A 57,671-nucleotide genomic window follows, 5' to 3' on the forward strand; every position below is an offset into this window, starting at 1 on the left:
GGTAGTTAAACTCGCTTCCAACCAGGTGCCTTTCAGTATGGTAGAAAGAGAGATTGAAAAAGAGCTCGTACCGTACTGCATAGAGAACAAAAAAGGTATTCTTGCTTACAGTCCGTTACAGAGAGGGATCCTGAGTGGTAAGATGAGACCAGGACATCAGTTTGGGGAGGGGGATAACCGTCCGGCCACGAAGGCTTACCAACCTGAGAACCTGAACCGCATTAACGCCTTCCTTGATCAGATCAAGCCGATGGCTGAAAGCAAAAGTGCAACGCTGGCTCAGTTGGTGATCCGCTGGACACTTGAACGACCTGGTATCACGGTAGCGCTGGTAGGCGCACGTAATGCGGAGCAGGCAATACAGAATGCGAGAGCGATCAATATTAAACTGAGCGCAGAAGAAATAAAATTCATCAACGATAAGCTGTACCAGGTACAGCTCGTTTAAACCTACAATGTCAGCATTCGGTACCAGTTCAGGATTGTATACATGTACCGTATCACTTCATTGATGACTGATTCCTGCAGTTGATCACATAAAATCGCTGCAGGTTACAGGTCAATCGGACAGTGAAAAATAGAAACCGGGTCGTTCCAGGAGGGATGGCCCGGTTTGTTTTTGGGAAGATGATTTTTGTCATAGGCTACCTTTACAGGAGCTACATCATTTATTTTCTGCGGTGCCCACGATTAAATTGCCGGAACTTGCCAAACGTATAGATCAGGTATTGCCAGAGCTGGAGAAGAAGAATACTTTCTGATGATCAACTGACGATCTGCATCAGGAAAGGAATGGCATCAGAAGAGTGTAATGCGGCCGTCGATTCCAATGTCATAGCAGCTGTTGCGGATGCTCTTGTACGCATTTGTTGTTCGTATGCGGCGATAGCAGTATGTGTGTCGGGAAACCCATCATCTGTAAGGCACAGGCCTAATTCCAAAGCGTCCAGCATGGCCATGTTAACGCCTTCGCCTGCGTAAGGCGGCATGAGGTGTGCTGCATCGCCCAGCATTGTCAGGTCCGGTAGTGCATTCCATGTCTGATCTAAGGGCATACAAAATTGCGGCCGGGGAATAAAGTGCGATGAAGCATTTTCAAAGAGCTCATCCCAGATATTGTTCCAGTCTGTGAACGTTGACTTGAACCAGTTAAATACTGCGGCTTTATCGGAGAAGTTGATACCGCAATCTCTACTCCAGGATTCTTCGGTTTTACAGCCGGTATAGAATACGAGGCTACCATCTCCTTTGGAGCTTACGATAAGCGTTTTATCATCGCCCATAACGAAGAGTTTTCCATTCTTCAACAGGCGATGAATGTTCGGACTGGCGACAACAGAATTATACACGGCGCCTTCCACGATAGTGATGCCTGAATAGAAAGGTTTGATAGGCGTGATGTAGGGACGGATCTTTGAGTTAGCGCCATCTGCAGCGATCACGATATCGGCTATAGCAGTGGAGCCATCCTGAAACGTCAGTAAGCAGGCATCATCGACACGTGTGAGGGAAGTAAAGTGACTGTTCCAAATAACTGTGTCAGGATGTAAAGAATCGAGAAGGATCTTTTTCAATGGGCCACGGTCTATTTCAGGGCGAAAGCGTTCCTGTGCGCCGGTTTCTTTTTCATCGTCTTCCATGAGCACGTTTGCGTGTTTGTCGACAATGCTCAACCTGTCTGCTCCGGGGCGGTAATTGGCTTTGAATGCATCCATTAATCCAGCTTCGCGTAGTGCTCTCAAGCCTGAATCATAGTGAAGGTCGAGCGTAGCGCCTTGTGCTCTTGCGTCTTTACCGGGATCTCTTTCGTAGACTTTCACATCAGCGTCTTTCATCTGGAGGATCCTGGCAAGCGTAAGTCCGCCGGGACCTCCGCCTACAATAGCGATCTTCTTGTTTTTAATGGTACTCATTTTCTGTTGATTTATTGTTGCTGTTTTTACTTTAACATGCCTTTTATAACTGCATCGCAGCAATCGGCAAACAGCTTGTCAGTGATGATCTGTTTGGGTCGTTCGAGGAAGTCGAAGTATTCGTTGATCAATTCGAACATGGGTGCAAATAATAGCGCTCTGTATGCTTCCTGCGGGAGCTTTCTGATAACGCCTGCTTTAGCGTTCAATTCAAAGAAGCGGTGTACGGGTGCGAAATAGTCCCCTTCTTTTATATCTCTTTCCTGGTATGCTTTATTGAGAAGAGGAGAGGACTTTCCATATTGCATTAGAGCGAAGGCATGCTTGTTATTCTTGAAGTAGCGGAAAGCATTTGTCCAGAGTTTTTTTACACCTGCGGCAAACTCCATCTCGGGAGAGAATTTCTCCAGTATTGCTTTTTCGTAGGCGCCGAGCACTTCATCGATAAACAGTTTGATAAGAAAGTCTTCCTTATTCTCGTACTTAATGTAAATGGTGCGGGGAGAGACGTTGGCCGCCTTCGCCAGTTTCTGCATACTCAGGTTTTCCAGGCCTTCTTCGGAGATGATCTGCAGGGCGATAGTCCGGATGGCCTCTTCTTTTTCCAGGTTTTTAGGTCTCATGAAAGGTTATTACTTCCTGTTTGTGTAGCAAAAGTAAGTAAATGTTTGTTTACTTATAATATTATTTTCAATGAGCTTCCCAACAAACAATAATTGAGCTGTTTAACAAAGCAGCGAGGGCTGGTCTGCATCTACCTTTGTTGTACACAAGTAAATAGAACATTATGGCAAAAATTTGGTTTATCACAGGCAGTTCAAGAGGATTGGGACGCAGCCTGGCAGTAGCGGTGTTAGCAAAGGGAGAGCAGGTAGCGGCAACGGCAAGAAATCCTGCACAGTTGGACGATCTTGCGGCGCAGTACCCAGGGCAGGTGCTGGCGTTAAAACTTGACGTAAATAATCAACAGCAGATCCATGCTGCGGTAGCGGCGGCGATCGCACATTTCGGACGTATCGACGTATTGGTAAATAACGCAGGATTCGGTATTACGGGAGCGGCGGAAGCCTTTACGGACGAAGAAGTGCGTAGTCAGCTGGAAACAAACCTGTATGCGCCGATTGAGATCACCAGGGCGGTATTGCCTCACATGCGTAAGCAGCGTTCCGGCCGTATACTGCAGATCAGTTCTGTTGGAGGCAGGGTTGGGAATGCGGGTCTGACCATGTATCAGGCGGCAAAATTCGGATTGAGCGGCTTCACGGAAGCACTGGCAAAAGAGGTGGCGCCGTTAGGCATCTTCGTGACAAGTGTTGAACCGGGTGGTTTCCGTACAGACTGGGGAGGTGCTTCTATGAGCTTCGCGAAACAAGTGGAAGGATATGAAACGACAGTGGATTGGCTGGCCGGTTATTTTCAGGCCGATTATGTGGCTGTAGGTGATCCTGACAAAGCGGCGTTGGCGATGGTACGTGTGGTGGAAGATGAGCAGCCTCCTTTACATCTTGTACTGGGCAGTGAAGCGATCGGCATATTGAAAAGCGGTGATGCTGCGAGAACGGCCGAAATGGAAAAATGGATGCAGGTGAGTTTGTCGACCGATCATCATGAATCGTCAGATTTTCTTGCTACAGATGATGGACAACGATTTAAGGCATAAGCTTTAGTAAAGAGGCAGCATTCCGTCCGGGGGGCTGCCTCTTTATTGCCCCTACAGCTGCTTCGGCTGTTAGCATCGAAAGTTGTACTTTCGTGCCGTAAACAGCTAATGTATTATGAACTGGAGACGATTATTCTCATTATCAAATATTTCAACGGGGATCATGACCCTTTTCCTCGTGCTGATATTGGTGAATCCATCAGTAAAAGCGGGCGTTATGCAGGGACTGATGAAAGTAGGGTTGTTCCAGCCTGGCGTACCTGAAGAAGTGAGCGCGGAAAGTGCAATGGCGCCGGACGTGACCTTTTCGGACGGGGAGGGAAAGACGTTCACGCTTTCATCTCTGAGAGGAAAGGTGGTATTCATTAATTTCTGGGCAACCTGGTGTCCTCCCTGCCGTGCGGAAATGCCATCGATCAATACGTTGTATGAGAAATTCAAGGATGATAAAAATGTAGTGTTCCTGACTGTTGATACGGATGGTGATTACAAGAAGGCCAGTTCCTTTATGAAAAAGCATAAATACAGTTTGCCGTTATATGTAGCTGAGACACAGATACCCCGGGAGTTGCTAGACCACTCTATCCCAACTACTGTGATCATCAATAAAAAAGGTCAGATCGCGCACCGTCAGGAAGGGGCTGCCGATTATGGCAATCAGCGGTTCATTGATTATTTCGATAAGTTCATTCGTAAGTAACTGCGTAGCTGTTATGAGTGTACAGGAACAGATCCAAAATTATATCAACAGCCAGTCTGAACCCAAATGCAGTGATATGCAAGCCTTGCATATGCTCATACTTCAGGTATTGCCTGCATGCAAATTATGGTTCGAGGATGGCAAGAACAGTGAAGGTAAAACGATCAGTAATCCCAATATAGGATATGGGTCTTACACGATTAAATATGCCGATGGAAAGGCGAAGGAGTTCTTTCAAATTGGTATGAGTGCAAACACTACCGGGATCTCTGTCTATATACTTGGTATCAAGGATAAAACCTATCTGGCCCAAACGTGCGGAAAAGAACTGGGCAAAGCGAGTGTGACCGGGTATTGCATAAAATTCAGACATCTGAAAGACATAAACACCCAGGTACTTGAAGCGGCCATACGATATGGGGTGGAGGCTACAAGTGAAGATTAATTTCAAATTGAGACATTACCCCACTTAGTATTATTTGGATTTAATATGCCGAAATGCTAATATTGCATTAGCAACTAATTTATGCTTCATCCGCATACATACCATAAAATATCCGATCAGCGTCACAGCAAGTACTACTTCCTGATGGCGACGCTGGCTATGGATTCCGCACTGTCCTAAGTGCAGGTATGATACTGCCTTTTACGGGCGTTCTGTTTTCCTTTTAGCATTTATTTTACTGTTTTTCTCCACGCCCATTTACAGTGGTTCTACCTGTCATTTCTTCAATGCGTTGAAGCATTGTTCAATCATTTCTATTACGTGTAGTCAAAAAATATAGTCGTACACCAAAACTTCTAAAACCAATCCATCATGCATACAACTTCAGATGCCGCCGTTTCGGCTGTTCCTGCCAATGTACAGGACTTTTTACCATTGAATGGTACAGATTACGTTGAGTTTTACGTGGGAAATGCCAAACAGGCCGCCCATTTTTATAAGACGGCCTTTGGTTTCCAGTCGCTGGCTTATGCTGGTCCGGAAACAGGAGTGAAGGACCGCGCATCCTATGTGCTGGTGCAGAATAAGCTGCGGTTTGTACTTACTACCCCGCTGAATCCTGATAATGAGATCGCGCGTCATATTACGGAGCACGGAGATGGTGTGAAAGTGCTGGCGTTGTGGGTGGATGATGCCCGTTCTGCTTTCGAAGAAACAGTTAAAAGAGGGGCAAAGCCTTACCTGGAGCCGGTAACAGAAGAAGACGAGTTTGGTACTATCGTGCGCAGCGGTATTCACATTTATGGCGATACCGTACACCTGTTCATTGAACGTAAGAACTATAACGGCCCGTTCCTGCCAGGATATAAAGAATGGAAAACCAGCTATAATCCTACGGAAACAGGTTTATTGTATGTAGACCATTGCGTGGGTAATGTGGGTTGGAATGAGATGAATACCTGGGTGGATTTTTATGAGAAAGTAATGGGCTTCCGTAACCTGCTTTCTTTTGATGATAAGGACATTTCTACAGAATATTCCGCGTTGATGAGCAAGGTAATGAGCAATGGCAATGGCCGTGTGAAATTCCCGATCAATGAGCCTGCGGAGGGTAAGAAGAAATCCCAGATAGAAGAGTACCTGGATTTCTATCGTGGTCCAGGGGTACAGCACGTGGCTATCGCAACCAACAATATCATTGAGACGGTAACAGCGTTACAGAACAGGGGCATTGAGTTCCTGAAGGTTCCGGATTCCTATTATGCGACTCTCCTGGACAGGGTAGGACATATTGATGAAGACCTGCTGCCGTTGAAACAATTAGGCATCCTGGTGGACCGTGACGACGAGGGCTATCTGTTACAGATATTTACCAAGCCGTTAGAGGACCGTCCGACTGTTTTCTTTGAGATCATCCAGCGTAAAGGGGCTAAATCCTTCGGGAAAGGCAATTTTAAGGCGTTATTTGAGTCTATCGAGAGAGAGCAGGCATTGAGAGGCAACCTGTAATTAAGGCCTGTTTTTTGGATATCAGGAATCAGGGATCAGTAATTCCTGCTGTCAGCCCTTTTTGGGGGGTGAGCACACCTTCCGGAGGCGTGTTTTGAGCAGCAGAAAATCACCGATCTCCGGTTCCTGATTTTTTTTGACCCTTTCATGGTATTGGAAATGTTCCGGAATTTAAAATAATTTGCATAAGAGATCGTTTTCTTATGAGAGTACAAACTTTGTTAGGGGTACTGTTTACGCTAGGTGGGATTTTTCAGAGTATAACAGCGGTATTGATCTACCAGGGCCAGCGCCACTATATTTTGCGCTTTGCCAACCGGAAGGTAGGAGCAGTGATATACGCTATTATTGCATTGGTACTTTTCTTTCTGGCATACTGGACCTTTAACGCGCAACCGCCACGAAATGCTCCCGTAAGGTAGATTTATAGTATCGTGAATTTGTAAAATTGTGTTAAAATATCTATGAAGCAGGTCGTTTTAGCAGTTTTAATCCTGCTGGGAATTGGCAAGGTGCAGGCCCAGCAGCAATCATTCCTGGATAACCAGAAAATGTTCCCGAAGGTAGGATATGCATACAGGGACAAGGAAGAGCAGTTAAAGGAGGAATTTAAGAAGAAGGGACTAACTTATCCGGCCAAATATATCTTTCTGAGATCATTTAAGCTGGACAGTGAACTGGAGATCTGGGTAAAGAATAGTATTTCAGATACTTTTCAGTTATTCAAATCATACCGGGTATGTACCCTGTCAGGAAAAATGGGCCCTAAACGGAAGGAAGGGGACAGGCAGGTACCGGAAGGATTCTACTACATCAACGATTTCAATCCAAACAGCAACTATCATTTATCATTGGGGATCAACTATCCCAACTTCGCAGATAAGATCCTGAGCGACCCTAAAAAACCGGGTGGCGAGATCTATATACACGGAAGTTGCCTGACAATAGGCTGCATTCCTTTAACGGATGATTTTATTGAGGAAGTCTATATCCTGGCGGTAAACGCCAAGAACCTGGGACAGGATTTCATCCCGGTGCATGTATTTCCTGTTAAGTTCGGAAATGTCCGTTCCATGGACTATCTGAACAATTTTGCGATGAGGGAGAAGGAAAAGGATAAAGACAGCACTGCCACGGCTGAGAAACTGTGGGCTGACCTGAAAGGGGCATACGATTATTTCGAGGCCCATCATAAGTTACCGGTTATTCTGGTGGACGAAAAAGGGAAGTATATCATGTAGAACTCTCAACGAAAATGGATAGAAAGGGCGTTTCATTTCAGATGGAACGCCCTTTCACTTTTTTACGGTTTTGGCATTTTAACCTTCCGTTAGATTATTTTTTTATGAAAAGTCAATTTTTTTTCGAAACTTAGGCGAAAGGTCAAATCAATTTACTATTATGAATAGAAGAGAAGCCATCCGGAACGTTGCCCTTTTGCTGGGTACCGCCATTTCCGCGTCCACGTTGTCAGCCCTGGAAGGCTGTAACCCGAAAGGCCCTGATAATTATGCCTTACAGGCGCCTGAGACCAAGAAGATCCTTGCAGAGATAGCTGAAACAATTATTCCTGAAACGTCTACACCGGGCGCAAAAGCTGCCAAGGTAGATGAATTCATCGCAATGATGCTGAATGATTGTTATAAACCGGAGGACCAGAAAAATGTGCTTGATGGTTTGAAGAAGGTTGATGAGGCGAGTGAAAAGCAATTCAAAAAATCTTTCGTTGACCTGTCTGACGAACAAAAGAACACGGTGCTGACAGCCATTGATAAAGAGCGTGTTGACTACAATAAAAGGGAGAATAAGAAGGAAGGAGAACCTACCCATTATTTCCAGATCCTGAAAGAACTGACCCTGACCGGTTATTTCACTTCAGAACCGGGTGCTACGAAAGCGCTGCGTTATGTACCGGTGCCTGGTAAGTACGAAGGTTGTATCCCTTATAAAAAAGGAGACAAGGCCTGGGCCGTATAAGTTTTTAAGCAAGAGAAGAACAAGAGTGTCAACAAAAAACCAAGAATTCCATGAATCTGAATATGAAAGCTCAGGAGCAGAACACGTATGATGCAATCGTAGTTGGCTCGGGCGTAAGCGGAGGCTGGGCAGCTAAAGAGCTCACCGAAAGAGGTCTTAAAGTATTAATGCTGGACAGGGGGAAAAAATTAGAGCACGTTAAGGATTACGAAACCGCAACAAAAGATCCGTGGGAATTTCAACATCGTGGCCGTCTTACTGTTGATCAGCGTGAAACGCATCCTAAATTAAGCCGCGATTATCCATACAGCGAGCATAACGAGAAATACTGGATCAATGACTCTCAGAGTCCATATAATGAGGTAAAACGTTTTGACTGGTACCGTCCTGATATCGTGGGTGGTAAATCTATTATGTGGGGCCGTCAGTCTTACCGTTGGAGCGATATTGATTTTGAAGCGAACCTGAAAGATGGTATTGCTGTCGACTGGCCTATCCGTTATAAAGACCTGGCTCCCTGGTATGACTACGTTGAGAAATTTGCCGGTATCAGTGGTCAGGCGGAAGGCTTGCCACAGCTGCCTGATGGTCAGTTCATGCCAGCTATGGAAATGAACTGTGTAGAGAAAGACGTAAAAGGAAAGGTTGAAAAGGCATTCCAGGGCCGTAAGATCACCATGGGGCGTGTAGCTAACATTACACAGCCATTACCGGGCCGTACCCAATGTCAGTTCCGTAACCTGTGTAGCAGAGGGTGTCCGTTCGGCGCTTATTTCAGCACACAGTCATCCACATTGCCGGCTGCAGTAGCTACCGGTAATCTGACACTGAGACCGGACAGTATAGTAAACTCCGTGATCTACGACGAGAAACTGGGTAAAGCTACCGGCGTGCGTGTGATAGACAAGCATAGTAAGCAAATGACCGAGTATTATGCGAAGATCATCTTCGTGAACGGTTCTACGCTGGGTACCACCTTTGTATTGATGAACTCTATTTCCACCCGTTTCCCGAACGGTTTGGGTAATGATAGCGGAGTATTAGGCAAGTACCTGATGGACCACCATTTCCGTACGGGCGCTTCCGGCCGTGCTGAAGGTTTTGACGATAAGTATTTCTTCGGCCGCCGTGCGAACGGGATCTACATTCCCCGTTACCGTAACATTGGAAGTGACAAGCGTGATTATCTCCGTGGTTTCGGTTACCAGGGTGGCGCCAGCCGTAGCAGCTGGGCACGTGGTATCGCTGAAATGGGTGTAGGTAAAGACTTTAAAGATCAGTTGTCTGAACCAGGCAATTGGAGCATGGGCCTCGGTGGTTTCGGCGAGTGTTTGCCATATGAAGACAACAAGGTAACACTTGACAATTCCATCAAGGACGAGTGGGGCCAGCCAGTGTTGAAATTCGATGCAGAGTTCAAGGAGAACGAAATGAAGATGCGTAAGGACATGATGAACGATGCAGCGGAAATGCTGGAAGCAGCAGGTCTGAAAGATATCAAGACCTATGACAATGGTTCCTATCCAGGTATGGCGATCCATGAAATGGGGACTGCCCGTATGGGACGTGATCCTAAGACTTCCATCCTGAATGGCTGGAATCAGATGCATGCTGTAAAGAACGTATTTGTTACAGATGGTGCGTCCATGACATCTGCAGCTTGTGTGAACCCTTCACTGACCTATATGGCAATGACTGCCAGGGCAGTGGATTATGCTGTAAAAGAACTGAAGAAAGGTAATATTTAATAGAGATCAGGAACCGGGAGTTACGATCAGCGGATAAACATGTTTTGTCCTCATCGTAATTACCGGTTCCTGATTAATTTAAGGCTATGCAACTCAACATTAGAGCAGAGAAAGAAAATACCTATGATGCTATTGTGGTAGGCTCGGGGATCAGTGGCGGATGGGCAGCGAAGGAGCTGTGCGAAAAAGGTCTGAAGACACTGGTACTTGAACGCGGCCATAATGTAGAGCATATAAAGGATTACACGACAGCGATGAAAGCGCCGTGGGAGTTTCCTCACCGGCTTAACCACACTTTAGAACAGAAGGAGAATTATCCTATACAGAGTCAGTGTTATGCTTTTGATGAAGCGACACAACAGTTCTGGGTAAACGACAAAGAGAATCCATACAATCAGATAAAGCCTTTCAACTGGCTCCGCGGTTATCATGTAGGCGGACGTTCCCTTATGTGGGGCCGTCAGGTGTACCGCTGGAGTGATCTCGATTTTGGCGCCAATGCCAAAGATGGTTTCGGTGTTGACTGGCCTATCCGATACAAAGATATTGAGTCCTGGTACGATTACGTGGAAACGTATATCGGTATCAGCGGACAGGCGGAAGGACTGCCACAGCTGCCGGATGGTAAATTCCTGAAGGCGATGGAAATGAATTGCCTGGAGAAGCATGTTGCCGGGCGGATCAAAGAACAGTTCAACGACCGTATCATGACGATCGGCCGTGTGGCCCATGTTACTGAAAAACATAACGACAGAGGGCCCTGCCAGTTCCGTAATCTGTGTGCACGCGGATGTCCTTTTACGGGTTATTTCAGTAGCAATGGGGTAACATTACCAGCTGCTGCAAAAACCGGTAATATGACCCTGCGGCCTGATTCTATAGTGCTGGAAGTGATCTATGATGACAAGAAAGGAAAAGCTACCGGCGTAAAGATCCTGGACTCAACTACCATGCAGACTATTGAGTACTATGCGAACATTATATTCCTGAACGCTTCTACAATAGGCACTGCATCTATCCTGTTGAATTCTGTTTCCAATCGTTTCCCTAACGGCTTTGGTAACGACAGTGAGCAGGTAGGGCATAACCTGATGGACCACCACTTTGGTGTTGGCGCGGGAGGTGAATATGATGGTTTCCAGGACCAGTATTACAGCAGCGGGCGCAGGCCAAACGGTATTTACATTCCGCGTTTCCGTAACGTGAATGCAGCTACCAAACGTGCTGATTATGTTCGTGGTTTTGGCTATCAGGGTGGTGCCGACCGTAACCGTGGTACTTCTTTCGACGGTATAGGCGCGGCGTTCAAGGATTCTATGAGCGAAGCCGGTACATGGTCGTTCGGTATTGGCTCATGGGGAGAGCATTTGCCTTACTATGAAAACAAGGTGACTTTAAATAAAGATAAAAAAGATAAATACGGCTTGCCTACACTGGACATCGACTGTTCTTTCAAAGAGAATGAACTGGCGATGAGGAAGGATATGGCTGCCAGTGCAAAGGAAATGCTGGAAGCGGCAGGTCTGAAGAATGTAAATACGTACGATGAAATGCCGCCTCCCGGACACTGTATCCATGAAATGGGTACTGCCCGCATGGGACGTGATCCGAAAACTTCAGTGCTGAATAGCTGGAATCAGGTGCATGCTGCGAAGAACGTATTTATTACGGACGGTGCGTGTATGGCGTCTTCAGCTTGTCAGAACCCATCTATCACTTATATGGCGCTGACGGCAAGGGCGGTTGATCATGCGGTGAAAGAGCTGAAGAAAGGTAATCTGTAGTTTGTTGAGGTTTATAACGAGCCTGCTGGTGTGATGACCGGCAGGCTTTTTTGCATACTATTTTCCCTCATCCCCCCACAATCTTCCCCATCCTTTCCTTATCCCCGCTACATTTCATAACTTACTTGCTCACTTAAGTTTACAGGCTCAATGAGAAAGATTGTTGTAATGAGCGCATTAGCGCTGTGCGCGTTTACCACTGCGGTAACCGCCCAGTCTAAGCACTCTTTCGCCCTCGCCAAAAAGGACTTCCTGCTCGATGGCAAACCTTACCAGATCATCAGCGGGGAAATGCATCCTGCGCGTATCCCTAAAGAATACTGGAAACACCGCATTCAAATGGCGAAGGCTATGGGTTGTAATACCATTGCGGCTTACGTGTTCTGGAACTACCACGAACAGGAAGAGGGTAAGTTTGACTTCACATCAGAGAACAGGAACATTGTCGAATTCGTGAAGCTGGTACAGGCAGAAGGGATGTGGGTAATGCTACGCCCCGGACCTTACGTATGTGCTGAATGGGAGTTCGGTGGTTTGCCGCCTTACCTGTTGAGAATTCCGGACATCAAAGTACGTTGTATGGACCCGCGGTATATGGCGGCGACGGAAAGATATATCAAGGCGTTGGCTGAACAGGTGAAGGGCCTGCAGGTAACCAATGGCGGTCCTATCCTGATGGTGCAGGTGGAGAATGAATATGGCAGCTTCGGCAATGATAAACAGTATCTGTACAAACTGAAAGAATTATGGGAACAGAACGGTATCAATGTACCATTCTATACGGCCGATGGTCCTGTTTCGGCATTGCTGGAAGCAGGTTCAGTACCGGGTGCTGCGATCGGACTTGATTCCGGTAGCTCAGAAGGCGACTTTGCGGCTGCTAACAAACAGAATCCGGATGTGCCTTCATTCAGCAGTGAGTCCTATCCCGGCTGGCTGACACACTGGGGTGAGAAATGGGCCAGACCTGATAAGGCAGGCATTGTGAAGGAGGTAAAGTTCCTGATGGATACTAAACGCTCCTTCAATCTATACGTGATCCACGGAGGAACCAATTTTGGCTTCACTGCGGGCGCTAATTCCGGCGGTAAGGGGTATGAGCCGGATCTGACCTCTTACGACTATGATGCGCCTATAAATGAGCAAGGCGGGGTTACTGAGAAGTACCTTGCATTGCGTGAGGCTATCCAGTCATACAGTAAGAAGAAACTGCCTGCTATTCCGGCAGCTATTCCAACCATCACTATTCCTGAGATATCCCTGAAACCATACACCAGCATTTGGGAGAACCTGCCCGCTGCAGTGAAATCTGTCCAGCCCAAAACATTTGAGGCTTATGGACAGGATTACGGATTCATGGTCTATAAAACAACACTTATCGGTCATAAGAGCGGTAAACTGGATATTGTCGAATTGCATGATTATGCTACCGTGTTCCTGAACGGAAAATATGTAGGTAAGATCGATCGCCGTTTGGGTGAACATAGCATTGAACTGCCGAAGTCTGACGTGAAAGATCCTGTACTGGAAATACTGGTGGAAGGTATGGGCCGCATCAATTTCGCACAGGCGCTGATAGACCGGAAGGGTATCACTGATCGTGTAACGTTGAACGGTATGACGCTGATGAACTGGGAAGTGTTTGGTCTGCCTGTGAAGAGCGAGTTCGTACAGCAGTTACAACCTGCAAAGCCGGCCGAAGTAAAACCGGGTGAGTTCTTTAAAGGTACATTTACACTTGCAAATACAGGAGATACTTACCTGGATATGACCAACTTTAAAAAAGGTATGGTTTGGGTAAACGGACATAACCTTGGACGTTACTGGGAGATCGGTCCGCAGAAGAGATTGTATTGCCCTGCGCCGTGGTTGCAGAAAGGAGAGAATGAGATCATAGTATTTGATCAGCATCAGCTGGAAGCTGCTACGGTAAAAGGAGAGAAGACATTAGAATAGTCAGATAAAAAAGGGAAGCTATGACCAGCTTCCCTTTTTGTTTATCATTTTTGTTGTCTGAATTAGCATTGTTTCATCTTTTTTCAGCAGATCAGATTACAGTTCAAAAGCTATAAATCCGTTTGTCCTTTTGATGTTCCAACGCTCATTACTCATTGAAAATAAATGAATGATTGAGTAGTGACCAGAAAATTATTTTTTTGTTTTCAAACAAAAAATATTTAGTTTCATATCCGTCACTCGAAGGAACTATTCGCAACTATTTTATGACCCATCCTTCGCCTAATTGAACACCCAAATCGCTAAAGAAGAATGAGCACAACACAATACTACGCCCAGAAGAAAACTTTGTAATCCAGCTTGATATTGTACCAAAGGACACTTTCCCTTTTGTTTAAAAAGCGGTTATCCTAATGTCCGGAACGGATTTATGTTCCAATAATTATTGGCAATAAATATTGTCGGGGTCATGGCATCATTAAGATTCTTGACGGTCCTGATGCTGGTATGTTATGCCGGCATCAGCGGCGCGCAAAGCCTGCACATTGAAGGTATTATTATTAATAAAGAGCAATCTGGAATAAGCGATGCTACTGTAGCATTGTTTAAACAGACAGATACATCATTGGTGAAGATCACGCTGAGCGATTCATCAGGACGCTTTTCTTTTTCCGTGTCCGATGGCATGCCTTACTTACTACGTATAAGCCATATTCAATATAAGGATACTACTGTTCATGTTGATCCTGTCAAACAAGGATCAGCGATGATGAAGATATGGGTTACCAAAAACGCAGCAACAGGTTTGCAGGAAGTAGTTGTTTCTTCCAGGAAAGCATTGATAGAACGAAAGATCGACAGGCTTGTTTTTAATGTTGAGAATAGTGTAAGCGCAATCGGTGCGGATGTGTTGGAAGTATTGAGGAAGACGCCTGGTGTGCGCGTGACAAACAGTGATATCTCCCTTATAGGAAAGAGCACAGTGAATGTGATGATCAATGAACGATTACAGCAACTGTCTGGTGAAGACCTTCTGAATCTGCTGAGGGCCATGTCGGCCGCCGATATTTCAAAAATAGAAGTGATCACAACGCCGCCGGCCAAATATGATGCTGAAGGGAATGCTGGCCTGATCAATATTGTAACAAAGAAAAATACAGGTAATTATACGAATGGAAGTATAAGGGCATCGTATGAACAACATACTTATAACATCTTTTCTGCGGGTGGAAGCCTTAATTACAGGAAGAAGAACGTTAATATTTTTGGCACGGTCAATATGGCGAAAGGAGCTACCGGACCAGACGAATCACTGCGTAGCGAATTTAGTGACGGCATATGGGAGAGGGCGACGGACAGAAAAGATTACAGGAAGTTTCTGCAGACTTCAGCAGGTATGGATTACAATATAAACAAACGGATGATCGTAGGCGTGTTATATACCGGAGGGATCAGCAGGCCGGATATAAGGGAGTATATACACGTGGACATCCTGGCCCCTGGCGCCCATGTGCTGGATTCTATGTTGGAGACGAATGCTATGTCAGTTAATAAGCGGAACAATCAAAGTATCAATACTAACTATCTATGGACGATCGATTCGACAGGTAAAAAGCTTAATCTTGATCTCAATTATTATACTTACAACAGTACGAGGAACAGGCAGTTCAGGACGACAGGGTTTACTAACGAAGGACAGCTTAAATATGAGAATGATCAGCGCACAATCGCGGACCAGGATATAAAGATATTCTCGGCCACGTTGAACATTGATCTGCCTGTAGCAGGAATTAATTTTTCTGCGGGAGGAAAGATAAACAGTATCAGGAACAATAGCAGCAGCGGATTAGAGAATTATTATGAGGGTAGTTATCACCTTGATTCATCCCGCTATAATCATTTTATTTATAATGAAAGCACACAGGCATTATATGTTAATGCAAACTATTCCTGGCATAAGTGGACCGCGCAAATAGGGCTGCGTGGAGAGTATACACAAACGAAGGGGGAGTCTGTCGTACTGAACATGGTGAATGAAAACAATTATTTCAGGTTGTTCCCTACCGTTTATCTGCACCATAAAATAGATAGTGATAATGAGCTGGGCGTCAATTACAGCAGAAGGATCAACAGGCCGGGATATCTGGCGATGGACCCATTCAGGTGGTATTCCACGCCATATTCTTACAGCGAAGGGAATCCTTTTCTAAAGCCGTCTTTTGCGGATAATATAGAAGTGAATTATTTACTGGGCGGCAAGTTTAACTTCTCAGCGTACTGTAATCTTGTTAACGGTCAGTTGGGACAAGCCTCTTTTCTTGATTCGGTAAATAATTTGCAGTTTTATAAAAGAGATAACCTGGGAAAGCTTTACACGTACGGCATTTCTTGCTCTTTTAATCTGAGCATAACAAAATGGTGGGAAACAAATCTGCAGGCAAATGCTTTCCTGGCAAAGTTCTCATCCTCTTATTACGGCGGAGGGGCCTTGAGTTATGAGCAACCATCATTTTACATTGTTACAAACAATAATTTCCTGTTGAACAAGCAAAGGACCTTGCTGGCGGACCTGAACTTCGAGTATCAATATAGTTCGCAGGACAATTTCTATACCATCCGGCCATTACATGTATTGTCATGCGGCTTTAAATCCTTACTCCTGAGAAAGACACTCGTACTGGGGCTGAGCTGCACAGATATACTGGCTTCAGCAAGGGTGAGAGCAGATAATAAATTCAATTACATCAATACAGATAATTATTACGATGAGAGAGGGTTCAGGATCACGTGTCAGTATAAATTCGGTAATTCCAATATAAAGAATCGCAGAGAGCGGAAATCAGGTGTTGAAGATGAAATAAACAGGTTGTAAATATTACGGTAAGATCTTGTTTCATCATTGTACAAGCTGGTTTCGTGTGCCTGTAATAAGCACGACACTAATGCTTCCATAGTGTTAGCTGGGAGCCTATTGCCTAATATTTAGCGCTTTTTATGAATCCTAAAATTAAGTTGCCTAAAAGCCTTCAATTTGACAAGGAAGTCATTGGTAAGTTGCAGGAGAAGCAAATGGAGCACATCCTTGGCGGTATCAATGCCGCTATCGGTGCTGATCTCTCCAGAAGTTGTTCCTGCATACACCACAGTTGTGTTCAGGAACCCCCGCCGCCGCCTGCAACAGCACGATGAGTAAGATGCTCACCAGAATGTGATATGAATCGCTATGTTTCCATAGCATAAGGACCGGAGTTTATTTTTTTACCTTTTAGATCTTTTTTTATGAACCCAAAAATTAAGTTAACCAGAAGTCTCCAGCTGGACAAAGAAGTAATCAGCAAACTACAGGAGAAACAAATGGAAAATATTACAGGAGGTATTAAATCTGCCGAAGATGTTGATTTCCCTTCACGTAACTGTTCCTGCATACATCACAGCTGCTATCCTGAAACAGAAAGATTCGGCGTAGCAAGATAATATGCTGTTCAAAAGACCTTGATATCAAGTCCGCTAATGCTTCCATAGCGTATGTTGGAAGTTTCAATTTTCATTTTTTAATTTTTTTTTATGAATCCCAAGATCAAATTAACCAAGAGTCTCCAGTTAGACAAAGAAGTAATCAGCAAACTGCAGGAAAAACAAATGGAAAACATCATCGGTGGTGTTAAAGCCGTAGGTGCTGTTGATTCTTCTTCAGGATCAAGCTGCTCATGCCGTGATAATTCATGTAACCCTAAGGACCCTGAGTTCCCAGTTGAATCGTAATCCCGGTTATCGTCGCTAAAGCTTCCCTAGCGTATGTTGGAAGCACTGTACCCACGTTTCAAATTAAATCGTATGAACCCGAAAATTAAATTAGGCAAAAGCCTGCAGCTCGACAAAGAAGTGATCAGCAAACTCCAGGAAAAACAAATGGAGAATATCATTGGCGGTGTTAAAACCTCAAAAGATGTTGATTCTTCTTCAGGATCTCAATGTTCCTGCCGTGACAACTCATGCGGTACCAGTGATCCTGTTACTACGCGATAAGCATTGATTCGATAAGTTTAAGGGGCCGGAAATTGTCAGATTCGCGGTATTGCAATTTCTGGCCCCCTTATCTCTCCGGATTTCATAAACCGCATACGTCTATGGTACAAAGTCACGATGTTATAGCCAGGGTCAAGCACTCAATAGACCAGCATCATACTAAATTTGATTCCATTGGTATTAACGGAATATCAGGGGTGGCTGTTTTCTATTATTACTATTGCTTGTTCGTTAAAGACGACAGTCATTCCGGCTTAATAGCCGGGAGCCTGGAGAAGGTGGTTGAAAAACTGAATAACGGATATACCAGTGATATTTTCTTCAGAGAGATCATAGAGTTTGGACATGCGTATTTATTCATGACCGGTCAGCAGTCAGAAGACGGCGCTGAAATACTCGATGAACTCGATACTATAATAACACAGTTTTCAGAGTGGAAACAGGAGCAGAAGGACCTGGACCCTGTAGTAGGTGGTATTGCGGCCGGTAACTACTATTTAAAGCGACTGTCGCAAAAGGCGGATGTCAGTGTACAATTAGAAGCCCTGATTGAACTGATCAACGACTGTTCCCATGTTCATCCGGAAGATGGCAGCCGGTACTGGCAGTCATCTCTCAGGAACAAAGAAGTGATCGAACTTGGCATCATGCATGGAATAGCGGGAACGATCGCATTCCTCACCGGATGTTATAAACAAGGCATACAACAGGAAAAATGTGAGGTATTGATACGGGAAGCGCTGCGGTTCATAGCCAGGTATAAAGGCACTGGCGAGAGCGCTGCACTATTCCCTAATATCATTACTGACGGAAATATTCTTGAGAAATATAATTATCAGAACCTGTGTTATGGAGATGTAGGGATCGGGTATACATTTTACTATGCGGGCGAGGTATTAAAAGATACGTCGCTTGTTGAAGAAGGCATAGCTATTCTGACACATGCTGCTGCATACAGGGATGATGCCGGCCGGCACATAAAGGATGCTAATCTGTTATACGGATCATCTGGTTTGTACACTTTATTCTCTTATCTGCACTCCAGGACCGCGCTGCCTGTATTTAAAGAAACGGCTGATTACTGGCTGGAGAAAACAATAGGCTTCGGCAGGTTCGACACGAAATGGGGCGGATATGAATCTTTTTACAATAATGAAATAGAGACGGTGCATATAAGTTTTCTCCAGGGCATCTGTGGCATTGGTACTGCATTGATTGCCTCCAGGGGAGACGCACCTTATGATTATCTGACTTTCGCTAATTATCCACTATGAGAACAACTGCAACGCATATTGTAGAACAGGTTAACGGTAAGATCGCTGCCGCTGATCTGGATGAGATCATCCATACAAACGGCCTTTTTAAAGGAAGGCTCGGGTTGCTTGTGTATTATTTCTATTCCTACAAATTCTCACCTGACCAGGAGTTCCTTGACGGAATGGAGAGGATGCTGGCCATCATCTTTGATGAGATCAATGATGGTAGCGAGCAGTTCCTGCGTAATGCTTCGTATGCAGATGGATTATCAGGACTGGGCATTGTGCTGACAGAACTGATAAATGAAGGCATATTGGATGAAACATATCTTATGCAGCTGGATGACCTTGATGATGTCATGTACGAGAACTGCATCACTTTTATTAACCATGAAAACTTTGACTTCTTCCATGGCGCGTTCGGCATCATCAGATACTTTGAAGTAAGAGGAAAGAAGGACCATTTAACACGTATTATACAATTGCTATCTACAAAAGCTTATAATAAAGGGACTGAGGCAGATATATTCAATAACAGTGTGCATGATGAATATGTGACAGGATGTAATTTCGGTATTGCTCACGGCATTCCGGGCTTTTTACTGATCCTGCTCAACCTTTATGAACAGGACATAGAAAAAGAGTATTGTAAGAAGCTGCTGGAGGATGGCCTGGACTATTTAATATCCTTCCGTAATCAGGCCAACGGCATTTCTCCGTTAGTTAATTTCCCCTACAATATTTATAAGGAAACGGCAGGAATGAGAAAGGTACATGTGAATACAAGGCTTGCATATTGTAACAGCGATCTTGGTATAACATTCCTTTTATTAAGGGCTGCAAAGACATTAGATAATAACCGTTATGAAGATATTGCCCTGGAGATAGGTAACTGCTGTACGCAGCGGACAAACTTCGACCTGACCGGTGTAGAGGATTATCACTTCTGTCATGGGGCTGCCGGAGTGGCCCAACTTTACACAAGAATAGCCGGAATATCCGGGCAGTCAATATTCACAGATGCCTATGAACACTGGATAAACAGGACGATCTCCTCACTGGAGGAGGACATGCAGCTGGAAGATATTTCAACAGTTAAATTGTCTTTTCTGCATGGATGGTTAGGAGCAGTACTCGCTGTGTATGGCTATCTCAAACCGGAACTAAAGGCATGGGATAAGTTTTTCTTACTTTCTTAATAATACAGCTCATGAGTAACATCCGGATCGGTATGCTTGAATTTGGTTACAGGGCGGGGAAGACCAGTATGGAGACACTGGAAGAAGTAACGCAATATGCGGTCAGGGCAGATGAAATGGGATGCAGCCGGTTCTGGATCGGCGAACATCACCGGCCCTTTAAAACAAACGCATGGAGTAACCCCGATATCCTGCTCACATTATTGGCAGGGATGACTGAGCGCATCCGTATTGGTACAGCAGGCAGTCTTATCTCGGTATATTCTCCTTATGCTATTGCGATGAACTTTAAACTCCTGAACAGCCTTTTTGGAAACAGGATAGACCTGGGACTTGCAAAGGGTGTTCCCGATAGTGATTATGCCATACAATTACTGAATAAGGAATTGAACCGTACCAACTGGACGCCTTACTTCGGGAAGAACCTGGAGTTGATCCATGATCTGTTTCACAGGGAAGAGGAGTTATTTGAACGGGATATCGTATTACCTCCCTATGGCGGCATGCCTCCGCAGCTCTGGTATTTATCCGGCTCTTTTAAATCGTTGGCACATATAGTCAAGTACAAAACGAATTTCTGTAAATCACTGTTTCATGGTAATGCAGACAATGAGATGGATGCGTCGGTACTTGATCATTACCGTGGAGAATATGCTGAACGGCATGGAATGTTGCCGGAAGTGAACCTGGCGTTGTCAGTAAGAATAATAAAGGATACAGACAGTGCTGCAAGGACTGCTGTAACTGGTACGGGTAAGGAGGCTTTTAAAACACTCGTAATATCCGTAGAAGAATTGTATGATACTGTTCATCTGTATCATGAGACATATGATATCAATGAATTCATCATTCATGATGCATCAACGGATTCATCGGAGAAGATGGAACACCTCTCAATGCTGAAAGAACTTTTTTTGATCACAAATGAAGCAAATGAAGAAGTCTAATATATCATATCCGTTTAGTCCTTTTTCTACAGTTGTGGTAAGGGCGCCGCTATTTTCGCTGGATGATTTCTTCAGGATAGCTGGGGCCTGTAAAGACTTACAGCAATTGCAGCGTTTTGGAGAAGAATTGTATGCGGATGATACATTCAGGGAAGCGCTTTACCTGGCGTCTCCGGTACTCTTTGAACAGTGGTGCAGAATGTATCGTGAGAATAAAACTGATGAGCATATCCTGAAAGGCGTGCTGAAATACTATATCAGGGCTACCAACAGGTGTGTGCCATTTGGATTATTTGCTGGTTGTGGAACGGCGCAGCTGGGCGACAACACCACACTGGTTATGCCAGAGGGAGATGGTTATATAAGAAGATCATCTCTCGATATGCATTTCCTGACCACCCTGGTAGACACACTGCGTGGTGACAGGATCATCATGAAATATGCAAAGTATTATCCGAATAACAGTATGTATAATGTAGGAGCGAAGAAGCGATATGTGGAGGGTACCTACAGGAACTATGAACGTGTATACAACCTCGTGTCGATCGGTAATAACGAATATATTGAAATGTTAGTGCAGGCTGCTGCTGACGGTGTTCAGTTCAAAGCTTTACAACAGGTATTAACACAGGACGATGTAAGCGAAGAAGATGCAGATTCATTTATCACTGCATTGATCGATGCACAGGTACTGGTAAGCGAAGTAGATGTACCAGTGACTAAAAATCCCAGGGAACATTTTACCGATCTCCTGAATGGGTATAGATCCATTGCGGATGAGAATGATGCCCTGTATATTGGCAATTTCATCAGCAAACTGGACGTACTTGGAGAGGGATTAGATACACTTGACAAGCAGAAAATAGGTGATAACAAAGCGATCTATGAGGCGATAAATGCTGGTGCTGCTGATTTTGGTATTGGTTATAAACCCAATTACCTGATCAATTCAAACCTCTACTATGATCTTGGCAACGCTGCCATCGACAAGCAGCTGATATCGGATATTCAGAAAGGGGTGGATATTCTGAGCCGTCTTACGCCTGATATATCCCAGATCAACTGGGGCGCCACCTCGAACCTGACTGCCTTTAAGCAGGCTTTCACTAAGAAATTTGAGGGCAGGGAAGTGCCGCTGTTGCTGGCGCTTGATAACGAAATAGGTGTGGGGTATCTTCAGCATTTCAACAACATGGCGAATTATTCTTCATTGATAGATGATCTCACATGGCCCGCCAAAGAAAAGAAAGATAAACAGGAAATAGGCTGGCTCAAGGAACTGCACTCGTTCTGGGTTAAGCGTTATATCAGGTCGGTAGAGAAGAATGAGCAGGTGATTGAGTTGACAGATGAGGAACTGTCGGCATTTCCTTCGAAAACAGCTGATGGGGCAGACACCTTTCCGGTGATGTTATCCCTGCTTGAAGAGGAAACCGGGACTAGTATCCTGTTTCAGAGTGCCGGCGCTACCAGTGCGGCTAATTATATCTCCAGGTTTGCACTGGAGAATGAAGAAATCTGTTCATTGATAAAAGAAATTGTACAGGCGGAAGATGAGAATAATCCTGAAGCCATCATTGCGGAAGTCATTCATGCTGCCCAAAGCAGGGCTTCCAATGTTTTGATGCGGCCTGGCGTAAGGTCCTATGAAATACCCTACATCCAATGTATAGTGGATAATACGAAGAAGGCCATCCGCTTATCTGAGATCGGTGTTTCCGTAAAAGGAGATACGGTTTATTTACGTTCCTATAAGTACAATAAGCAGGTTATACCGGAAGTTGCCTCTGCTTATAATTATCATTACAATTCACTGCCTGTTTATCATTTTTTGTGTGACCTGCAGACACAGCGGCGTATGACCAGTTTCTACATAGATACAGGCCATGCGTTTAGAGATGTTGTTTTCTTTCCGCGTGTGGTGTATAAGAATATTGTTTTCTCAGCAGCAAGATGGAGACTTAATACAGATGATTGCGGTGAGTTGATGGCTGCGAAAGGTGCTGAACGGGTAATAAAAATGGAAGATCTGCGAAAGCAGTTGAAGATGCCCCGTTACATCACCCTGGGCGTTTCACAGGATAACGACTTCCTGTTAGACCTGGAAAATCAGTTTATGATTGAGATCCTTGTAGATGAAATGAAGAAGAGGAAGCGGGTTACTGTAAACGAATATTTCAAGGGGAATAGCCCTTTGAAATCCCGGCGTGGGGACGTCAATTTTGCCAATCAGTTAATATTCTCTTTCCATAAAAACATAGTTAATACCCGTAAACCGCGGTTCAATGGCGAAGTAAACATGGAAGTGAAGCGAAAGTTTGTTCCCGGTGATGAATGGCTGTATTTCAAACTGTATACAGGGGTAAAGTCTGCCGATGATATTTTGATAAACACCATCGCGCCATTGGTATCTGCCCTTGAAGAAAAACAAGTGATCTCCAAATGGTTCTTCATCAGGTATAACGACCCTGATCCACATATACGGATAAGATTTTTAACAGGACAGGAACATGCACAGGAGGTGATAACAGGCATGTACGCTGCTATCAGCGAATACGTCGAAAACGACGTCATCTGGAAGGTACAGCAGGATACCTATGACAGGGAACTGGAACGCTATGGAAGTACTTGTATAGAGGAAGCGGAAAGCATTTTCTGTTGCGACAGTGACGCTGTATTACAAACATTGGTGCATTTAAAGAATAACGCTGATGGCAATGCCCGGTGGCTGATGAGCCTTCGCAGCATTGATGCTTATTTTGATCTGTTTGGAATAGGTATTGAAAAACGGCATGCCCTGATCCTTCAATGGCAGTCTGACTTTGAACGGGAGTTTAATGCCGATAAAGTGATCAGGACACAGATCAATGATAAGTTCAGAAAATACAGAGCCGCCATAGAAAGCATCATGGAGCAGCATTCAAATATTATTGTCAGCCGTAATAGCCGTCTGGAAAGTTGCGTGCGTGATATGTATAGTAAAGGCGGCGAAGACTTTATTGTTAGTACACTGTCCAGTTATGTGCATATGCATATCAACAGAACGTTCAGTGCTAACCAGCGGATGCACGAATATGTGATCTACTGTTTAATGGCTAAGTACTATCAGGGTATACAGGTAATGAAGAAGATAAGATAATATGAGGTTCAAATCGTTTATTCAACATGATATTATGGATTGCGGACCATCTTGTATAAAGATGATCGCAGCATACTATGGGAAGTCGTTGGAGCTGGATTACCTGCGGGAGCTTTGCTACCTGAACAAAAATGGGGTGAGCCTGGGCTCTATGAATCATGCCTGTGAACGTTTGGGGTTTCGCACGTTTGGCGCCACAGTAACTTTTACTCAGTTGATGGAATGTCCGTTACCATGCATCCTGCACTGGAACCAGGACCACTTCGTCGTACTCTATAATGTAAAACGGAAACAGCGTTGGCTCGGTTCAGCGAAGGATGAAAGCATACAGCTGTACATTGCTGATCCCGCGCATGGTTCAGTAGAAGTTGATAAAGAAACCTTTCTTAAGAGCTGGATCAGTTCTGCGGATGGTAAAGGTGTCGTATTACTTTTAGAACCTACGCCTGAGTTTTATGCACTGGAGAATGCAAGTGCTGACAAGAAAGGATATAGCTTCCTGTTAAAGTACCTGTTCCCGCATAAACGATATATCCTGCAGTTGCTGGCCGGTATGCTGAGCGCAAGTGCTATCTCTCTTGTACTTCCTTTCCTGGCCCAATTCCTTATCGATTATGGCGTAAAAGATGCTGACCTTACGATCGTATATCTGATATTGCTTTCACAGTTATTCCTGTTCTTCGGCAGTACTGCTATTGATATGATCCAGAACTGGCTGTTGCTGCATGTCAACGTGCGTATCAGCCTTAATATCATATCGGATTTTCTTATTAAGCTACTCAAGCTGCCGATCAAATATTTTGATACGAAAGCAGTCGGGGATATTACACAGCGGATAAATGATCATCACCGCATAGAAACATTCCTGACCAGCAGTTTGCTGAGCTCTCTTTTTTCAATGATCAATATCACCGTGTTTTCTATTGTACTGGCCTTGTATGATGTCAGGATCTTTGGCATGTTCCTGGTCTTCAGCATAGGCGCGGTAGTATGGATCTTTCTGTTCAGGCAAAGAAGAAAGCGGCTGGATTACAAAAGGTTTTCCCGTAATAAGCAGAACCAGGATAAACTGTTTGAGATGATCACAGGTATGCAGGACATCAAGCTGTATGGAAGTGAAACACCGAGACGCTGGGAATGGGAGCAGTTGCAACTGAAGTTATTCAAGCTGAACATCAGTAGCCTTGCGCTTGAACAATATCAGCGTGTGGGTTTTGTATTTCTGTCGCAGGTGAAAAATATCCTTATTTCATTTCTTGCGGCGAGGGAAGTGATCAATGGACATTTCAGCATCGGTGTGCTATTAAGTATATCATACATCATTGGGCAAACAAACGGCCCGCTTGAACAGTTGGTGTCCTTTGTTAAAGCTGCACAGGATGCCCGTTTAAGTATGGACAGGATGCAGGAAATCCATAATCGCAGAGATGAACAGGAAGAGGAGGTGGGCCTGATACAGCACCTTGAAGACCTGTCTGACATGGACGTCAGCGTGGAAAATGTATCTTTCCAATACGGCGGGCCTAATTCGGCTTTTGTACTGAAAGATGTCAGTTTTACTATCCCGCATGGAAAAGTAACCGCCATTGTTGGTGCAAGCGGAAGTGGGAAAAGTACACTGATGAAACTACTGCTCAATTTTTATAAACCTACAAGTGGTACTATATTTCTGGGTGATGAGCCGTTGGAGAACGTCTCTTCCCATTACTGGCGAACACAATGCGGTACGGTCACACAGGATGCCTATATCTTTTACGATACAATAGCAAGGAATATTGCACTGGACGGCAAACCGGTAGATCATGAAAGAATGCAGTATGCAGTGAGTACAGCCAATATCAGAGAGTTCATAGAAGAATTGCCGTTGGGATATACTACGAAGATCGGTAACAACGGACTCGGTATAAGCGGCGGGCAAAAGCAAAGGATCTTCATTGCCAGGGCTGTATACAAAGACCCGCAATTCCTTTTCTTTGATGAAGCTACCAGCTCACTCGATGCCAATAACGAACGGACGATCATGGAAAACCTGGAGCGCTTCTTTAAAGGGAAAACCGTTGTTGTGATTGCGCATAGGTTAAGCACTGTGAGGAACGCTGATCAGATCATAGTGCTGGACAAAGGAGAGATCACTGAAACGGGCACGCACGATAGCTTGTCGATGAGTCGTGGATATTATTATGAGCTGGTAAAGAACCAGCTTGAACTGGGTAATTAAAGGATCATTTTCAATTGATATAATATGCCTGAAGCGGATAATAAGAATGTTTATGAGCTGCGCAGTGACGAAGTGCAGGAGGTGCTGTCAAAGCCTCCCGGTAAACTGATCGTCTGGGGGAATATATTAGTGCTCTTAGTGTTGGTGACGGGTTGTATTTTATTAACGCAGATACCTGTGCCGCATTGGAAAAGTACCATGGTACGGGTATATAAATCGGAGACAAGAGGGGAGGGAACACATATTACCTGTTCTGTTGATGCACTGCCTGCCGATAGTTTGTCAGCATTGCGGGCTAACCTTCCTGCACGTTTGTATGTGGGCAGGAATACGAACTTGAAATCCGATTATGTAAAAATAACTATAGATAGCTTTTATAGAAAAGGCGATGATCTCTTTATGGAAGCGCATGCTCCGTCTGCTGCCGCATCATCGTTGTACAGGGATATGTATATCCGGTGTGAATGGAAAACGGCAACCGGTACTGTATGGAGTAGATTTAAGTTTTTTGCGGCAAAGTAACATTGCACATGAAAAAAGGGAAGCCATTTGCAGCTTCCCTTTTCCTTTTTATTGTTTGGTTATCCTTGCCACATAACCTCCACCCTTAGTCATCTTGATTGTGATCTTCGAGTGATTGTCTGTCGTTCCGGATTCCATCTTACAATCTTTTGCATTGTGGTCTGCATTGATCCCGTCTTTCCAGCTATCGATCTTATACTTGCCTTCAGGCAGGAATGAAAGATCTATCGTCAGCTCACGAGGCGTCCAGTTTGTCATTGCGCCAATGTACCAGTCGCCGTTGGGCGCTTGTCTGGCAACAGCTACATATTCGCCTACTTTAGCGTGTAACGGAATGGTTTGCTGCCATGTGGTAGGCACTGTTTTCAGAAACTCCATAGCCACCGGCTCGCGATAGTAGTGAGTAGGAAGGTCGCACAGCATTTGCAGCGGACTTTCAAACACAACATACATTGCCAGCTGATTGCTGCGGGTACCCAGGGTCATTGGTTCGCCCGGAACTGCTGCCCAGGCGTTGCGCTGTACATTCAGCATACCGCCTGGAGTGAAGTCCATCGGGCCTGCTGCCATTCTGATAAATGGAATGGTGGTAGTATGCTGTGGCGTGATAAGATCTGCAAACTTACTGATCTCGTTACCCAGTACGCCTTCGGAAGTCAGTACGTTCGGATAAGTACGGATCCAGCCTGTCGGCTTGTAAGCACCGTGGAAATCCACCATCAGTTTACGGCTTGCGGCCGCTTTAGAGACCTTTTCGTAGTAGTTGACCATGTCCTGATCATCTCGCTGCATAAAGTCGACTTTAATGCCCTTTACGCCCCATTCCTGGAATTTATCCAATGCCATGTCCAGCTGTTTGTCGAGTACAAGCCAGCTGGTCCAGAGCAGGATATTGACATTTTTTGCTTTTGCATAGTCAACCAGCTCTTTCACATTAATACCCGGTGCAAGTTTCATCAGGTCACGGGTATCGCACCAGCCTTCGTCCAGCAGCACGTATTCGATACCATATTTGGACGCAAAGTCAATATAATACTTGTAGGTATCGTTATTGATACCAGCGCGGAAATCGACGTCGTAGATGTTGTTATAATGCCACCAGTCCCACTGTACCTTGCCGGGTTTCACCCAGCTGTAATCGCCTGTAGCGGGAGGGGCCAGCTGGTATACCAGCTGATTGGTCAGCAGGTCGCCATCCTGGCGGGCTATCATAACAATTCTCCAGGGAAATGATTGCGGGCCTTGAATATTAGCGAGATAATCTTCACGGGAAGCTACCTGCTCATCTCTGTCGCTGGTCACTTTCTTTTCACGCGGATAAGCAGGGAATACAGCTTTGAGTTTACCGCCGCTTTGTCCCAGTAACCACATGCCCGCGTAGTTGAACAAGCCGGATTCTGTAACCAGCAGTTTAGTGTTCTTTACTTCGAATAATGCGGGCAGGCTGGCCAGTTTCTTATCGTCCAGGCTATCCAGCTTATAGTTGATGTATTTGCGTTCGTTATGTGAGAACATGCCATCTTCCTGCGGGTACCAGGAACGGCCTTCCTTGTCCATGATAAAATTGGCCTGCTCGTCCAGTACTTTATAAGGCTTTTTGCTGCTGGTGATCCAATGCCAGGCAATGCCGTTATCATAGGCCCTCCATTCCAGTGCCAGGCCATTAGAGAGGTCAAGGTGCAGTTCATTGTACTTGTCAGCGATGGTCTTTGTTTTCTGCATAATGACAGGCGTGAGCGTGGCATCGTGAGCAGTTGTTTTCGCTTTGCTGACTTTCCAGGCGCCTGGTTTATCTGCATCTGTTTTAAACGATACGACAGATGGTGCGATCAGTTCTTTGTTATCCTGCGACAGGCTGTAAGAAATGTCTTTACCAACGGCTACGGTGAGTGTTACCGATTTATCGGGCGAAATAACTGTGTATTTCTGCTGTGCATGGATTCCTGAGAAGCAAAAAAAGAGCATTCCTGTTATGGACAGGCCTTTGTACATCATTATCTGTGGAAATTTAGTGTCTCATTTATGGTGATCAGTTAGCAAGCAACGCAGCGGCAGTCCATAGTACAGGCGCCTGACCATGAAGATCGCCGGTAACACGGGAACGGTTCAGGTAATATTGCTGATCGTTCTTTTTATTGGTGCCTTCGCAAACGTCTTTCACGTCTCCGCTCTCATTGATATATTTTACCAGTGTGGTCCATGCATTTCTGGCAACGGGGCCGTACTCTTTTTCGTCAAGCCAGCCTTTCTTTACACCAGTTACGATTGCAAAGGTGAACATACCGGAACAGGAAGTTTCTGCCCAGGCGTTAGGATCGTCCAGCAGCTGGTGCCACATGTAGTTCTTGTCCTGCAATTTCTTCAGGGTGGCCATCATTTTCTTATAGCCGTCCAGTATTCTCGGCCTGTCGGTATGACCGGAAGGCAAGGCGGTAAGCAGCTCGGCCATGCCGGCAGCCATCCAGCCATTACCACGCCCCCATAGGAAAGGCGCATCTTTAGCATGATAGAACAGGCCGTCGGGCTGTTGAATAGCATCAAGGTATACTACCATTTCCCGGGCCGCACGGTCCAGGTATTCCTTATTGCCGGTGGCGCGGAAGGCTTCTACCTGCAGTAATGTGATCATATACATGTCATCGATCCACATGCGGGTTTGCCAGGAAAGGCCTTTTGACTGAAGCTCCTGTTGATTGGGCTGTGGATTTTCGGGCAGTTCCCATTGTTTGTCGGCGAAGTTTTTGCCTTCATCCAGGTATTTGCCCTCGTTTGTTTGCAGAAAAAGTTCAAGTGGAATTGCACCAAATACGCTGTGGTCAACGTGGTCTGGTTTGGGCTTCAGGCTCTGGGATTGTGCCAGCAAAGGTTCATAACGTGCAGCCAGTTTTTGTACCAGTTCCTTGTTGCCAGTGGCTTTGGCAAACTGAAGAGCGCCATACCAGGTACATACTTCAGGATAGGTAATGGATTGTGGTGGGCCAGGATTGCCAAAATTGGCAAAGGGGCCGGCCAGGTAGTGATTGGCGACAAATAATCCGATTGCTGCTGGCTCTGTCCCCATTGGCCAGTCTTTGAAACTTTTCTGAGCAGATACAGTACCGGACGCGGTCAGCAGGCCGGTTAAGGCTATGATTGCCAGGTGTATTCTCAATTTGCGCATAGAATGCTAATTATCAGGGTTGTAAATAGTAACAGAATTTTGATTGATTGACGAACTATTGCGTAAAGTAATATATTAAAATCCCGAATGCAAGATGTCAGGGGAAAATTTGTATGACGGAAGCAAATTTGCGTATAAAATGTTAACTTAGGAATAGACAGGACTATTCCATTCTTCACACCTAAATTACCTCGTTATGGGAACAGTGCGCGACATCCTTCGGGTGAAGGGCCACGTGGTTTATTCTATCCAGCCAAATGATTCTGTATTTGACGCCTTGAGCGTATTAGTAGACAAAAATGTAGGCGCACTGGTAGTTCTCAGTGAAAGCGACAAAGTACTGGGTATCTTTTCAGAACGTGACTATGCCCGCAGGGTTATTCTTAAAGGCAGGGCATCCAAAGAAACGCTGATCAGGGAAATTATGACGGAGAATCCTTTTACAGTTACAGAAGATGACAGCATCCAGGACTGTATGGTAAAAATGACGGATAAACATATCCGCCATTTGCCAGTTACAGACAACCAGCAAAGGCTGGTCGGCATGATTTCCATTGGTGATGTTGTAAAGTATGTGATAGATGAACAACAGTTCATTATTCACAACCTGGAAGATTATATTAAGGGTACACGTTAACCACCTACTCTTTGTTGTTCGCTGCCGGCTTCCCTTTCACGGGCAGCCTTAATATTGCTGTTGCCAAAATTCCATGTCAGGGCCAGGTTCACACGTCTGTTCTGCCAGCGGTTGTTGATGTACATATCAATGTTGTCAAACTTAGCAGAACCACGGAACTGTTCCCTGTTGGTAATATCGGACACATTCAGCTTGATGTTCAGTTTCTTGTTCATCAGTTGCTTCTGTACGCCTAAACCAATGGCATAGGAAGGCCTGATTTTGTATACACCCCAAACGAACGGACTTTCGTAATAAGCGTTGATCTCAAATTTCCAGTCGTCCGGTAAAGTGAACGTGTGTGTAGTCTGATAGTTGTAAGCGAAAACATTGGTCGTCAGATTTACCACACTGTCCTTGACGTCAAAGTAGTTGTAATTGAAATTGATATTGTTGGTGATATTCCACCACTTGAAAGGATCTATCGGAATGGTCAGTGTGGCGTTGTACACGTAACTGCGTTCGAAGTTCCTGTCGTAATAAGTCGTTACTTTGGTTGTATCATTCTGGATCATATACTCAAGCACTACGTTCTTGGTCATACCATAAGACACCGCCAGCACATACTTCTGTTTGAGCGTATAATTGATCTCTGCTTTATGCGTGTATTCAGGCAGCATATACGGGTTACCCTTGAAGTAATTGTATTTGTCGATATAAAATACAAAAGGGTTCAGGTCACCGTAATTCGGCCTCGAAATACGCTTGGAATAGTTCACGCCGATCTTGTGCGACTCATTTATTTTCTGATCAAGTGAGAAGGTAGGGAAGAAGTCAAGATAGGAACGCTTTACATGCGATTGCAACGTAACGGAATAACCGTCTGACTTCGTCTGCTCTGCACGCAACCCAAGCTGGAAATCTGTATTGTGGATCGTCTTTTTGAAAATGGCATATGCTGCGTAAACATTCTCCGTATAGATGAACTGGTTGCTCTGCGTGATGGCATTCTCGTATTTCCCATTTAGCAGTGAGTCATATCTGAGATTATTATCCGTTTTCACAGAGCTGTATTTAACACCCGTCTCTATTTTTGTGTTTTTGTTGAATGGCAGCACCATGTCTAATTTCGCGCTTCGGATGGTTACCTGGTTTACTGGTCTGTTAAGGATCGCATGATCGTTCTTAACGGGATTCACCACGTAAGCCATGCTATCGCTAAGCGTCATGTAGTTGTTGTCGTTGAACCTTGCCCAATCGGCGTCAAAGCCGATCTCTGTTCCCAAAGTATCTAACTGGCCCTTATAGTTCAGGTTAAAAGAAACATTGTTGAATTTATTCCTGACAGTTGTACCGGCATATAATGTTGAATCCAGTTTACCATTGCTGCTGATAGGAGTGTGGTTAAACCCATCCTGGTTAAAGGCGTTGTCATATCCTCTCACCAGTACGCCAACGGTATGTTTGGAATTGAGGAAATAATCCAGCCCGACCTTATAGTTGTTGTTTTTGAAATTACGCCTGTTAAAAGCGTTCAGTTCAAAGAAAGCCGGTATGTCTCCCTGAATATGGCGGGCAAGATAACGGGTCTGGAAAAAGCCCCTGTAGCCATTGTTATAGTTACCGAAAGCATTGAATTTCTCCGTGCGCCAGTTTAAATTCAGACCGGCGTTGTAGAACCCGTATTTACCAGCGCCGGCGCCCAGGTTAAGGGAACCATTAATACCGGTGATGATAGTTTTTTTGGTCTTGATATTAATGATCCCGCTTTTACCTGCTGCATCATATTTGGCGGAAGGACTGGTGATAATTTCTATCGTTGCAATGTTTTCGGAAGGAAGGCTTCTCAACAGGTTAGCCAGCTGTTCACCCGACAGGTAGGTCAGTTTACCGTCCAACATGATAGTGGCGCCCTGGTTACCCTGAAGGATGATGTTATCGTCTTTGTCTATTTGTACTCCTGGCGCCCTTTTTAAGACATCCAGGGCTGTACCGCCGGAAGCGGCGAGACTGCTTTCCACGTTCAATACGGTGGCGCCGTTCTTTCTTTCAATGAAAGGTTTCTGAGCGGTCACATTTACGGCCTGCAGTGTTTTGCTGGCCTGCGATAAACTTAAGGTAGGTAATTGTACGAGCTGGTGGCCGGCATCAATGGAAAAGGCAGACGTACTGGCGGATGTGTAACCCATCAGTGTAGCTTCTATAAAATACCTGCCTTCGCTGATCTTTTCGAAGGTGGCGCTACCATCCGTAGCGCTAAGTTCTCCCTTTACCAGGGAGGAATCCTTCACATGACGTAGTAGCACGTTTGTAAAGGGAAGGGGTTGCCCGTTTGTTTCGGCGGTCTTAACAGTGATCTTTCCTGAAACGTGCTGGGCATAGATAGTCCCCGTGCCGGCGATAGCCAGGAACATGATAAGCAAAATCTTTTTCATAAGTTCAAATCTCAGAGTGGTGGTAAGGCTGTGTCCTAACTGGTGTTACCCACTCACTCCCTATACAGAGCAGGTAAAAAGGAAGCATTTCAGGTTTGGCGCCTGCATGTTCGATTCTCAGTTTTCGCAAAGCCCTGCCCTCCAGTGCAATAATGGCAAGGATACCCAGGGTTATGATGATAAATATGGATACCTTTTTCATGCAGGTTGTTTTTTAGAAAGACGACCGGGTACAGAAAAGGTTGCAAAAAGGTATGAAAAATTATTTCAGCAGGCGCTGAATTGTGATGAGTGATCGTTGTTCAAGCAGTACAGTCCTGTCTTTGCTTAAATCATCGAGCAAACCATCCTGGTTATAACGAACGGTCAGCAATTCTAATCCTTCGTTATATGACAGTTTAAAATCATTATGCAGTTCCTTCATTAATTGCTCTATCTTTTCCGGGCTATTATCAATACAGCAGGAGAAACTAATGGCTGCATTCTGCATTAAATTTATCTTGATTTTCAGCTTGTGGAAACGCTCATATATGTCGCTGATCCTGTCTTCCGTAATGAAATCAAAGTTGCGGGAAGTAATGGTCAGCAATACCTGATTTTTCTTCAGTACTATGATGGGCGGTAACTGCTTTGTGTCAGTTTCTTCCTTAATGACGGTGCCTGGAAGATCTTTGTTCAAAAAGCTCTTCACATACAGGGGGATCTGTTTGTTCTGCAGCGGTTTGATGGTCTTCGGATGGATCACCTGTGCTCCGTAGTACGCCATCTCGATCACCTCACTGTAAGTGATCTCAGGTATATTGATGGTGTTGGGAAATAACTTCGGATCGGCATTTTTCAGTCCTTCTACATCTTTCCAGATGGTCTGGCTTTCTGCATCCAGCAGATTGGCAAATACGGCTGCTGAATAGTCACTGCCCTCACGGCCAAGCGTCACGCTTTCGTTCTGGTCGGTACTGCCAATGAAGCCCTGTGTAATGATGATATTGGTCTTCTTAAAGAGCGGCAATACTTTTTCCTGTACATTCTGACCGGTTACTTCCCAGTCAATATTCGCATCACGGAAAGTATCGTCAGTACGGAACACATCCCGTACGTCCTGCCAGATGTTATTTACTCCAGCCAGGTTGAAGTATGCGCTCACGATGGCCGTACTAAGCAGCTCACCAAGGCTAACCAGCTGGTCGTAGTAATAGTCGTAAGAACGGCCTGGTTTTTCACCCAGGGTCCATTCTGCTTCTGTAAAGAACTGTTGTAACTGGGTAAACACCGGGTTATCACGGGTACCAAGCAGTTTGTCGGCCACTTCGAGGTGTTGTTGCTCAACATTATGCAGCAACTGGGCCGCTATTTCACGTTTACGCAGATAGAAGTTCTGGGCAACCTTTTCCAGCTCATTTGTCGTTTTGCCCATAGCCGATATAACGATCAGGATTGGCTGGTCCGGGAATGACTGTACGATAGCTGCAACCTGTTGGATACGTTCAACACTTTCTAAACTTGCACCACCGAATTTGAAAACCTTCATATATGCTTAATCTTCCGTGAAAAAAATACGGGACAAAGTAAGGCAACTTTAAATTTGTTTTAAAATTTGTTTCCCTTAAAATGACAGTTCCATTAAAATAGTGCCTGTTTTCGGTAAATTAGCTAAATGTAGGGAATGCATGTGGCAGGTCACAGTTATGAGAAAACTAATCCATTATACATGAATAACAACAGAAAAGTAATGACCCTGGATGAATTCACGATCCAGGAGCTTAGGAATTACCCCGGTGCTACAGGACAACTGTCTGGTTTATTGCGTGATATAGGTCTGGCCGCGAAGCGGGTCAATGTGGAAGTCAATAAGGCGGGTATTGCCGATATTCTCGGGGAGGCAGGACGTGTTAATGTACAGGGTGAATCGGTCAAAAAGCTGGATGAATTTGCCAATGACCAGTTCATCGGTTCCCTGCGCAGCAGCATCTATTGCTGCGGCGTAGCCTCCGAGGAGGAAGAGAATTTCATCGCCTTTGACGATGAACATTCGAAGAACTCCAAGTACGTCGTTTTGCTGGACCCCCTGGACGGATCGGGCAACATAGACGTAAACGTATCTATCGGCACTATCTTTTCCGTATATCGCCGTTTAACGCCTACCGGCAGTGTGTGCGAGCTGGAAGACTTCCTGCAGCCAGGTTATGTACAGATCGCCGCAGGCTATATCATCTACGGGTCTTCCACTATGCTGGTATACGCTACCCGGCGCAGCGTGCAGGGCTTCACCCTGGACCCTTCCATCGGTGAATTCTGTCTGTCACACCCTAACCTGAAATGTCCGGGAGAAAGTGACATTTTTTCCGTCAACATAGGTTACTATCACCTGTATGAAGATAAGATCCGCAAGGCTATAGACTACTTCCTGGCCAAAGATGACCATGACAAGATATACCGGCACCGCTTTGTAGGGTGTATGGTGGCAGAGGTACACCGTACCCTGATCCAGGGAGGGATTTTCATGTATCCGGCTTTCGGAAAATATGCAGGGGGACGTTTGCGTTTATGTTATGAGTGCAACCCGATGTCCTTCATCATGGAAAAGGCCGGCGGACTGGCAATGGCTACTGGCAGACAACGACTTCTGGAGCTGAAACCGTCCAAATTACACCAGCGTGTACCTGTTTTTTTAGGGTCAAGAAACATGATGGATGTCTGGCAACGAATAGTAAATAGTTAGAAAAAAAGAAAAATATGAGCTTTTGGTATAACTATTGCTAAACCAGCACTGGTTATTTAAGTCTAATGTAAATTATTTAATATCTATTACCATACACACTACGCTATGACCCGTAAGCTCACATTAACCGTATTTTCTTTTATTCTGACCTTCCATTTATTCGTTTTTTCATGTTCCAGGTCGGCCGTACCTCCTAAAGCTACGCCTGCAAAGGGTAATCCTCCGGCAGCAGAAAGTGAGGAGCCTACAGCAGCCGGGAATGCCAAACTGATAAAGGACATTCTTTATTATACCAACGAGTTCCGGGCATCAAAAGGACTGCCTCCGCTGAAACTGGAATCCTATTGTTCCCAGCTGGCACAGAAGCATAGTGATAATATGGCCAATGGCAAAGTGGCTTTCGGACATGACCAGTTCGAGATCCGTAATGACGCTGTTACACTGAAGTTCCATGGCGTATCCGGCGTAGGTGAGAACGTCGCCTATGGTAACCTGGATGCCAAAGGAGTAGTGGACGGCTGGATCAAAAGCCCGGGTCACCGCAGGAACATGCTGGGCGACTTCAACATGATCGGCATCGGAGCTGCGCCTAAAGGAAGGATCACCTACTTTACGCAGTTTTTTGTAAAGAAATAACCGTCAGCCGGCTACCATAGCCGGAATAGTCATTGAAGCGCCGGTTCCGCCGTGGACCTGATCTGAATTTGTAGTACAAATCCTGATCAGGTCCGCCGCGGAACCGGCGCTTCTTCGTTTTACACCTTCGGTATAATTAATCCATCTATCGTGTTCACATCAGTTATCTATCGCTCTGGTATCTATGCTTAAAGGGTACCAAAAGGTCATTTAAAGGTCACTTCAATATCGATTCGATATTGAAGTGACCTTTAAATGACCTTTTGAAGCTATTATAGTATAGTTATATGAACCTTAAAGAACCGATACAGAACCCTTGTAATTATACCTTCAAAACGACCTTTTATAGACATTGTTAAAGACAATATCTCTTACAAACCGTCTTACTGTTTACCGATGCTTGTTATTGTGCCCTCATTTATCGTCTGAAAACCGTTTTTTACCGCTCAGGCTTGCAGCCTGTTGCTATTTGCATTAATTTAGACGCATGGAAAAGAGGAAGATTATTGAAGTAAAAGACCTGGTCAAGACGTACGGCGATTTTACGGCAGTTAAAGGCATCAGTTTCGATGTATATGAAAATGAGATCTTCGGACTATTAGGCCCTAACGGGGCTGGTAAATCCACCACACTGGAGATCATTGAGACACTCCGGGATAAAACCTCGGGAACAGTGATTGTCGATGGAATAGACCTCGATAAGGACCCTGAAACCATTAAAAAGCTGATAGGGGTGCAGCTGCAGAGTTCCGGGTACTATCCCAGGCTTAATCTGACAGAGCTCATCACCCTCTTCTGCGGACTGTACAACCAGGACGTGAATCCGAAAGAGCTACTCGCCACCTTCAACCTGGAAGACAAGGCGAAGGCTATGTTCAAAGATCTCTCCGGCGGACAAAAACAACGCTTTTCCATCGCTACTACCCTCATCAACAAACCCAAGATCATTTTCCTGGATGAACCTACCACGGGCCTGGACCCGCAGGCAAGGCGCAATCTCTGGGACCTGATCCTTGAAGTACGCTCAAAAGGCACCACCGTCGTTATTACGACCCACTATATGGACGAAGCTGAGTTCCTGTGCGACCGTTGCGCCATCGTGGATAGCGGGCGTATCATCGCGCTGGAATCACCTGATGCCCTGATCGATCAGTTAGTGGCAGGAGGCTTCGAGAGGAAGAAAGAGGTCAAGAAAGCGAATCTGGAAGATGTCTTTATCCATATGACTGGAAAGGGATTGAGAGAGGAGTAGATGTCAAAACGAAGCACGTTAAAGCTGTCAATTCTTAATCTTAATTCAAAATAGCAATGGAGATAGATCTGGAGCAATTAAAGTATCCTACAGGCAGAATGCCATCACCAGCACCTGAAGAAATTAGTGCCAGTGCGTTAAGAGGTTATATTAACGATATAAGGTATCTGCCTTCGCTGGTAGAGATCGTGGTACAGTCGCTGGATGCCCCTCAATTGGCAACGCCATACCGTCCCGGTGGCTGGACAGTAGCACAGGTAGTACATCATTTGGTGGATAGTCATACGAACGCATTGACCCGCTTTAAATGGGCGCTGACAGAAGACAATCCTACTATCAAGGCATACAACGAAACCGCGTGGGCAGAGCTACCGGATGTGGCGAAGACACCGATCAATATCTCCCTGACTTTATTACACGCATTACACACACGTTGGGTCAACCTGATGGAGGGCCTGACAGAAGAGCAATGGGAACGTACCTTCGTACATCCCGAAAGTGGAAAGACCTTCGCATTGAAAACTGTTGCGGCAAATTATGCCTGGCATGGTAAACATCATCTTGCACATATAGAAAGGCTGAAAGAGAGAAATAACTGGCAATAATTAATTAAACAGAAAGAGTTATGGCATCATTAGAGTGGAAGACATTAAGTTCTGAATACATTTACAAGAGCAATTGGTTAACAGCCCGTAAAGATACATGTGAGACGCCAAAAGGAAAGATCGTTGACGCTTATTATGTACTGGAATATAATGATTGGGTGAATTGTGTTGCTGTAACAGCAGATGGACGCATTGTAATGGTGAGGCAGTTCAGACAAGGTATAGGAAAGACTGTGCTGGAGATCCCGGGTGGCACGATGGACGATACCGACCCGAATCCTGAATTTGCGATGCGCAGGGAGTTACTGGAAGAGACAGGCTATGATTTTGAAAAGCTGATCCCACTAGGAGCAGTGGCGCCGAATCCGGCATCCAGCAATAACCTTACACACATGTTCCTGGCGACGGGTGGGAGAAAAGTGCAGGACCAGGACCTGGATGAGAATGAAGAGATCGAAGTAGTGCTGATGGACCTTGAAGATGTAGAGCAGTTGCTGAAAGAAAATAAGATCCTGCAAAGTCTGCACGTAACGTGTTTGTTCTATGCACTGTTAAAGCTGAAGGAATTGAAGCTGGGATGAGAGATGAACGTTGCAAATAATCATTAGAAATAACAGCGAGGGCGCATCACAATTATGATGCGCCCTCGCTATTATTTTATGTCACTAAGTAGCGGACGGTTTCAGGTTACATCACCTCTGCAACAACAAAGAAACTCCCGCACACCAGTACAATATCATCTTTATGCGCATTCTGCTTCGCAGCCTGATACGCCTGTTGCACAGTTGCATAATCATGCCCGCGTAACCCGTGCTGATGCGCAGCTTCCGCCAGTTCTTTCTCTTCCATGGCACGCGGTATCTGCGCTTTACAGAAATAATAAGTCGCAGCAGGAGGAAAGAGCGGTAATACTTTACTTACTTCTTTATCTTTCACAAAACCGGTTACAATATGCAGGTGCCGGTACACCATATGCTCCAGTTGCTGTACGATTTCCGTAATACCCGCCTGGTTATGTCCTACATCAAAGATCGTCAGCGGATCGCGGGAAATGATCTCCCAGCGGCCACGCAGGCCGGTAAGTTTCTTTACATGGGAAAGCGCTGTCATTACTTTCTGCTCCGGCAGTTCCCATCCCGCTTTCTGCAGCACTTTTACGGCTGATAGAACCCCCATGATATTTTTCAACTGGTATTGACCGGTAAGGTCAGTACGGATGGTTTTAAGATCGCCGTTATGCGTATGCTGCAAGCCTAAGTGCAAATGACCTTCAGAGAAATCAGACTGCTGTACAAGCCATTCCTGGTCAGCGAAATGGATAGGTGCACGCACCGAAGCGGCTTTATCTTTGAAGACAGATTCGATTTCAGATTGTGTCTCAGAAATGACGACAGGTACACCTTGTTTGATAATGCCCGCTTTTTCAGATGCGATTTCCGGCAGGGTGTTGCCAAGTATCTGCATGTGGTCATAGCTGATGTTCGTAATAACAGAAAGCTCGGGCGTGATGACATTGGTGCTGTCAAGTCTGCCGCCGAGGCCTACTTCAATGATGGCAATATCTACCTGCTCCAGCGCAAAGTACTGGAAGGCCATTGCTACTGTCAATTCGAAGAATGAAGGCTCGAGTGTTTCGATCGTAGGTTTCAGCTGCTCTACAAATTCTGTAACAAAAGTTTGCGGCACCATCTCTCCATTGATTCTGATCCTTTCACGGAAGTCGAGAAGGTGAGGGGAGGTATATAAGCCTGTTTTATATCCGGCCTGCTGGAAGATCGCTGCCAGCATATGACTGGTGGAGCCTTTGCCGTTTGTGCCGGCTATATGAACAGATTTGAACTGATGTTGAGGATTGCCAAGATGATTGCATAATTCGATCGTATTATGCAGGTCCTTCTTAAAGGCACTTACACCTACCCGCGTAAACATGGGCAGTTGCTGATATAGATAGTCGAGTGTTTCCTGGTAAGTCATATAAAATAATGATGCCGGAACAAATGTAAAATTTGTTCCGGCATCACCAAAGTAAATATAATTTAGAACTGGGTAGCAGGGCATCCTACTTTGCCTTCACCGCGTTTGATCGGAATGATACGCAGCGCAACGAAGCCATCCAGACGGTTCTTGTTCTTCTGGAACAGGTTAGACAACATAGTGGATGATCCTATCACCAGCGGTCCGAGGCGGAGGCCGAGACCAGCGTCAAACTGACCATTCCTGTTTACTGACAGTGGCAGGTAACCACCGATGTAACGGGAATCGTAACGCGGTGTTACCTGGAAATAGGATATCACGTACGTTTTGCTCGGATCAAATTTGCCGGCGTTGAGTGCCATCTTACCTGTCGCGTTCACGAAGAAACGGCCGTCAATATTATAGTCTGCCATCAGGTTCAGTGCGGCAGGTGTGTTCATACGGAATTTCTCACTGGATGCTGTTGGCGTAAAGTAAGTCTGGATACGGCGATAGTATGCCTGCCAGCTTTCGCCATTGCGCAGATGGAGATCGTTCGGATTAACGTCTTCTGTACGCAGGTCCAGGTCTGTAACGTTAGGAGCCTTTTTATAGGTGATAGCACCGAGGTCTGTAATGGACAGGCCTAAACGCAGTTTATAATCGTCAGCTTCAGGGTTCCATTGTGTATCGTCATAACCTGTCAGGCCATCTACCTGTTCGCGCCATTCGTAAGTCACGCCTACGTCCATACCAAGGCCCATATTACCGAACACTTTATAGTTGCTGGCGTTGGGTCTTTCCCAGTTGGCGATGCCTTCACTATAACCTGCTTTCAGCGTACCGGAATTGATCTCACCGCTGCTGGTGGAGTTCATTACGAAGGTAGCATTATCTACCTGTGCATAACCGGCAGCAACACCGGATAATAACTTCAGTGTAACGCCTCCTTTCAGCACGTTAGAGCCATCATCTTTGAGCACACGGGCGTAAGTGAATCCAAATTCATTCCACCAATGGAAGCTGCCATTGGCGATTTCCATATCATAACGGCGATTTACCAGGTTCGGATTAGGAAAGTCCTGTGCGAAGAAGTTGGCTACATCTGTGCTAACGTTACCACCGTTGGCCATTGCGCGGACGCGCCAGGTAAAAGCTACCGATTGCAGTTCATCTATAGAATATAATACGGAAGGCATCATGATGTCCATGTTACCCCAGCCAAATTGTTTGCCGTTGGCTGCACTGTCCAGGAAATAGTCACGGTTCTTTTGCAGCGCTTCCAGTGAATCCGGTGGATGCAGCAGGATGGAGCGCGGGAAACGGATATACGTATTTCCGGCAGCAGCGTTGATCCCGGCAATATTAACATCCCATTTATAATGGGTACCAGCTGCGGAAGCAGGATTGTTGGGAACACCGTGTATGCCGGCATAATGGCTATTGGAATATCCCCCTAAAGTAAATTGTGCCTGAGCCTTGAATGCGCCTGATAAAGACATGGCGATAGTAACACATAACAAGCTGAAGGCTCTTAAAAGCATTGCTCTAAATGGCATATACAGTAATTAGTTGGCAGTTCGGTTATTCCCCCAATAACGCAAAAACCTGGCCGTTTATTGGCGGGCAGTACAAAAGAAATAGGAAAAGACAGTAGTCTTTTCCTATGCAAATATATTTAAATATATTATTGTACTTTAAAATAAAATCTTATAAGTGCGAATTGCACCTCAGGAGCATCGGCGTTAACGTTATATTTTAGCTGGCTTGCAGCTCTTTTGGCAATTTCGATCAGGCGGGAGTTATTCAGCGTAGACCCTTTCAGGGAGTGAGAGGCTGCGATAACATTTCCTTGTCTGTCCACCTTGATATTGATGGCAATATAACCTGATTCATCACCTTCATAAGTGAGGGACGGTTTGCTAAGCAATGTACGTCCGTTAAGGCGGAAATCTGAACGTCCGCCGCCCAAACCGCCACCGGTATAGCCACCACCGTCGGGATTACCATTGATCTGGCCACGGTCGCCGGGTTTACCGGTATTTCCTTCTCCGGTAGAGTTATTGCTGCTCTGGGCATTGTTACCACTATTGCTGCCGCTGGAGCTGCCACCGCTATATACGGCTTTAGGCTTCGGTGCAGGTGGTACGGGCGCCGGAGGATTATCTGACTTTTTAGGAGGTGTTTTAGAAGGTTGCGGTTCCAGGTTCCTGGGAGTTTCCCTGGGTTTCTCCACCGGTTTTTCCGGTTTAGTGATCTCAGGGGCTTCTTCATCATCCTGGGTCGCTATATCTTCCTGTGTAGCATTGTCTGCCGATGGAACAGGCTCATTTTCAGGAGTGGATGCACTTGCTTCACCGCTGGTAGGTGGATTGGGATTGAGCGGTTGTTCTTCTCCCATACCTTCATCTGAAGTACCGAGATTTACCTCCATACCGAGGTCCTGGTCCGGTAACGGAGGTGGGGCAGAGAAGCCTGCCAAGAGCAGCACAACTAACACTAATGCGTGTACGGCAATCGTGGCGCCAACTGCTTTTAAGTTCTTGTCTGTATTGTCTTCTTTTTTCGGCATACACCAAAAGTAAGGATATTTTTTAAAGTGTACATCTTCCCCCAGTCTGGAAATGCTCCATTATTACATTAATAACTGATTACCTGTGCCAATTATTATTGCTGGCATCAAGTTTATTGAACTACTTTTGTATTCCCTTAGAGTTTTACGATGTCACTCATTTTTTCTCTGTACAGAAAAGCATATGCCGGCTTATCTCCTTCTACCTGGTTATTGGCGGTTGTTTTATTGATCAATCGCAGTGGTGCGATGGCCATTCCTTTCATGACAGTTTATCTCACGCAGCAGCTGCACTTCACTGTGCAGCAGGCGGGCATCGTGATGGCTTGTTTTGGTGTCGGCGCTATCTGCGGATCATTTATCGGAGGAAAATTATCTGATAAGATCGGTTTTTATCCGGTGCAGTTCTGGAGCCTGATGCTGCAGGGATTGATCTTCCTGGTATTAGGTCAGATGCGGACCTTACCGCAATTCTGCGTTTGCATATTCGTGCTCAGCTGCGTTGGCGATACCTTCAGGCCGGCCAACGTTGCAGCTACCGCTTACTATAGTACTCCTGAGAACCGTACTCGTTCTTATTCCTTAAACAGACTGGCTTCTAACCTGGGATGGTCTGTAGGGCCTGCCCTGGGTGGCATACTGGCAGGATACAGTTATCATTTGTTATTCTGGGTAGATGGGTTGAGCTGTATTGTAGCCATAACAATGATGCGTTTCCTGCTGCCTCCTGTAAAGATCAAACCTAAGGAAAAGCCTGCGCCGGACTGCAAGGTTACTGAACCCGGTGTTCCCAGTGTATATAAAGACTGGGTCTATCTGGCTTTTATTTCCCTGATCACCGTATTTACAACTGGTTTTCTGCAACTGTCCACGATGGTGCCATTATACCTGAAATCTGTCGTGCATATGGAAGAAGCACACATTGGGATGCTGATGGGATTGAACGGTCTGCTCGTGGCGTTCATTGAAATGGTACTGGTATATAAACTGGAAGGAAGGATGCATAACCTTCAATTCATCACACGGGGTGTTGTGCTGGCAGGACTGGGATATCTGAGCTTTAATATTTTGCCGCCTGTAGCTGCAGCCGGATTAATTTTTATCCTGCTGTTCACAATAGGAGAGATGCTGAGTATTCCTTTTATGAATTCATTTTTCGCACATCGTAGTAGTGAACATAACCGCGGACAATACGCTGGCTTATATACAATGGCATTTTCGATCTCAAGTGTAAGTGCGCCTACTCTCGGGGCTTACATGGTAGGGCATATGGGCTTTTCAGCCTGGTGGTATTGCACGGCGGCCCTGTGCATCAGCACAGGCGCCGGCTTCTATTTCTTATACAAAAAGGTGATCGCCAATAGTCGCGTGGAGACCCTTAAAAGTGTGCAAAGTCCTGGGTAAAGTCTCCCTTGATCCTTTCAATCGGAGGATTGAAATATCCGTATTTCAGGTGAGGGAATTCCTCATGGATGAGTTCCTGTAACTGTTTAATACCCAGGCAATCGCCCACTTCGGTCACACCCAGGCGGCCCAGGTACCAGTCAGGATCAATATTGAAATTCCTCCACTGGATCATTTGCAGGTCCGTATCCCTGATCAGTTTACGCAGCGCTTCATATTCATCTACACTGTCGGTCATACCGGGGAAGGTGAAGTAGTTGATACTTGTCCATCCGCCGAATTCACGTACCACTTTCAGGCTCTCGATGATATCTTCAAACACGTAGTTATTAGGGCGGTAGTATGGTGTATAGAACTTCTCCTGTGCGGAGTTGGTACTTACACGAATGCTGTTCAGCCCTGCTTTACAAAGCTCACGTACCGCATCCGGTTTGCTGCCGTTCGTATTGATATTGATGCTGCCTTTAGGCGTGTGTTTACGGATCTCAATAATGGAATCGCGGATGGTTTCCCACATCAGCAAAGGCTCGCCCTCGCAACCCTGTCCGAAACTTACGATCGGGAAAGGGGCTGTTTCCAGGTGAGGAACAGTGTATTCCACGATCTCTTCCGCCGTTGGTTTGAAGCGCAGGCGGTCCTGAGTGGACACAATGGTTTCCTCTTCCGGCTGGAAAGAGATGCAACCTATACAGTTGGCGTTACAGGCCGGGGAAGATGGTATGGGACATTCCCAACGGCCCATAAAGTAGTTACGGGCAGCAGGGCAATGATAGGTCAGTGCACAGTTATCGGCCAGGTGTTTCACCAGGCGATTATGCGGATATGCTTCCAGTAACTGGTTTACGCCCTGTTTCACTTTTTTATCGTCGAAACCGGCGCATTCCTGGCGTATGTCCTGTTCAATTCTGGTAGCAGGTACGTAGAACTTTCCATCCAGCCAACCTACTGCCGTATAGCAGAACAGGGGAAGGGTAGGAGCATCCGGCATTGTTTCGTACGCAGCCAGGTAAAAACCGGTATGTGCGGGAGGAATAAAGGCAGCAACTGCCCATCCTTTATCGCACAAGCCCATTTCGCCGGTTTTAGCGTTTAAACCTATACCACGGCGGCCGGGCAGTTCGTACAGGGAACCGCCTTCCGGCAGTTCTATCCATTCGTCAGGTTCAATCGGCCATGCATCCCAGCCACTACGGCCGGTGGTGATCATGGTCGTATCTTCAAAGATGTTGCCTTTCCCGTCAGAGTAAAGTATGTATGGAGACTGTTTCAAATGATCAGATCGTTTCTTGTTGAGTTGGTAATATTCCCACGCATGTATCAGAGTCTGCTTCTGAAAAATGCGTTCATTTCATCCGCTGTTACGGCGCCTGTTTCATCCAGCACTTCAAGCTGCAATACTTTATTGTTTTTGAAGTCTATAGTGAGCAGGTCATCCCGCAAAATTACGTTATTCAATTGGTTCCAGCCAATCAGCTTGTCTGAAAAGGTGCCCGGCAGCTGTAACCCCATCATATCTATCTTCACAAAACAAGGCTGGAAGATCTTAAATTCCGCCCATCCGATATAAGCGGAGGCTATACCTGTCAGGAACAGCAGGACGGCAATGAGCGGCTGCATATGACTCAGGAAATAGAGACAGCCTGTGAGGCTCACAAATGCCTGTACCATACGCATCAGGGTATTGGCCGACTGTATGTTACGGAAACGCTTCATAATAAAAGGGAAGACCAGAGAGGCCAGGCCCAGCAGGATGAAGAAAATAGCCATGCTCCAGTTGGGAGTGGCGCTGTTGTATACGCCTATGCCATTCATTAGGAACAGTATTCCCGCCAGTCCATGCATCACTGGTTGCAAACGAAGGCGTGTTACCGCATTAGGGTGTAAAATCCGGATCTTATATTGTTTCATATTGTCGTTGATCAACAGTCGGGCTTATTAATCTTATGGTATCATTTAACAGGCCATCAGCATTTACTTCAGGCCCCTGGCTATTAGTCTTTATTGGAATGTACCAGCAGGTTGCACAGCTTGAACAGTACACGTGCGCCTACATTTGCGTCCCATTCACTTACTGATGTACTTACCTCATTCAGATCAAATCCGATCAGTTTGCGGCCGCTGGCTATTACTTTCCGGAAGAGATAATACAGCTGTTCTGTTTCAAAACCGCCAGCTACCGGTGTACCTGTATGCGGACACAACTTAGGGTCCAGTCCGTCAATGTCAAAGCTGATATACACCTGCTCCGGCAATGTAGCAATGATATCATCACAGATCATCTTCCAGGTGTCTCCCTCATATTGACGGGTTTTTATATCCTTGTCAAAGAAGGTCACCACTTTGCCATTGCTGTTATTTATATAGTCTAATTCTTCTTCGCAATAATCGCGGATACCGATCTGTACCAGTTTGGTCAGCTGAGGTACCTCCTTGATAGCATTGAACATGATAGAGGCATGAGAATACTGGAAGCCCTCGTATCCATCGCGGAGATCGCAGTGAGCATCTACCTGGAGGATACCGAATTCGCCTTTGTGCTCGCCGATGGCCTTAAAAAAGCCGAGGGGTGTACTGTGGTCGCCACCTACCAGCGCCACCAGTTTATCGTTTCTGAGTAGTTCTTTTGTTTGACGGTACACCCATTCGTTCATGGCGACCGTACCCTTATTTACATCTATAAGTGTCTTCTTAAGGAATTCATTCTCACTGATGTCACCGCCTTCGGTCAGGAATTTGAGATAAAGTTCTGCTTCTTTCCGGAGATAGTCACTGCGCAAGAGCATTTGTTTGTCAACATTGCGCATGAAAAAGCCGCATTTCCATCCGTCTTTTACATCTGAATCGTAAAGGTCCACCTGGTGGGAGGCCTTAAAGATCTGTTCCGGACCTCTGGCTGTGCCGTGGGTATAAGAAACAGTCACTTCCCAGGGAACAGGCAACAGTACCAGTTTCGCATCTTGCTCGGTTGTTGGCAGCCCGAATATGTTGTTAGACAACAGGCTGACCGAATTGGGATCAAATTGAGATAAATCCGCCATGATAATGTAATTTGATAAAAAGAGGCCACCCGGAGGCGACCCGTCGTAGGGGCAAACCGTCTATAAAACGATTTTTCCGGCGCAAAGATAGTAATTTATGAACCATCGGCCATAGGATAGCGCGCACAGCCGCGTCTGCATGGAATCAGCTGTTTTTATGATAAATATCATGTGTTCTTTTATGTAAAAAAATGTGCTTGAAGTGCATTTTGGTGTAATTTTGCGGTTGACAAAGACGTATTTTAATATATACGGCTTTTCGGGTTAAAAGGAATGCTTAACAGGAAGAATTTGAATTATTTGCGATATGAAGAAATCTAACATTGTCCTGCTGATACTCATTGCTGTAACGATTGGAGTAATTGTGACTGTAGCAGGCGATTTCAGTACTTACGAGACTTTTGCCACCGCACGACAGAAAGAAGGAAAAGAATTCCAGGTGATCGGAAAACTGGATACTACTAAAGTATTGGAATACAATCCGGAAAAAGACGCTAACCTGTTCCGTTTCCATGTAATTGATAAAACCGGAGAAACCAGACCTGTCGTATTCTATGGTACCAAGCCTACCGACTTTGAGAAAGCGGAAAGCGTTGTATTGACAGGTAAAATGTCAAACGGTGAGTTCAAATGCAGCAAGATACTCATGAAGTGCCCGTCTAAATATAAGAATGACCAGGTAGCTATAGGTAAAGCATAAGCGGCCGGCCGGAATATCATGCAACAACATTATTCATTCTATCGTCCATGGACAGCCATCCGTGGGCTTTCATACTAGCAGGTTTTGAATACAAATTATATAGGGGAACACCTGTTGCCCGGACAGTTAGGACATTTTTCAGCAGTACTGGCATTTATCGCATCTATGGTAGCTACTGTCAGCTATTTCATGTCGGTGCAATCCAAAGAGGATCTGTTAAAACAATCATGGAAGAAGTTAGCCCGCTGGGCTTTCATCATACAGGCCCTGGCCGTATTCTCCACCTTCGGTAGCCTTTACTACGCTTTATATAATCACTACTTCGAATACAAATATGTATGGAGGAACTCTTCCCGCGATCTGCCGGTAAGTTACCTCCTGTCCAGTTTCTGGGCCGACCAGGAAGGCAGCTTCCTCTTATGGTCCATCTGGCATAGCGTACTGGGACTCCTGCTGTTACGTGTAGGTAAGAAATGGGAAGCGCCTGTTATGACCGTCCTGTCCTTCGCACAGGTTTGTCTGGGCAGTATGCTGATCGGTATCTATATATTAGGTTACCGCGTGGGCAGCAATCCATTCCTCTTATTGCGTCAGGCAGAAGAGAACCTGGGACTGCCCTGGGTTTCCAACGCCAATTACCTCGACTTTATCACGGACGGTAATGGTCTGAATCTTTCCCTGCAGAACTACTGGATGGTGATTCACCCGCCGGTACTGTTCCTGGGATTCGCTTCTACCATCATTCCGTTTGCATACGCATTTGCCGGCTTATGGACCCGCGATTATAAAGAGTGGATAAAGCCGGCATTGCCCTGGTCTCTGTTCTCCGCCATGATATTGGGTACCGGTATTATGATGGGCGCCGCCTGGGCGTATGAGTCGCTGACCTTCGGTGGTTACTGGGCCTGGGACCCGGTAGAAAATGCTTCCTTAGTGCCCTGGTTAACACTGGTAGCAGGTATTCATACCCTGCTGGCATTTAAATTCTCAGGGCATGCGCTGAAGTCCACCTTCTTCTTTTTCCTGATCACCTTCATCCTCATCCTGTATTCTACCTTCCTCACCCGTAGTGGCGTGTTGGGCGATACTTCTGTACACTCATTCACCGACCTGGGTATGAGCGGCCAGTTGCTGCTGTACATGGTGGTATTCATAGTACCGGGTTTTGCGATGCTGATCATCCGCAGAAAAGAAATTCCTTCCATCGTAAAAGAAGAGAGTTCATATTCACGTGAGTTCTGGCTGTTTATCGGATCACTGGTCCTGATGATCGCCGCTATACAGATCACCTTCACGACTTCCATCCCGGTATGGAACAAGATCATTAACGGACTGGGTATCAAAAAACTGCTGAATCTTGAGCAGGATATTGCACCGCCGTCCGACAGCGTATTCCATTACAATAAGATCCAGATCTGGATCGCCATAGTATTGGGACTACTGACCGCTGTTGTTCAATACCTGAAATATAAGGATACGCCAAAAGGCTTCTTCACTAAAAAAATAGCGATACCGACTATCTTAAGCCTTGTAATAACAGGCCTGATCGGCATCTTCGGAAATATGAACTACGATGCCTATGGCGCCGGTTTCCTGGTAGCTATCTACATCATGTTGTTCTGTAGCGTATATGCTATCATCGGTAATGCTTCATACATATTCATCGGTCAGAAAGGTAAACTGAGAATGGCAGGTGCTTCCATCGCACACGTCGGTTTTGGTATGGTGTTGCTGGGTATCCTGATCTCCGCATCTAAACGCGAAGTGATCTCTATCGACCGTATGAAGATGCTGGACGGTGGTTTCTTCGGAAAAGAAAGTAAGGAGAATCCGCGTGAAAATCTGATGCTGCCCAGGAACTTCCCCGTGCAGATGGGCGACTACCATGTAACGTATGCGGGCGATTCCACTGCTCCGGGCGATGCAAAAACCTATTACCTCGTAAGGTACGAGCGTCGTGATCCGGCTAACGGGAATATCATCGAGAAATTTACCCTGCACCCGGATGCATTCCTCAGTAATAAAGGTCAGCAGCAGTTAACGCCGAACCCTGATTCCAGGCATTATCTGACGAAAGATATATTCACTTACATTACCGCAGTGCCTATTAAAGACGAAGCTAATGATACTGCTCAATACAGTTCTCATGAAGTGGCGCCGGGCGATTCTGTGTTCTTCGCTAACGGCTATATGATCCTGGAAGGGATACAGCCGCAGCCGAAAAACAAGAACTATACTGCAGAAGCAAATGATCTGGCGGTAGGTGCACAACTGAAAGTATTTACAAAGAACAACGAACAGTATAACCTGTTGCCTGTATACTGTCTGCGCGATAGCAGCGTGGAAATGAGTATCCCTGATACGGTAGCACCACTGTCGTTGTATGTAAGCTTCAGCAAGATCCTGCCGAAAGAAAAAAAGATCCTATTACGAGTAAAGGAATCCGATACATTTAAGGACTATATTGTGATGAAAGCCTTTATATTCCCATTCATCAATGTATTATGGATCGGCATTCTGATTATGATCGTCGGATTTGTAATGAGCATAGTATATAGAGTGAAGGCGAATAAGGCAAAAAATATTCCTTCATAATATTTTGATCCGGGATACAGGGGCCAGAATAATCCTGTATCCCGGATTAAAATAACACACCTCCTTTCATGAAAAGCAACTGGCTGCGCATTACCCTCATTATAGTGTCAATCCTCGTGATTGCCTATTACCTGGGTCCGAGGCCCGCAAAACCCCGGTACGATCCGATACTTCCCGCCGTACCTCAACGCCCCACAGCTCTGGAACAGTATATCGCTGTTAAGGAAAGCCATCACAAACTAAAGCCCGACAACGAAGCCCGCATTGTGTGGTTTGACACCCTGCACAACAAAACGCCTTACAGCGTGGTATACCTGCATGGTTTTTCCGCCAGTCAGGAAGAGGGCGATCCCGTACACCAGGCCTTTGCCAAAAGGTATGGCTGCAACATGTACCTCTCCCGTTTGGACGGTCACGGTCTGGATACTTCCGAGCCCCTGCTGACTATGACGGCAACAGGCCTCTGGCGGGATGCCAAAGAAGCATTGAGTATCGGTAAGGCGCTGGGCGAAAAAGTGATCCTGGTAACCTGTTCCACCGGCGGTACCTTGGGTTTGAAACTGGCAGCTACGTATCCGAACGACGTATTTGCGATCATTAATATGTCGCCCAATGTGGCTATCAATGACGATCTGGCTTTCCTGGCGAACAATCCATGGGGCTTGCAACTGGCCCAGCTGGTACATCATGGCAAGTACCGGGAATCTGTTCCCGACAATCCGGAAGAGGATAAGTACTGGTATGAAAAATATCGTCTGGAAGCGGTTGTGGAGTTACAGAACCTTATTGAGACTACCATGGAACCGGCAGTGTTCCGTTCCGTTAAACAACCGGCCCTGAACCTGTATTATTTCAAAGACAAGGAACATCAGGACCAGACGGTCAGGGTTTCGGCAATTCTTGACATGGAGAAGCAATTAGGCACGCCGCCTGCTTTAAAAGAAGCGGTTGCAATTCCGGAGGCGGGGAATCATGTAATGGGATGCTATCTTACAGGGAAAGACATTCCATCTGTCGAAAAAGCGATCGATTCGTTTGCTGAGAGGAAGCTGGGGTTGTTGCCGGTAAGGTAGTTTTTCCTTTTTGGGTAGCGGATGGGGCGTAAGGTGATTCTAGCGCTGACCTTCTAGCTTCGCAGTTCCGCCCTTTTGGGCTTGGCGGATGAGGGCATACGGTGATTCTAGCGCTGACCTTCTAGCTTCGCAGTTCGGGTAGAATCACTGGCTGTACTTCTCTGAAGCTCCTAAGTATTGAGCATTGAAGGACGGTTTGGCTTTGTAGGACTATTAAACCCCTTGTGCGTCGCATCAGCATACTTCAGAGAACTAAGGCCAGTGATTTCCACCCGAATGCTCGCCGCGGCCGGTCTCCAAAACAATAGCCAGTGTCCCTATGCCCGAATTTGTTATATGCGATGCCATTGAAATAATCCCTGCTACTCCCGTTATCCTGCTATTCTGCTATTCTTGAGCCAACTATCTCTGTGGCCCCGCTACTTAATATATACAACTCAGATCAATATAAAAGCAAACTCCATAGCCACAGTTCCTCTTATCCCAACAGAATGGCTTTCCTATAGCTTGTAACTACTTCCTAAGTACTTCCTAAGTATAACTTGGTAATGTACGATGGTCTGATAGCATTATAACGGTGCCGTCAAACAGTATGATAGGATGGCATGTATCAGCAGATAGGATCGCAGATAAGATCGGAGATGAGATTGTAGACAGAATAGCATAGGACAACAGATAGAACAGCAGATAAGATCGCAGCAGATCACCATCAGCATGGAGGAATGAGAATCGGTTGTCCTGCAATTATTTTGGAGACCGGCCGTGGTGAGCATTCGGGTGGAAATCACTGGCCTTAGTTCTTTGAAGTATGCCGATGCGTCGCACCAGGGGTTAAAATAGATATTCCAAAGCCAAACCGCCTACCAACGCTCAATACTTAGGAACTTCAAAGAAGTACAGCCAGTGATTCCATCCGAAGTGCGAGCTAGAAGGTCAGCGCTGGAATCACTGTAAGCCCAATTCGCTAAACCTTGAAGAAAACCGGAAAGCAAGAATCACTGTACGCCCCATCCGCCCAAAGTCAGAAGCCTAACTAATTACCGTAATATGACCGCGGTAATTTACGCGTAACATGAGTCAATCGAGTTTTTAGCATATCTTTAATATAATTTTAAGAATAGTTTAGGAGTTTATGCGTCGTCTCATCGCTTTTATCATCCTGTCAGCCAGCTTGTTGTGCCTGGAAGGGCGCAATAAAACCTGCGCCCAGACCCGTCGCGGCCCCGACAGTATAGCAGTAAGCGCGATCGTAGTCGGCTCCGATACCATCCCCTCTATCACACTTCGCATCGTAGAAGTAGTCGACAAGTTGCCCAAAAAATTCCGTAAACAAAGAGAAGCCTGGACACGTCTGCGCAACGCAGTATATGTAACGTATCCGTACGCCAAATCAGCCGCCCGCATCCTGAAAGATGTGAACAGCCACCTGGCTACACTCCAGGACAAAAAAGCCAAGAAGAAATACCTGGCTGAAGTGGAAAACAAGATGAAGGCGGAGTTCGGAAACAAGCTTGAAAACCTGTCTGTTTACCAGGGCAAGGTGCTCATGAAGCTCATCAACCGGGAAACGGGAGAGAACTGTTATGAGATCATCAAGGAACTGAAAGGTGGATTTTCCGCCAGGATGTGGCAAACGGTGGCCTTCTTCTTCGGCGGCAACCTGAAGAGCGAATACGATGCCCAGGAAGATAAAGATATCGAAGCTATTGTGCAGGAAATCGAATTGTACAGAAGCTCCAGGGTATATAATTAACCTCCACTGAAATATTTCCCCTTTTTTAAAAATCGAACAACCACTGTAACGAAAGCGGACATTTCTGTCGCTGAAGATATATATGAAAGGTTGATTATGAATAATATAGTTATAAGGTATATTTTTTGAGCCCGTAGCAATGCCAAAAATGTAGTTATGCTCAGAAACTATTGCAGGATCGCTGTGCGGAATTTGCGCCGGCATTCATTTTATACTATCCTGAATGTATTTGGACTATCCCTGGGTATTGCCTGCAGTCTTATCCTCTTTCAGTTCATCACTTACCATCTTGGCTTTGACGGCTATCATCAGAAAAAAGAACATATCTACCGGGTAGTAACCGATCTGCACCTGGATGACGGCTCCGTGCATTATGAGAAAGGCGCCCCGCTGGCACTGGCAGCCGCTATACAGCGAGAGCTGCCGCAGGTGAAAGACCAGGCATTTCTGTTCAGTAACTATAGAGACCTCGCCTTTACAGTCAGTGTGCCGCAAGCTGGTGGTACGCCTCAATTGTTTGCGGAACACAGGAATGTGGCATTTGCAGACCGGCACTGGTTTAACCTGTTCGATCACGAATGGAAAACCGGAGACCCGGCTACAGCACTGGAAGAACCTAATACGGCCGTGCTAACCAGTAAACTGGCAAAGAAATATTTCGGGAATGCGGACCCTGTTGGCATGACCGTCAGACTGGACGATAAGGTCGATGTGAAAATAACCGGGGTATTGAAAGATTATCCGGCAGGTACGGATATGAAAAAAGACCTCTTTATTTCCCGGTCTACCATGAAAGCATTTTACCCCGATATGCAGCCGGAAATAGAAACAGAATGGGGCTGGATCAATTCCTCTAATTCCCTGTTCCTGCTGTTGCCGGATAACGTCGATGCCGGTATGGTCAATCGCGCGATTGCTTTGGTGAAGCAGCGGCATATGGGAGAGATGGCGAAGTATTATGATTTTCATCTGCAACCGTTAACGGATATACATTTTGATGGCCGGTACGGAGGTACGGTCCCAAGATCGCTTCTCCTGACGCTGGCCATTGTAGGCATGGTGATCCTGGTTATTGCCTGTGTGAATTTTATCAACCTGGCTACGGCGCAGAATGCCAGACGAGCCAAAGAGATCGGGACACGCAAGGTATTGGGTAGTACAGTGATGGGGATCTTCTGGCAGTTTATGACAGAAACGGGTTTCATTACGGTATCGGCTACTGTGCTTTCCATACTATGGGTGGTGCTGGCATTGCCGGTATTAAATCCCTGGCTGGGAACGGACCTTGCGTTCTATCCATTCGCCGATAAGTCGCTCATAATTGCTTTATTACTGCTGATCATATTTATTACACTATGCGCCGGCGTATATCCGGCCCTGGTGTTAAGCCGCCTGAAACCTGTTGGGCTATTGAAGAATGTTTCGGGTAGTCCCAAACACCCCTGGCTACGTAAAAGCCTGATCGTATTTCAGAATGTGGCTGCACAGTCGCTGATCATCTGCACATTGATCATCACTTTGCAGCTGAATTTCTTAAAAACGGCCGACCTGGGATTTAATAAGGACGGTATTGTAATGGTACCGGTTCCGGTCGCGGGCAAGAAAGATATGAACTATGTGAGGGAACAATTGCTGAACATTCCGGGAGTAAAGGAAGCGAGTTTTTGTTTCCGGCCACCGGCTTCAGAAAACTTCAGGTCCGGCTCAGTAAAGTTTGATAACCGCGAATGGGAGGCTTATCCGGCCCTGAGTACACTGGGCGATGCGCATTATCTTAAAACGTTCGGCTTGCAACTGGTAGCGGGCAGGAACCTGGCAGAAAGTGATACCGTCCGGGAATTTGTGGTGAGCGAAGACCTGGTTAAAAAACTGGGATTCACTGATCCGGCACAGGTCATTGGTCACCAGCTGGTGGCTGGCGCGTTGAATGATCATCCGGGTACTATCGTAGGCGTCGTGAAAGATTTCCACCTGCATTCTTTGCATAGTCATATTGAACCGGTAGTAATGGCGACACTTAGCCAGGATTACGCTTTTGTGGGGATTAAAATAGGGGGAGCCGACCTGGGGAAAAGTATCGGGGCTGTCAAACAGCTCTGGGAATCGTTGTATCCTGATAATGTTTTTGAATATGATTTCCTGGACGATGAGATAACAGCATTCTATAAGAAAGAGGACCTGTTGGGCAAACTTACGGGTAGTGCAGCTGTTCTTGCAATTGTGATCAGTTGTGTGGGATTACTCGGACTGATCTCTTTGCTGACGGTACAGCGTACAAAAGAAATAGGAGTGAGGAAGGTGATAGGAGCGTCGGCAGCTAACATAATCCTCTTATTTTCGAATGAATTTCTCAAATTGATAGGGTTGGCGCTGGTTTTATCCACGGCGCTTGCCTGGTTAGCGATGAACAACTGGTTGCAGGCATTTGCTTACCGTATAAATATTCCCTGGTGGATATTCCTGCTGGCAGGTGCTTGTAATATCGTGCTGGCATTGGGAACAATCTGCTATCACTCGGTGAAGGTGGCCATGATGAACCCCGTGAAGAGCTTGAGAGCCGAGTGACCGGCTATTCAGCCATCCATACTAACAGCAGCTGCATTCTGGCAAATCTGCTGTAAATTCACATATGCGTTTAAGATTTGTTATAACTGTGTGCCTCCTTGTATGGGGGACTGCCGCAATGTCGCAAGACCTGAGTTCAATACCGGGTGTTCCGCAGAATGCGTTGATGTTCGTAGACAGTGTCGAGAGTAAATCCGGAATGGAAGGACTCGATCCTACCAAAATAGCCCTGATAGATATCGTAAAAGGTTCTAAACTGAAAGAAAAGTATGGTCCCCGGGGAGAGAACGGGGTGATTTTCATAGAAACTGTCGATTTTGCGCATAGGCGTTACACCCGTATGTTCAGCGAGATCTCTCCGGATTATGCCAGGGCATTACAGCATTATAAAACAGATACCGCCTTCCAATATGTACTGGACGGAGCACTTATTACTAACAGCATCCCACAGATGCTTGCGGCCCTTGAAAAAAAGAGCATAGACAGCATATCCGTTTTGCCGGAGGACAAGGTCAGGCAAATAAAGGATCAGTATGAGCCCAACGACAAATTGGTATGGGTAGCGATCAAAAGTAAGACCACAAAGTAAAACCCTATCTTTGCACTCCACCAAAAAGAAAGGACATTTCCGATGAAATTAGATATACTGGCTATAGCAGCACATCCTGATGATGTGGAGCTGGCCTGTGCAGGTACCCTGATGGTACACGCGGCACAGGGTATGAAGGTAGGCGTACTGGACCTGACCAGGGGGGAACTTGGTACCCGTGGCACTCCTGAGATCAGGGCAGCGGAAGCAGCCGCTGCGGCAGAAGTGATGGGATTGGCAGTAAGGGATAACCTCGGCCTGAATGATGGCTTTTTTCGTAACGACACGGAAGAGCAAATGAAACTAATTGCAGCAATTCGTAAGTACCAACCTGAAATTGTACTGGCGAATGCTTTCGAGGACAGGCATCCTGATCATGGCAGGGCTGCCCGCCTGATCGCAGATAGTTGTTTTCTGGCCGGCCTGAGAAGGGTTGAAACATTTGACAACGGACAACCACAGGCGGCATGGCGCCCGAAACAGGTGTTCCATTTTATGCAGGATACCTATGAGAAGCCCGATTTTGTGGTAGATACAAGTGCGGTGATTGAGCGTAAGAAGGAAGCGATTAAGTGTTATAAGACCCAATTCCTGGGGCAGGCATCAGATAAAGAACCACAGACATATATCTCGTCTTCAGCATTTTTCGATAGTGTGATCAACCGTGATGTGACACTGGGGAAGATAGTAGGAGTGGCGCATGCGGAAGGGTTTAGAACAGCTAAGTTACTGGGAATCAGTAGCTTTAAGGACATTATTAATAATGTTACATGATGTCTGTGGACATTTAACAACATCACTAGCAACGATTTGTGACTTTTAGGAAATACAATGGTTGACCTGGCTCCGTGCAAGTCCAACGTAAAGTCATGTATGCGTCGTATATGAAGCATGTATACGTCATGTATAAAGCGTACTTTGAACTTGTGGGAAGGTGATGGACGTTATTTCGTCAATTCCCGGTGAAGGTTACGATATGTAGTGGAAAGAAGTATCAGGATTAACAC

Annotated in this window: 48 protein-coding genes (1 of these 48 running past the window's edge); 35 read left to right on the plus strand and 13 right to left on the minus strand. The window is 45.8% G+C overall.

Features of this window, described 5'->3' with window-relative positions; translation table 11 throughout:
- Nucleotides 1-448, plus strand: the 3' portion of a protein-coding gene (locus C7475_RS16340) for an aldo/keto reductase (RefSeq protein ID WP_110054453.1). Its footprint begins 545 nt before the window's first position; only the last 448 of its 993 coding nucleotides appear in the window; the start codon falls outside the window, past its left edge; its stop codon occupies nucleotides 446-448.
- Nucleotides 449-764: 316 nt separating this feature from the next.
- On the opposite strand, the gene C7475_RS16350 is transcribed toward C7475_RS16340, so the two are convergent.
- Both C7475_RS16350 and C7475_RS16355 read right to left on the minus strand, forming a co-directional pair.
- Entirely contained in the window at nucleotides 765-1,913 is a 1,149-nt protein-coding gene (locus C7475_RS16350; protein WP_110054454.1) for an NAD(P)/FAD-dependent oxidoreductase, read from the minus strand.
- Nucleotides 1,914-1,939: 26 nt separating this feature from the next.
- Complete coding sequence (locus C7475_RS16355; RefSeq protein WP_110054455.1) at nucleotides 1,940-2,536, minus strand: TetR/AcrR family transcriptional regulator; 597 nt, start codon at nucleotides 2,534-2,536, stop codon at nucleotides 1,940-1,942.
- Nucleotides 2,537-2,700: 164 nt separating this feature from the next.
- Here C7475_RS16355 and C7475_RS16360 point away from each other — a divergent pair, with 164 nt between their 5' ends.
- From C7475_RS16360 to C7475_RS16450, 20 genes are all read left to right on the plus strand, one after another.
- Nucleotides 2,701-3,573 carry an oxidoreductase gene (locus C7475_RS16360; protein WP_110054456.1) on the plus strand — a complete coding sequence of 291 codons (873 nt, stop codon included), beginning with the start codon at nucleotides 2,701-2,703 and terminating at the stop codon, nucleotides 3,571-3,573.
- Between the two features lie 115 nt (nucleotides 3,574-3,688).
- Nucleotides 3,689-4,273 (plus strand): TlpA disulfide reductase family protein, encoded by a 585-nt coding sequence (locus tag C7475_RS16365; protein WP_110054457.1) that lies wholly within the window; start codon nucleotides 3,689-3,691, stop codon nucleotides 4,271-4,273.
- 13 nt (nucleotides 4,274-4,286) lie between these two features.
- Nucleotides 4,287-4,718 carry a DUF1801 domain-containing protein gene (locus C7475_RS16370; protein WP_110054458.1) on the plus strand — a complete coding sequence of 144 codons (432 nt, stop codon included), beginning with the start codon at nucleotides 4,287-4,289 and terminating at the stop codon, nucleotides 4,716-4,718.
- A 372-nt stretch (nucleotides 4,719-5,090) separates the two neighbouring features.
- A complete protein-coding gene (gene hppD, locus C7475_RS16375; RefSeq protein ID WP_110054459.1) occupies nucleotides 5,091-6,227 on the plus strand; it encodes a 4-hydroxyphenylpyruvate dioxygenase in 1,137 nt (378 codons plus the stop codon).
- Nucleotides 6,228-6,691: 464 nt separating this feature from the next.
- Nucleotides 6,692-7,468, plus strand: coding sequence for a murein L,D-transpeptidase family protein (locus tag C7475_RS16380; protein ID WP_110054460.1), 777 nt, complete (start codon nucleotides 6,692-6,694; stop codon nucleotides 7,466-7,468).
- Nucleotides 7,469-7,628: 160 nt separating this feature from the next.
- Nucleotides 7,629-8,204, plus strand: coding sequence for a gluconate 2-dehydrogenase subunit 3 family protein (locus C7475_RS16385; RefSeq protein ID WP_110054461.1), 576 nt, complete (start codon nucleotides 7,629-7,631; stop codon nucleotides 8,202-8,204).
- A 50-nt stretch (nucleotides 8,205-8,254) separates the two neighbouring features.
- Nucleotides 8,255-9,952, plus strand: a complete 1,698-nt coding sequence (locus tag C7475_RS16390) for a GMC oxidoreductase (RefSeq protein ID WP_110054462.1) — start codon at nucleotides 8,255-8,257, stop codon at nucleotides 9,950-9,952.
- A gap of 86 nt (nucleotides 9,953-10,038) precedes the next feature.
- Nucleotides 10,039-11,736: a GMC oxidoreductase gene (locus tag C7475_RS16395; protein WP_110054463.1), complete on the plus strand. Its 1,698-nt coding sequence runs from the start codon at nucleotides 10,039-10,041 to the stop codon at nucleotides 11,734-11,736.
- A gap of 150 nt (nucleotides 11,737-11,886) precedes the next feature.
- The gene (locus C7475_RS16400) at nucleotides 11,887-13,692 is read left to right on the plus strand and encodes a beta-galactosidase family protein (protein ID WP_110054464.1); all 1,806 of its coding nucleotides are present in this window, start codon (nucleotides 11,887-11,889) and stop codon (nucleotides 13,690-13,692) included.
- Between the two features lie 469 nt (nucleotides 13,693-14,161).
- Nucleotides 14,162-16,564, plus strand: coding sequence for an outer membrane beta-barrel protein (locus C7475_RS16405; protein ID WP_110054465.1), 2,403 nt, complete (start codon nucleotides 14,162-14,164; stop codon nucleotides 16,562-16,564).
- 122 nt (nucleotides 16,565-16,686) lie between these two features.
- Nucleotides 16,687-16,881 carry a class I lanthipeptide gene (locus C7475_RS32785; RefSeq protein WP_146217568.1) on the plus strand — a complete coding sequence of 65 codons (195 nt, stop codon included), beginning with the start codon at nucleotides 16,687-16,689 and terminating at the stop codon, nucleotides 16,879-16,881.
- 90 nt (nucleotides 16,882-16,971) lie between these two features.
- Nucleotides 16,972-17,166, plus strand: a complete 195-nt coding sequence (locus tag C7475_RS16410; protein ID WP_110054466.1) for a class I lanthipeptide — start codon at nucleotides 16,972-16,974, stop codon at nucleotides 17,164-17,166.
- Between the two features lie 90 nt (nucleotides 17,167-17,256).
- Entirely contained in the window at nucleotides 17,257-17,454 is a 198-nt protein-coding gene (locus C7475_RS16415; RefSeq protein ID WP_110054467.1) for a class I lanthipeptide, read from the plus strand.
- Nucleotides 17,455-17,526: 72 nt separating this feature from the next.
- Complete coding sequence (locus C7475_RS16420; RefSeq protein ID WP_146217569.1) at nucleotides 17,527-17,718, plus strand: class I lanthipeptide; 192 nt, start codon at nucleotides 17,527-17,529, stop codon at nucleotides 17,716-17,718.
- Nucleotides 17,719-17,819: 101 nt separating this feature from the next.
- Nucleotides 17,820-18,992, plus strand: coding sequence for a lanthionine synthetase LanC family protein (locus C7475_RS16425; RefSeq protein ID WP_110054469.1), 1,173 nt, complete (start codon nucleotides 17,820-17,822; stop codon nucleotides 18,990-18,992).
- The gene (locus C7475_RS16430) at nucleotides 18,989-20,173 is read left to right on the plus strand and encodes a lanthionine synthetase LanC family protein (protein ID WP_110054470.1); all 1,185 of its coding nucleotides are present in this window, start codon (nucleotides 18,989-18,991) and stop codon (nucleotides 20,171-20,173) included. Before C7475_RS16425 ends, C7475_RS16430 begins: the two co-directional genes overlap by 4 nt.
- Nucleotides 20,174-20,184: 11 nt before the next feature.
- Entirely contained in the window at nucleotides 20,185-21,120 is a 936-nt protein-coding gene (locus C7475_RS16435; protein ID WP_110054471.1) for an LLM class flavin-dependent oxidoreductase, read from the plus strand.
- Entirely contained in the window at nucleotides 21,107-24,259 is a 3,153-nt protein-coding gene (locus C7475_RS16440; protein ID WP_158286520.1) for a lantibiotic dehydratase, read from the plus strand. The genes C7475_RS16435 and C7475_RS16440 overlap by 14 nt, the downstream gene beginning before the upstream one ends.
- 1 nt (nucleotide 24,260) lies before the next feature.
- The gene (locus tag C7475_RS16445) at nucleotides 24,261-26,477 is read left to right on the plus strand and encodes a peptidase domain-containing ABC transporter (protein WP_110054473.1); all 2,217 of its coding nucleotides are present in this window, start codon (nucleotides 24,261-24,263) and stop codon (nucleotides 26,475-26,477) included.
- A 24-nt stretch (nucleotides 26,478-26,501) separates the two neighbouring features.
- Nucleotides 26,502-26,999 carry a hypothetical protein gene (locus tag C7475_RS16450; RefSeq protein ID WP_110054474.1) on the plus strand — a complete coding sequence of 166 codons (498 nt, stop codon included), beginning with the start codon at nucleotides 26,502-26,504 and terminating at the stop codon, nucleotides 26,997-26,999.
- A gap of 48 nt (nucleotides 27,000-27,047) precedes the next feature.
- Here C7475_RS16450 and C7475_RS16455 read toward each other — a convergent pair whose 3' ends face one another.
- Nucleotides 27,048-28,994, minus strand: a complete 1,947-nt coding sequence (locus C7475_RS16455) for a glycoside hydrolase family 97 protein (protein ID WP_110054475.1) — start codon at nucleotides 28,992-28,994, stop codon at nucleotides 27,048-27,050.
- A 34-nt stretch (nucleotides 28,995-29,028) separates the two neighbouring features.
- The gene (locus tag C7475_RS16460; RefSeq protein ID WP_110054476.1) at nucleotides 29,029-30,159 is read right to left on the minus strand and encodes a glycoside hydrolase family 105 protein; all 1,131 of its coding nucleotides are present in this window, start codon (nucleotides 30,157-30,159) and stop codon (nucleotides 29,029-29,031) included.
- 196 nt (nucleotides 30,160-30,355) lie between these two features.
- Here C7475_RS16460 and C7475_RS16465 point away from each other — a divergent pair, with 196 nt between their 5' ends.
- A complete protein-coding gene (locus tag C7475_RS16465; RefSeq protein WP_110054477.1) occupies nucleotides 30,356-30,796 on the plus strand; it encodes a CBS domain-containing protein in 441 nt (146 codons plus the stop codon).
- On the opposite strand, the gene C7475_RS16470 is transcribed toward C7475_RS16465, so the two are convergent.
- The 3 genes from C7475_RS16470 to C7475_RS16480 are packed head-to-tail and all read right to left on the minus strand — an operon-like array spanning nucleotide 30,793 to nucleotide 34,738.
- On the minus strand, nucleotides 30,793-33,210 hold the full coding sequence (locus tag C7475_RS16470; protein WP_110054478.1) for an outer membrane beta-barrel protein: 2,418 nt from the start codon (nucleotides 33,208-33,210) through the stop codon (nucleotides 30,793-30,795). The two genes, C7475_RS16465 and C7475_RS16470, sit on opposite strands and share 4 nt — an antisense overlap.
- Before the next feature lie 4 nt (nucleotides 33,211-33,214).
- Complete coding sequence (locus tag C7475_RS16475; RefSeq protein WP_110054479.1) at nucleotides 33,215-33,412, minus strand: hypothetical protein; 198 nt, start codon at nucleotides 33,410-33,412, stop codon at nucleotides 33,215-33,217.
- Between the two features lie 60 nt (nucleotides 33,413-33,472).
- Complete coding sequence (locus C7475_RS16480) at nucleotides 33,473-34,738, minus strand: aspartate kinase (RefSeq protein ID WP_110054480.1); 1,266 nt, start codon at nucleotides 34,736-34,738, stop codon at nucleotides 33,473-33,475.
- 180 nt (nucleotides 34,739-34,918) lie between these two features.
- Between C7475_RS16480 and fbp the strand changes: the two genes are divergently transcribed.
- The 5 genes from fbp to C7475_RS16505 all read left to right on the plus strand — a co-directional run bounded on the left by fbp (nucleotide 34,919) and on the right by C7475_RS16505 (nucleotide 39,003).
- On the plus strand, nucleotides 34,919-35,929 hold the full coding sequence (gene fbp, locus C7475_RS16485) for a class 1 fructose-bisphosphatase (protein ID WP_110054644.1): 1,011 nt from the start codon (nucleotides 34,919-34,921) through the stop codon (nucleotides 35,927-35,929).
- Nucleotides 35,930-36,034: 105 nt separating this feature from the next.
- Nucleotides 36,035-36,565 (plus strand): CAP domain-containing protein, encoded by a 531-nt coding sequence (locus tag C7475_RS16490; protein ID WP_110054481.1) that lies wholly within the window; start codon nucleotides 36,035-36,037, stop codon nucleotides 36,563-36,565.
- Nucleotides 36,566-37,052: 487 nt separating this feature from the next.
- Nucleotides 37,053-37,817 carry an ABC transporter ATP-binding protein gene (locus C7475_RS16495; protein ID WP_110054482.1) on the plus strand — a complete coding sequence of 255 codons (765 nt, stop codon included), beginning with the start codon at nucleotides 37,053-37,055 and terminating at the stop codon, nucleotides 37,815-37,817.
- 56 nt (nucleotides 37,818-37,873) lie between these two features.
- Entirely contained in the window at nucleotides 37,874-38,422 is a 549-nt protein-coding gene (locus C7475_RS16500; RefSeq protein WP_199236243.1) for a YfiT family bacillithiol transferase, read from the plus strand.
- 20 nt (nucleotides 38,423-38,442) lie between these two features.
- Nucleotides 38,443-39,003: an NUDIX hydrolase gene (locus tag C7475_RS16505; RefSeq protein ID WP_110054483.1), complete on the plus strand. Its 561-nt coding sequence runs from the start codon at nucleotides 38,443-38,445 to the stop codon at nucleotides 39,001-39,003.
- A 106-nt stretch (nucleotides 39,004-39,109) separates the two neighbouring features.
- Here the strand turns inward: C7475_RS16505 and C7475_RS16510 are convergent, their stop codons facing one another.
- From C7475_RS16510 to C7475_RS16520, 3 genes are all read right to left on the minus strand, one after another.
- Entirely contained in the window at nucleotides 39,110-40,396 is a 1,287-nt protein-coding gene (locus C7475_RS16510; RefSeq protein ID WP_110054646.1) for a folylpolyglutamate synthase/dihydrofolate synthase family protein, read from the minus strand.
- Nucleotides 40,397-40,458: 62 nt separating this feature from the next.
- Nucleotides 40,459-41,934: a DUF5723 family protein gene (locus tag C7475_RS16515; RefSeq protein WP_146217570.1), complete on the minus strand. Its 1,476-nt coding sequence runs from the start codon at nucleotides 41,932-41,934 to the stop codon at nucleotides 40,459-40,461.
- Nucleotides 41,935-42,062: 128 nt separating this feature from the next.
- Nucleotides 42,063-42,947, minus strand: a complete 885-nt coding sequence (locus tag C7475_RS16520) for a hypothetical protein (protein WP_110054485.1) — start codon at nucleotides 42,945-42,947, stop codon at nucleotides 42,063-42,065.
- Between the two features lie 150 nt (nucleotides 42,948-43,097).
- Between C7475_RS16520 and C7475_RS16525 the strand changes: the two genes are divergently transcribed.
- Entirely contained in the window at nucleotides 43,098-44,351 is a 1,254-nt protein-coding gene (locus C7475_RS16525; RefSeq protein WP_110054486.1) for an MFS transporter, read from the plus strand.
- Here the strand turns inward: C7475_RS16525 and C7475_RS16530 are convergent.
- From C7475_RS16530 to C7475_RS16540, 3 genes are all read right to left on the minus strand, one after another.
- Nucleotides 44,326-45,621, minus strand: coding sequence for a radical SAM protein (locus C7475_RS16530; RefSeq protein WP_110054487.1), 1,296 nt, complete (start codon nucleotides 45,619-45,621; stop codon nucleotides 44,326-44,328). The two genes, C7475_RS16525 and C7475_RS16530, sit on opposite strands and share 26 nt — an antisense overlap.
- A gap of 47 nt (nucleotides 45,622-45,668) precedes the next feature.
- The gene (locus tag C7475_RS16535; RefSeq protein WP_110054488.1) at nucleotides 45,669-46,259 is read right to left on the minus strand and encodes a hypothetical protein; all 591 of its coding nucleotides are present in this window, start codon (nucleotides 46,257-46,259) and stop codon (nucleotides 45,669-45,671) included.
- An 83-nt stretch (nucleotides 46,260-46,342) separates the two neighbouring features.
- The gene (locus C7475_RS16540) at nucleotides 46,343-47,389 is read right to left on the minus strand and encodes an agmatinase family protein (RefSeq protein ID WP_110054489.1); all 1,047 of its coding nucleotides are present in this window, start codon (nucleotides 47,387-47,389) and stop codon (nucleotides 46,343-46,345) included.
- Nucleotides 47,390-47,696: 307 nt separating this feature from the next.
- On the opposite strand from C7475_RS16540, the gene C7475_RS16545 reads away from it, so the two are divergent.
- The 7 genes from C7475_RS16545 to bshB1 all read left to right on the plus strand — a co-directional run bounded on the left by C7475_RS16545 (nucleotide 47,697) and on the right by bshB1 (nucleotide 57,438).
- On the plus strand, nucleotides 47,697-48,089 hold the full coding sequence (locus C7475_RS16545) for a cytochrome c maturation protein CcmE (protein WP_110054490.1): 393 nt from the start codon (nucleotides 47,697-47,699) through the stop codon (nucleotides 48,087-48,089).
- 84 nt (nucleotides 48,090-48,173) lie between these two features.
- Complete coding sequence (gene ccsA / locus C7475_RS16550; RefSeq protein ID WP_233259879.1) at nucleotides 48,174-50,684, plus strand: cytochrome c biogenesis protein CcsA; 2,511 nt, start codon at nucleotides 48,174-48,176, stop codon at nucleotides 50,682-50,684.
- Between the two features lie 68 nt (nucleotides 50,685-50,752).
- Entirely contained in the window at nucleotides 50,753-51,757 is a 1,005-nt protein-coding gene (locus C7475_RS16555) for a carboxylesterase (protein ID WP_110054491.1), read from the plus strand.
- A 1,132-nt stretch (nucleotides 51,758-52,889) separates the two neighbouring features.
- Nucleotides 52,890-53,510, plus strand: coding sequence for a DUF4294 domain-containing protein (locus C7475_RS16560; protein ID WP_110054492.1), 621 nt, complete (start codon nucleotides 52,890-52,892; stop codon nucleotides 53,508-53,510).
- A 156-nt stretch (nucleotides 53,511-53,666) separates the two neighbouring features.
- Entirely contained in the window at nucleotides 53,667-56,075 is a 2,409-nt protein-coding gene (locus tag C7475_RS16565) for an ABC transporter permease (protein WP_110054493.1), read from the plus strand.
- A 64-nt stretch (nucleotides 56,076-56,139) separates the two neighbouring features.
- Entirely contained in the window at nucleotides 56,140-56,664 is a 525-nt protein-coding gene (locus tag C7475_RS16570) for a hypothetical protein (RefSeq protein WP_146217571.1), read from the plus strand.
- A gap of 42 nt (nucleotides 56,665-56,706) precedes the next feature.
- Complete coding sequence (bshB1, locus tag C7475_RS16575; protein WP_110054495.1) at nucleotides 56,707-57,438, plus strand: bacillithiol biosynthesis deacetylase BshB1; 732 nt, start codon at nucleotides 56,707-56,709, stop codon at nucleotides 57,436-57,438.
- Nucleotides 57,439-57,671 lie beyond the last annotated feature (233 nt).

Source organism: Chitinophaga sp. S165 (assembly GCF_003182155.1).
Classification (GTDB): domain Bacteria; phylum Bacteroidota; class Bacteroidia; order Chitinophagales; family Chitinophagaceae; genus Chitinophaga.

Coding starts and splice junctions, on each gene's coding strand:
- C7475_RS16350 (WP_110054454.1), bottom strand. CDS start 1,913: ATGAGTACCATTAAAAACAAGAAGATCGCTATTGTAGGCGGAGGTCCC.
- C7475_RS16355 (WP_110054455.1), bottom strand. CDS start 2,536: ATGAGACCTAAAAACCTGGAAAAAGAAGAGGCCATCCGGACTATCGCC.
- C7475_RS16360 (WP_110054456.1), top strand. CDS start 2,701: ATGGCAAAAATTTGGTTTATCACAGGCAGTTCAAGAGGATTGGGACGC.
- C7475_RS16365 (WP_110054457.1), top strand. CDS start 3,689: ATGAACTGGAGACGATTATTCTCATTATCAAATATTTCAACGGGGATC.
- C7475_RS16370 (WP_110054458.1), top strand. CDS start 4,287: ATGAGTGTACAGGAACAGATCCAAAATTATATCAACAGCCAGTCTGAA.
- hppD (WP_110054459.1), top strand. CDS start 5,091: ATGCATACAACTTCAGATGCCGCCGTTTCGGCTGTTCCTGCCAATGTA.
- C7475_RS16380 (WP_110054460.1), top strand. CDS start 6,692: ATGAAGCAGGTCGTTTTAGCAGTTTTAATCCTGCTGGGAATTGGCAAG.
- C7475_RS16385 (WP_110054461.1), top strand. CDS start 7,629: ATGAATAGAAGAGAAGCCATCCGGAACGTTGCCCTTTTGCTGGGTACC.
- C7475_RS16390 (WP_110054462.1), top strand. CDS start 8,255: ATGAATCTGAATATGAAAGCTCAGGAGCAGAACACGTATGATGCAATC.
- C7475_RS16395 (WP_110054463.1), top strand. CDS start 10,039: ATGCAACTCAACATTAGAGCAGAGAAAGAAAATACCTATGATGCTATT.
- C7475_RS16400 (WP_110054464.1), top strand. CDS start 11,887: ATGAGAAAGATTGTTGTAATGAGCGCATTAGCGCTGTGCGCGTTTACC.
- C7475_RS16405 (WP_110054465.1), top strand. CDS start 14,162: ATGGCATCATTAAGATTCTTGACGGTCCTGATGCTGGTATGTTATGCC.
- C7475_RS32785 (WP_146217568.1), top strand. CDS start 16,687: ATGAATCCTAAAATTAAGTTGCCTAAAAGCCTTCAATTTGACAAGGAA.
- C7475_RS16410 (WP_110054466.1), top strand. CDS start 16,972: ATGAACCCAAAAATTAAGTTAACCAGAAGTCTCCAGCTGGACAAAGAA.
- C7475_RS16415 (WP_110054467.1), top strand. CDS start 17,257: ATGAATCCCAAGATCAAATTAACCAAGAGTCTCCAGTTAGACAAAGAA.
- C7475_RS16420 (WP_146217569.1), top strand. CDS start 17,527: ATGAACCCGAAAATTAAATTAGGCAAAAGCCTGCAGCTCGACAAAGAA.
- C7475_RS16425 (WP_110054469.1), top strand. CDS start 17,820: ATGGTACAAAGTCACGATGTTATAGCCAGGGTCAAGCACTCAATAGAC.
- C7475_RS16430 (WP_110054470.1), top strand. CDS start 18,989: ATGAGAACAACTGCAACGCATATTGTAGAACAGGTTAACGGTAAGATC.
- C7475_RS16435 (WP_110054471.1), top strand. CDS start 20,185: ATGAGTAACATCCGGATCGGTATGCTTGAATTTGGTTACAGGGCGGGG.
- C7475_RS16440 (WP_158286520.1), top strand. CDS start 21,107: ATGAAGAAGTCTAATATATCATATCCGTTTAGTCCTTTTTCTACAGTT.
- C7475_RS16445 (WP_110054473.1), top strand. CDS start 24,261: ATGAGGTTCAAATCGTTTATTCAACATGATATTATGGATTGCGGACCA.
- C7475_RS16450 (WP_110054474.1), top strand. CDS start 26,502: ATGCCTGAAGCGGATAATAAGAATGTTTATGAGCTGCGCAGTGACGAA.
- C7475_RS16455 (WP_110054475.1), bottom strand. CDS start 28,994: ATGATGTACAAAGGCCTGTCCATAACAGGAATGCTCTTTTTTTGCTTC.
- C7475_RS16460 (WP_110054476.1), bottom strand. CDS start 30,159: ATGCGCAAATTGAGAATACACCTGGCAATCATAGCCTTAACCGGCCTG.
- C7475_RS16465 (WP_110054477.1), top strand. CDS start 30,356: ATGGGAACAGTGCGCGACATCCTTCGGGTGAAGGGCCACGTGGTTTAT.
- C7475_RS16470 (WP_110054478.1), bottom strand. CDS start 33,210: ATGAAAAAGATTTTGCTTATCATGTTCCTGGCTATCGCCGGCACGGGG.
- C7475_RS16475 (WP_110054479.1), bottom strand. CDS start 33,412: ATGAAAAAGGTATCCATATTTATCATCATAACCCTGGGTATCCTTGCC.
- C7475_RS16480 (WP_110054480.1), bottom strand. CDS start 34,738: ATGAAGGTTTTCAAATTCGGTGGTGCAAGTTTAGAAAGTGTTGAACGT.
- fbp (WP_110054644.1), top strand. CDS start 34,919: ATGAATAACAACAGAAAAGTAATGACCCTGGATGAATTCACGATCCAG.
- C7475_RS16490 (WP_110054481.1), top strand. CDS start 36,035: ATGACCCGTAAGCTCACATTAACCGTATTTTCTTTTATTCTGACCTTC.
- C7475_RS16495 (WP_110054482.1), top strand. CDS start 37,053: ATGGAAAAGAGGAAGATTATTGAAGTAAAAGACCTGGTCAAGACGTAC.
- C7475_RS16500 (WP_199236243.1), top strand. CDS start 37,874: ATGGAGATAGATCTGGAGCAATTAAAGTATCCTACAGGCAGAATGCCA.
- C7475_RS16505 (WP_110054483.1), top strand. CDS start 38,443: ATGGCATCATTAGAGTGGAAGACATTAAGTTCTGAATACATTTACAAG.
- C7475_RS16510 (WP_110054646.1), bottom strand. CDS start 40,396: ATGACTTACCAGGAAACACTCGACTATCTATATCAGCAACTGCCCATG.
- C7475_RS16515 (WP_146217570.1), bottom strand. CDS start 41,934: ATGCCATTTAGAGCAATGCTTTTAAGAGCCTTCAGCTTGTTATGTGTT.
- C7475_RS16520 (WP_110054485.1), bottom strand. CDS start 42,947: ATGCCGAAAAAAGAAGACAATACAGACAAGAACTTAAAAGCAGTTGGC.
- C7475_RS16525 (WP_110054486.1), top strand. CDS start 43,098: ATGTCACTCATTTTTTCTCTGTACAGAAAAGCATATGCCGGCTTATCT.
- C7475_RS16535 (WP_110054488.1), bottom strand. CDS start 46,259: ATGAAACAATATAAGATCCGGATTTTACACCCTAATGCGGTAACACGC.
- C7475_RS16540 (WP_110054489.1), bottom strand. CDS start 47,389: ATGGCGGATTTATCTCAATTTGATCCCAATTCGGTCAGCCTGTTGTCT.
- C7475_RS16545 (WP_110054490.1), top strand. CDS start 47,697: ATGAAGAAATCTAACATTGTCCTGCTGATACTCATTGCTGTAACGATT.
- C7475_RS16555 (WP_110054491.1), top strand. CDS start 50,753: ATGAAAAGCAACTGGCTGCGCATTACCCTCATTATAGTGTCAATCCTC.
- C7475_RS16560 (WP_110054492.1), top strand. CDS start 52,890: ATGCGTCGTCTCATCGCTTTTATCATCCTGTCAGCCAGCTTGTTGTGC.
- C7475_RS16565 (WP_110054493.1), top strand. CDS start 53,667: ATGCTCAGAAACTATTGCAGGATCGCTGTGCGGAATTTGCGCCGGCAT.
- C7475_RS16570 (WP_146217571.1), top strand. CDS start 56,140: ATGCGTTTAAGATTTGTTATAACTGTGTGCCTCCTTGTATGGGGGACT.
- bshB1 (WP_110054495.1), top strand. CDS start 56,707: ATGAAATTAGATATACTGGCTATAGCAGCACATCCTGATGATGTGGAG.